The sequence below is a fragment of the Roseovarius sp. W115 genome, from assembly GCF_032842945.2.
Taxonomy (GTDB): domain Bacteria; phylum Pseudomonadota; class Alphaproteobacteria; order Rhodobacterales; family Rhodobacteraceae; genus Roseovarius; species Roseovarius rhodophyticola.
The window spans coordinates 3045786-3102721 of record NZ_CP146606.1; the positions used below are offsets into that span (position 1 = coordinate 3045786).

The 56936-nt window shown below is 57.0% G+C and carries 52 protein-coding genes, 1 tRNA gene and 7 pseudogenes (2 of these 60 cut by a window edge); 28 read left to right on the forward strand and 32 right to left on the reverse strand.

The window, feature by feature from the left end; genetic code table 11:
- On the reverse strand, positions 1–516 hold the 5' portion of the coding sequence (locus tag RZS32_RS15480) for a radical SAM protein (RefSeq protein WP_317054467.1). It extends 438 nt beyond the left edge of the window; only the first 516 of its 954 coding nucleotides appear in the window; the start codon lies at positions 514–516; its stop codon lies off the left edge, out of view.
- A 121-nt stretch (positions 517–637) separates the two neighbouring features.
- On the opposite strand from RZS32_RS15480, the gene zwf reads away from it, so the two are divergent.
- From zwf to pgi, 3 genes and pseudogenes are all read left to right on the forward strand, one after another.
- Complete coding sequence (gene zwf / locus RZS32_RS15485; RefSeq protein ID WP_317054468.1) at positions 638–2092, forward strand: glucose-6-phosphate dehydrogenase; 1455 nt, start codon at positions 638–640, stop codon at positions 2090–2092.
- A pseudogene (gene pgl / locus RZS32_RS15490) lies at positions 2089–2759 on the forward strand (6-phosphogluconolactonase). Before zwf ends, pgl begins: the two are co-directional and overlap by 4 nt.
- Before the next feature lie 44 nt (positions 2760–2803).
- Entirely contained in the window at positions 2804–4399 is a 1596-nt protein-coding gene (gene pgi / locus RZS32_RS15495) for a glucose-6-phosphate isomerase (protein WP_317054470.1), read from the forward strand.
- Here the strand turns inward: pgi and RZS32_RS15500 are convergent.
- The 12 genes and pseudogenes from RZS32_RS15500 to RZS32_RS15555 all read right to left on the reverse strand — a co-directional run bounded on the left by RZS32_RS15500 (position 4396) and on the right by RZS32_RS15555 (position 14479).
- On the reverse strand, positions 4396–4815 hold the full coding sequence (locus tag RZS32_RS15500; RefSeq protein WP_317054471.1) for a cupin domain-containing protein: 420 nt from the start codon (positions 4813–4815) through the stop codon (positions 4396–4398). The two genes, pgi and RZS32_RS15500, sit on opposite strands and share 4 nt — an antisense overlap.
- Complete coding sequence (gene eno / locus RZS32_RS15505; RefSeq protein ID WP_317054472.1) at positions 4816–6093, reverse strand: phosphopyruvate hydratase; 1278 nt, start codon at positions 6091–6093, stop codon at positions 4816–4818.
- A gap of 79 nt (positions 6094–6172) precedes the next feature.
- Positions 6173–7048, reverse strand: coding sequence for a DMT family transporter (locus tag RZS32_RS15510; RefSeq protein WP_317054473.1), 876 nt, complete (start codon positions 7046–7048; stop codon positions 6173–6175).
- Between the two features lie 63 nt (positions 7049–7111).
- Entirely contained in the window at positions 7112–7525 is a 414-nt protein-coding gene (locus tag RZS32_RS15515) for a Fur family transcriptional regulator (RefSeq protein WP_317054474.1), read from the reverse strand.
- Between the two features lie 87 nt (positions 7526–7612).
- On the reverse strand, positions 7613–9031 hold the full coding sequence (locus RZS32_RS15520; RefSeq protein ID WP_317054475.1) for a protein adenylyltransferase SelO: 1419 nt from the start codon (positions 9029–9031) through the stop codon (positions 7613–7615).
- Positions 9032–9063: 32 nt separating this feature from the next.
- Positions 9064–9510, reverse strand: a complete 447-nt coding sequence (locus RZS32_RS15525; protein WP_317054476.1) for a GNAT family N-acetyltransferase — start codon at positions 9508–9510, stop codon at positions 9064–9066.
- On the reverse strand, positions 9507–10448 hold the full coding sequence (locus RZS32_RS15530; RefSeq protein WP_317054477.1) for a nucleoside hydrolase: 942 nt from the start codon (positions 10446–10448) through the stop codon (positions 9507–9509). Before RZS32_RS15530 ends, RZS32_RS15525 begins: the two co-directional genes overlap by 4 nt.
- Before the next feature lie 103 nt (positions 10449–10551).
- Positions 10552–11735: pseudogene (locus RZS32_RS15535) on the reverse strand (vWA domain-containing protein).
- Between the two features lie 6 nt (positions 11736–11741).
- The gene (locus tag RZS32_RS15540) at positions 11742–11909 is read right to left on the reverse strand and encodes a hypothetical protein (protein WP_317054479.1); all 168 of its coding nucleotides are present in this window, start codon (positions 11907–11909) and stop codon (positions 11742–11744) included.
- Positions 11910–11912: 3 nt separating this feature from the next.
- Positions 11913–13282 (reverse strand): annotated as a pseudogene (locus RZS32_RS15545) (DUF2927 domain-containing protein).
- Positions 13283–13289: 7 nt separating this feature from the next.
- Positions 13290–13502: a hypothetical protein gene (locus tag RZS32_RS15550; RefSeq protein WP_317054480.1), complete on the reverse strand. Its 213-nt coding sequence runs from the start codon at positions 13500–13502 to the stop codon at positions 13290–13292.
- Between the two features lie 134 nt (positions 13503–13636).
- Entirely contained in the window at positions 13637–14479 is an 843-nt protein-coding gene (locus RZS32_RS15555; RefSeq protein ID WP_317054481.1) for an AAA family ATPase, read from the reverse strand.
- Between the two features lie 158 nt (positions 14480–14637).
- Here RZS32_RS15555 and dksA point away from each other — a divergent pair, with 158 nt between their 5' ends.
- The 3 genes from dksA (at position 14638) to RZS32_RS15570 (ending at position 16712) form a co-directional block, all read left to right on the forward strand.
- Positions 14638–15093, forward strand: coding sequence for an RNA polymerase-binding protein DksA (dksA, locus tag RZS32_RS15560; RefSeq protein ID WP_317054482.1), 456 nt, complete (start codon positions 14638–14640; stop codon positions 15091–15093).
- 72 nt (positions 15094–15165) lie between these two features.
- Positions 15166–16326: an FAD-dependent monooxygenase gene (locus RZS32_RS15565; RefSeq protein ID WP_317054483.1), complete on the forward strand. Its 1161-nt coding sequence runs from the start codon at positions 15166–15168 to the stop codon at positions 16324–16326.
- A gap of 227 nt (positions 16327–16553) precedes the next feature.
- Positions 16554–16712 carry a hypothetical protein gene (locus RZS32_RS15570; RefSeq protein WP_317054484.1) on the forward strand — a complete coding sequence of 53 codons (159 nt, stop codon included), beginning with the start codon at positions 16554–16556 and terminating at the stop codon, positions 16710–16712.
- Between the two features lie 113 nt (positions 16713–16825).
- On the opposite strand, the gene xth is transcribed toward RZS32_RS15570, so the two are convergent.
- Complete coding sequence (gene xth, locus RZS32_RS15575; RefSeq protein ID WP_317054485.1) at positions 16826–17608, reverse strand: exodeoxyribonuclease III; 783 nt, start codon at positions 17606–17608, stop codon at positions 16826–16828.
- A gap of 336 nt (positions 17609–17944) precedes the next feature.
- On the opposite strand from xth, the gene RZS32_RS15580 reads away from it, so the two are divergent.
- Genes RZS32_RS15580 through RZS32_RS15590 form a run of 3 tightly spaced genes read left to right on the forward strand, consistent with a single transcriptional unit; the run spans position 17945 to position 20319 of the window.
- Positions 17945–18298, forward strand: coding sequence for a DUF6749 domain-containing protein (locus tag RZS32_RS15580; protein ID WP_317054486.1), 354 nt, complete (start codon positions 17945–17947; stop codon positions 18296–18298).
- Positions 18299–18343: 45 nt separating this feature from the next.
- Positions 18344–19417: a DUF6902 family protein gene (locus RZS32_RS15585; protein WP_317054487.1), complete on the forward strand. Its 1074-nt coding sequence runs from the start codon at positions 18344–18346 to the stop codon at positions 19415–19417.
- Positions 19417–20319, forward strand: a complete 903-nt coding sequence (locus tag RZS32_RS15590; RefSeq protein ID WP_317054488.1) for a DMT family transporter — start codon at positions 19417–19419, stop codon at positions 20317–20319. The genes RZS32_RS15585 and RZS32_RS15590 overlap by 1 nt, the downstream gene beginning before the upstream one ends.
- A gap of 20 nt (positions 20320–20339) precedes the next feature.
- Here RZS32_RS15590 and RZS32_RS15595 read toward each other — a convergent pair whose 3' ends face one another.
- Complete coding sequence (locus RZS32_RS15595) at positions 20340–20663, reverse strand: HesB/IscA family protein (RefSeq protein ID WP_317057806.1); 324 nt, start codon at positions 20661–20663, stop codon at positions 20340–20342.
- A gap of 91 nt (positions 20664–20754) precedes the next feature.
- Between RZS32_RS15595 and RZS32_RS15600 the strand changes: the two genes are divergently transcribed.
- From RZS32_RS15600 to RZS32_RS15635, 9 genes and pseudogenes are all read left to right on the forward strand, one after another.
- Entirely contained in the window at positions 20755–21924 is a 1170-nt protein-coding gene (locus RZS32_RS15600; RefSeq protein WP_317054489.1) for a deoxyguanosinetriphosphate triphosphohydrolase, read from the forward strand.
- Positions 21925–21926: 2 nt separating this feature from the next.
- Positions 21927–23561 carry a cation:proton antiporter gene (locus RZS32_RS15605; RefSeq protein ID WP_422395921.1) on the forward strand — a complete coding sequence of 545 codons (1635 nt, stop codon included), beginning with the start codon at positions 21927–21929 and terminating at the stop codon, positions 23559–23561.
- Positions 23558–23746 (forward strand): hypothetical protein, encoded by a 189-nt coding sequence (locus tag RZS32_RS19025; RefSeq protein WP_422395922.1) that lies wholly within the window; start codon positions 23558–23560, stop codon positions 23744–23746. Before RZS32_RS15605 ends, RZS32_RS19025 begins: the two co-directional genes overlap by 4 nt.
- A 75-nt stretch (positions 23747–23821) precedes the next feature.
- Complete coding sequence (gene argS / locus RZS32_RS15610) at positions 23822–25567, forward strand: arginine--tRNA ligase (protein ID WP_317054491.1); 1746 nt, start codon at positions 23822–23824, stop codon at positions 25565–25567.
- A 77-nt stretch (positions 25568–25644) separates the two neighbouring features.
- Positions 25645–26637 (forward strand): SPOR domain-containing protein, encoded by a 993-nt coding sequence (locus RZS32_RS15615; protein WP_317054492.1) that lies wholly within the window; start codon positions 25645–25647, stop codon positions 26635–26637.
- Positions 26634–27628, forward strand: a pseudogene (gene nagZ / locus RZS32_RS15620) (beta-N-acetylhexosaminidase). The gene RZS32_RS15615 and the pseudogene nagZ overlap by 4 nt, the downstream one beginning before the upstream one ends.
- 8 nt (positions 27629–27636) lie before the next feature.
- Entirely contained in the window at positions 27637–28425 is a 789-nt protein-coding gene (locus RZS32_RS15625) for a segregation and condensation protein A (protein ID WP_317054493.1), read from the forward strand.
- 4 nt (positions 28426–28429) lie between these two features.
- Positions 28430–29092, forward strand: coding sequence for an SMC-Scp complex subunit ScpB (gene scpB / locus RZS32_RS15630; protein ID WP_317054494.1), 663 nt, complete (start codon positions 28430–28432; stop codon positions 29090–29092).
- A gap of 97 nt (positions 29093–29189) precedes the next feature.
- Positions 29190–29399 carry a hypothetical protein gene (locus RZS32_RS15635; protein WP_317054495.1) on the forward strand — a complete coding sequence of 70 codons (210 nt, stop codon included), beginning with the start codon at positions 29190–29192 and terminating at the stop codon, positions 29397–29399.
- Here RZS32_RS15635 and RZS32_RS15640 read toward each other — a convergent pair.
- From RZS32_RS15640 to RZS32_RS15675, 8 genes are all read right to left on the reverse strand, one after another.
- The gene (locus RZS32_RS15640; RefSeq protein ID WP_317054496.1) at positions 29396–30472 is read right to left on the reverse strand and encodes a 2'-deoxycytidine 5'-triphosphate deaminase; all 1077 of its coding nucleotides are present in this window, start codon (positions 30470–30472) and stop codon (positions 29396–29398) included. The genes RZS32_RS15635 and RZS32_RS15640 overlap by 4 nt on opposite strands.
- A 57-nt stretch (positions 30473–30529) precedes the next feature.
- Positions 30530–30606, reverse strand: a tRNA-Pro gene (locus RZS32_RS15645).
- Between the two features lie 61 nt (positions 30607–30667).
- Positions 30668–31462, reverse strand: a complete 795-nt coding sequence (locus RZS32_RS15650) for a MerR family transcriptional regulator (RefSeq protein WP_317054497.1) — start codon at positions 31460–31462, stop codon at positions 30668–30670.
- A 12-nt stretch (positions 31463–31474) separates the two neighbouring features.
- Entirely contained in the window at positions 31475–31777 is a 303-nt protein-coding gene (ihfA, locus tag RZS32_RS15655) for an integration host factor subunit alpha (protein ID WP_317054498.1), read from the reverse strand.
- A 110-nt stretch (positions 31778–31887) separates the two neighbouring features.
- The gene (locus tag RZS32_RS15660) at positions 31888–32862 is read right to left on the reverse strand and encodes a beta-ketoacyl-ACP synthase III (RefSeq protein WP_317054499.1); all 975 of its coding nucleotides are present in this window, start codon (positions 32860–32862) and stop codon (positions 31888–31890) included.
- Entirely contained in the window at positions 32859–33965 is a 1107-nt protein-coding gene (gene plsX, locus RZS32_RS15665) for a phosphate acyltransferase PlsX (protein ID WP_317054500.1), read from the reverse strand. Before plsX ends, RZS32_RS15660 begins: the two co-directional genes overlap by 4 nt.
- Positions 33966–33986: 21 nt before the next feature.
- Entirely contained in the window at positions 33987–34193 is a 207-nt protein-coding gene (gene rpmF / locus RZS32_RS15670; protein WP_317054501.1) for a 50S ribosomal protein L32, read from the reverse strand.
- 163 nt (positions 34194–34356) lie between these two features.
- Positions 34357–34911 carry a YceD family protein gene (locus RZS32_RS15675; RefSeq protein ID WP_317054502.1) on the reverse strand — a complete coding sequence of 185 codons (555 nt, stop codon included), beginning with the start codon at positions 34909–34911 and terminating at the stop codon, positions 34357–34359.
- Positions 34912–35028: 117 nt separating this feature from the next.
- Between RZS32_RS15675 and RZS32_RS15680 the strand changes: the two genes are divergently transcribed.
- The 3 genes and pseudogenes from RZS32_RS15680 to RZS32_RS15690 all read left to right on the forward strand — a co-directional run bounded on the left by RZS32_RS15680 (position 35029) and on the right by RZS32_RS15690 (position 38208).
- Positions 35029–35478 carry an outer membrane protein assembly factor BamE gene (locus tag RZS32_RS15680; RefSeq protein WP_317054503.1) on the forward strand — a complete coding sequence of 150 codons (450 nt, stop codon included), beginning with the start codon at positions 35029–35031 and terminating at the stop codon, positions 35476–35478.
- A gap of 130 nt (positions 35479–35608) precedes the next feature.
- Complete coding sequence (locus RZS32_RS15685; protein WP_317054504.1) at positions 35609–36343, forward strand: GNAT family N-acetyltransferase; 735 nt, start codon at positions 35609–35611, stop codon at positions 36341–36343.
- A gap of 48 nt (positions 36344–36391) precedes the next feature.
- Positions 36392–38208: pseudogene (locus RZS32_RS15690) on the forward strand (ABC-F family ATP-binding cassette domain-containing protein).
- Between the two features lie 4 nt (positions 38209–38212).
- Here RZS32_RS15690 and RZS32_RS15695 read toward each other — a convergent pair.
- From RZS32_RS15695 to gyrA, 5 genes are all read right to left on the reverse strand, one after another.
- The gene (locus RZS32_RS15695) at positions 38213–40108 is read right to left on the reverse strand and encodes a polysaccharide biosynthesis protein (RefSeq protein WP_317054506.1); all 1896 of its coding nucleotides are present in this window, start codon (positions 40106–40108) and stop codon (positions 38213–38215) included.
- 150 nt (positions 40109–40258) lie between these two features.
- Positions 40259–40918, reverse strand: a complete 660-nt coding sequence (locus RZS32_RS15700; RefSeq protein WP_317054507.1) for a sugar transferase — start codon at positions 40916–40918, stop codon at positions 40259–40261.
- A complete protein-coding gene (locus RZS32_RS15705) occupies positions 40915–41727 on the reverse strand; it encodes an NAD-dependent epimerase/dehydratase family protein (RefSeq protein ID WP_317054508.1) in 813 nt (270 codons plus the stop codon). Before RZS32_RS15705 ends, RZS32_RS15700 begins: the two co-directional genes overlap by 4 nt.
- Before the next feature lie 102 nt (positions 41728–41829).
- Positions 41830–42552, reverse strand: a complete 723-nt coding sequence (locus RZS32_RS15710; RefSeq protein ID WP_317054509.1) for a hypothetical protein — start codon at positions 42550–42552, stop codon at positions 41830–41832.
- A 123-nt stretch (positions 42553–42675) separates the two neighbouring features.
- Positions 42676–45420 carry a DNA gyrase subunit A gene (gene gyrA / locus RZS32_RS15715; RefSeq protein ID WP_422395923.1) on the reverse strand — a complete coding sequence of 915 codons (2745 nt, stop codon included), beginning with the start codon at positions 45418–45420 and terminating at the stop codon, positions 42676–42678.
- A 203-nt stretch (positions 45421–45623) separates the two neighbouring features.
- On the opposite strand from gyrA, the gene RZS32_RS15720 reads away from it, so the two are divergent.
- Positions 45624–45893 carry an usg protein gene (locus RZS32_RS15720; RefSeq protein WP_317054511.1) on the forward strand — a complete coding sequence of 90 codons (270 nt, stop codon included), beginning with the start codon at positions 45624–45626 and terminating at the stop codon, positions 45891–45893.
- Positions 45894–45952: 59 nt separating this feature from the next.
- Here the strand turns inward: RZS32_RS15720 and RZS32_RS15725 are convergent.
- Positions 45953–46512 (reverse strand): annotated as a pseudogene (locus tag RZS32_RS15725) (YSC84-related protein).
- A 138-nt stretch (positions 46513–46650) separates the two neighbouring features.
- Entirely contained in the window at positions 46651–47649 is a 999-nt protein-coding gene (gene hemB, locus RZS32_RS15730) for a porphobilinogen synthase (protein ID WP_317054512.1), read from the reverse strand.
- A gap of 118 nt (positions 47650–47767) precedes the next feature.
- Between hemB and RZS32_RS15735 the strand changes: the two genes are divergently transcribed.
- From RZS32_RS15735 to RZS32_RS15745, 3 genes are all read left to right on the forward strand, one after another.
- A complete protein-coding gene (locus RZS32_RS15735; protein WP_317054513.1) occupies positions 47768–48295 on the forward strand; it encodes a component of SufBCD complex in 528 nt (175 codons plus the stop codon).
- A gap of 23 nt (positions 48296–48318) precedes the next feature.
- Positions 48319–51765: a transcription-repair coupling factor gene (gene mfd / locus RZS32_RS15740; protein ID WP_317054514.1), complete on the forward strand. Its 3447-nt coding sequence runs from the start codon at positions 48319–48321 to the stop codon at positions 51763–51765.
- A 264-nt stretch (positions 51766–52029) separates the two neighbouring features.
- Positions 52030–52605, forward strand: coding sequence for a hypothetical protein (locus RZS32_RS15745; RefSeq protein ID WP_317054515.1), 576 nt, complete (start codon positions 52030–52032; stop codon positions 52603–52605).
- A 197-nt stretch (positions 52606–52802) separates the two neighbouring features.
- On the opposite strand, the gene RZS32_RS15750 is transcribed toward RZS32_RS15745, so the two are convergent.
- Positions 52803–53081, reverse strand: a complete 279-nt coding sequence (locus RZS32_RS15750) for a hypothetical protein (protein WP_339106706.1) — start codon at positions 53079–53081, stop codon at positions 52803–52805.
- A 3-nt stretch (positions 53082–53084) separates the two neighbouring features.
- Positions 53085–53738 carry an alpha/beta hydrolase gene (locus RZS32_RS15755; protein ID WP_317054517.1) on the reverse strand — a complete coding sequence of 218 codons (654 nt, stop codon included), beginning with the start codon at positions 53736–53738 and terminating at the stop codon, positions 53085–53087.
- 160 nt (positions 53739–53898) lie between these two features.
- Between RZS32_RS15755 and RZS32_RS15760 the strand changes: the two are divergent.
- The 3 genes and pseudogenes from RZS32_RS15760 to sufB all read left to right on the forward strand — a co-directional run.
- Positions 53899–54359 (forward strand): annotated as a pseudogene (locus tag RZS32_RS15760) (Rrf2 family transcriptional regulator).
- Positions 54360–54402: 43 nt separating this feature from the next.
- Entirely contained in the window at positions 54403–55482 is a 1080-nt protein-coding gene (locus tag RZS32_RS15765; RefSeq protein ID WP_317054518.1) for a cysteine desulfurase family protein, read from the forward strand.
- A gap of 34 nt (positions 55483–55516) precedes the next feature.
- Positions 55517–56936 carry the 5' portion of a Fe-S cluster assembly protein SufB gene (gene sufB / locus RZS32_RS15770; RefSeq protein WP_317054519.1) on the forward strand. The gene runs 98 nt beyond the window's last position, so the window shows 1420 of its 1518 coding nt (coding positions 1–1420); its start codon is at positions 55517–55519; the stop codon falls past the right edge of the window.

The window sequence follows — 56936 nt, forward strand, 5'->3', positions numbered from 1 at the left end:
CAGCGTGCGTGCAAAACTGCCCTTGCCGCGTTCAGTGTCATGCAAGTCTTCGGACCAGTGGTCTACCGAAACCCGCAGCGTGAGCTTGTCACCAAAATCCTGTTGCAGCGCTCGCAAACCTGCCTGCATCTTTTTGCGCATCATCGGGCGCATGGCATTGGTCAAGATCAAAACCTCATATCCACGCTCCAGACAGGCCCGTGCCATTTCGATCACCTGAGGATTCATGAAAGGCTCACCACCCGTGAACCCGATCTCGGTCACCGGCCACTGACGATCCTGAAGCTGATCCAGGTAATCCCGCACTTCGTCTGCCGTGATATAGACCAAGCGATCGTTTTCGGGCGAGCTTTCAATATAGCAATTCACACAAGTGATGTTGCACAGCGTTCCGGTGTTGAACCAGAGCGTTTGCGGGTTCGACAAAGCCACCGTGGCGCGCGGCTGACCATCGGCAGTGACCGCGGGATCTTCAAACTTACCGGCATTGGCGGTCAGCTCTGTCACGTCTTTCATAAGATTATCTTCCGAATCTCGTTTACAATTCTTGCCCAACGTGGATGTCTTGCCACAAAAGTCGAGCCTCGGGAGGTGACACCTTCGTGATCGCCGCGTAGGCTTTTGGCAGGAGGACCACATGGTTTCAAGAGTCATTCCGGTTGATCCCTTCGACCTGGTGATTTTTGGCGGCACCGGGGATCTGGCCCGGCGCAAAATATTGCCTGGCCTGTTTCGCCGGTTTTGCGCCGGTCAAATGGGGGCGGAGTCGCGCATCATTGGTGCCGCGCGCACCGATCTGGATACGCAGAGCTACCGCGAGTTCGCGAAGGCTGCCGTTAAGGAATTTGAGCCAAACGCAGCCAAGAATGCCAAACATCTCAAAGGCTTCCTGGAGCTTCTTGACTATGTTGTGGTCGATGCCAAAGGGACCCAAGGTTGGACGGATCTGACCAAAGCTGTGCGGGATGACGTGATCCGGGCCTACTATTTCTCGGTGGGGCCCAGCCTTTTTGACGATCTGGCGGAACGGCTTCATAAACACAAGCTGGACTGCCCCGGATGCCGCATTGTCGTGGAAAAACCCTTTGGTCATGATCTGGCCTCGGCGCGGGATCTGAACCAGATCATTGCGAAATATTTCGACGAACATCAGATTTACCGGATTGACCATTATTTGGGCAAAGAGACGGTGCAGAACCTGATGGCGATCCGGTTTGGCAACATGCTGTTTGAGCCGCTCTGGAACAGCCAGTACATCGATCACATACAGCTTACCGTCGCCGAAGAGGTCGGCGTTGGCGGGCGCGGTGAATATTATGACCGCTCTGGCGCCATGCGCGACATGCTGCAAAACCATCTGATGCAGCTTTTGTGCCTGATTGCTATGGAGCCACCCGCCAAGTTCAACCCGGACGCGGTGCGGGACGAAAAACTGAAGGTCATTCGTGCCCTGGACGATGTGGCCGCTGATGATGTTGTGCGGGGTCAGTATGAGGCAGCGCATGATCAGGCGGGGTATCGTGAGCAGGTCGGTAATCCCGACAGCACCACGGAAAGCTTTGTGGCCATGCGCGTGCATATCAGCAACTGGCGGTGGGCCGGGACGCCGTTTTACCTCCGCACGGGCAAACGCCTGCGGGAGCGGGCCAGTGAAATTGCCGTGGTTTTCAAGGACGCGCCGCATTCGATCTTTGATGTCGAGGCAGGCGTGCATCGCAATATCCTGACGATCAAACTGCAACCCAATGAAGGGATTGAGCTTGGCGTCACGATCAAGGAGCCGGGTCCCGGTGGGATGCGGCTTGTGGACGTGCCGCTTGATATGACGTTCGCCGAGGCTCTGGGACCGGAAGAGGCCGATTTCCCAGATGCTTATGAGCGATTGATCATGGATGTCATACGCGGCAATCAGACCCTTTTCATGCGCGGGGATGAGGTTGAGGCGGCGTGGGCCTGGACCGATCCGATCATTGCGGGATGGCAAGAGCGCGGCGAGGCCCCTTTACCCTATGCCTCAGGTAGTTCAGGGCCGGATGATGCGCTGATGCTGATGCACCGTGATGGACGTCGCTGGCGGGAGATTAAAGCATGAAGCTTTTGGACTATCCTGACTATGAGATGCTCGCCATTGATGTGGCCAACACATTGGCCGGGGAGCTGACCGCCGCGCTTGATCGCGAAGGCCGCGTGCTTTTGACCGTGCCGGGGGTAAAACACCGGCCCCGATGTTCGATGTGCTATGCGGCGTCGATCTTGATTGGTCCCGGGTGGACGTGATGCTCAGTGATGAACGCTGGGTCCCAGAGGCGCATGTGCGGTCCAACACCAAGCTTGTGCGCGAACGCCTGTTGGTCGGACGAGCGGCAAAGGCTCGGTATCTGCCGCTTTATGCGAAAGCCGAAGAGCCGGAAAAGGTGCTGGCTGAACTGGAGGTCCGCATTGCCGAAGCTCTGCCCATCTCGATCCTTGTGCTGGGCATGGGCGCAGATATGCACACTGCGTCGCTTTTCCCTGGCGCAGAGGGGCTGGATGCAGCCTTGGCTGACGATGCGCCTGTGCTGGTGCCGATCCGGTCGTCGCATGTCGAAGATGTCCGCGTCAGCCTCTCGGCGCGGGTGATGAACGGGGCGATTTCCAAGCACCTGATGATCACAGGTGAGGCCAAGCGCGCCGCTCTGGATCGGGCGCGCGGGCAGGGGGCAGAGCAAGCCCCGGTGGCCGCGATCCTGGATGATACGGTGGTGCATTGGGCGCCGTAGGATTTGGGTATTTTTGACAAGAAAGAAGCAAGGCAGAGCGGGTCATGTGGGATGAGGTAAAGCAGCACACTGGTGCGAAGATCGTGGAGCTTCTGGCAGAGCCGGACCGTGCCAACCGTTTTGCCATCGAGGCGGACGGGATGCGGTTTGACTATGCAAAAACCTCCATGACTGATGCTGCGCGTGATGCTCTGTTGGCTCTGGCAGAGACACAGGGTGTGGCGAAGAAACGCGCTGAGATGTTTGGCGGGGCCGCCATCAATGAAACCGAAGGGCGGTCTGTGCTGCATATCGCGTTGCGTGCGCCAGAGGATTTTGTGGTCCATGTTGATGGTGTGGATGTTTTACCCGAACTGCGCGCGGTGCGCGCACGTATGGCCGCTTTTGCGGAAGAAGTGCGATCAGGGCGATTTACGGGAGCGGGCGGGCCGATCACCGATGTAGTCAATATCGGCATTGGGGGCTCGCATCTTGGGCCAGAGATGGGCACTCTGGCTTTGGCGCCGTATCATGACGGACCGCGGTGTCATTTTGTATCAAATGTCGATGGCGCGGACATTCATGACTGCCTGCAAGCGCTTGACCCTAAAACAACATTGGTGATCATCGCATCAAAGACGTTCACCACCATCGAGACCATGACCAATGCCGAAACCGCGCGGGCTTGGATGGCGCAGGCTGTAGAAAATCCAGGCGCGCAGTTTGTTGCCGTCTCCACCGCCGAGGACAAGACTGCGGCATTTGGGATCGACCCATCGCGTGTCTTTGGGTTTGAGGATTGGGTGGGCGGGCGCTATTCGATGTGGGGGCCGATTGGATTGCCGCTTATGCTGGCCATTGGACCGGAGCGGTTTGAGGACTTCCTTGCCGGTGGCGCGGCTATGGATGCGCATTTTTGTCACGCGGATTTGGCTGTGAATATGCCCGTAATGCTAGCCCTTGTCGGGCTTTGGCATCATCAGGTGTGCGGCTATCCTACCAGGGCGGTCTTGCCCTATGATCAACGCCTGTCACGTCTGGCCGCCTATTTCCAGCAATTGGAAATGGAGAGCAACGGCAAGGGCGTGACGATGGAGGGCGCCCCGGTTGAAGGCGGCTCTGGTCCGGTGGTCTGGGGTGAGCCGGGCACCAACGGGCAGCACGCGTTTTATCAGCTGATCCATCAGGGCACGCAGGTTGTGCCGTGTGAGTTGATGGTGGCTGCGCGAGGGCACGAGCCTAATCTGGCGCATCATCACAGGCTCTTGGTGGCCAATTGCCTGGCGCAATCCGAGGCTTTGATGCTCGGGCGTGACATGGACACAGCGCGTGCCCTGATGCGGGGTGCTGGCTTTGAAGGCGCTGAGTTGGAGCGACAGTCCGCGCACCGCGTCTTTCCAGGCAACCGCCCCTCGACGACGCTGGTTTATGATCAGCTCAAGCCTTACCGGCTGGGCCAGATCATCGCGCTTTATGAGCATCGCGTCTTTGTCGAGGGTGTGATTTTGGGCATCAACTCTTATGACCAATGGGGGGTAGAGCTTGGCAAGGTGCTGGCCAAAGAGATGGAGCCGATTTTGACAGGTGAGGCAGCGGTTGACGACAAGGATGGTTCAACGCGGAATCTGGTTGCATTCCTGAAGTCCGCGGGCCTGAATTAACGTGGGATATCAAATTCTTCGGGTGCAAGGGTGAAGTGCTCAAACTCGAACCCGGGTGAGACCGTGCAGCCGACTAATGTGTAGCTGCCTGTAGACCGCGCCATTTGCCAATATCCTGGCGGAACAATCAATTGCGGTTGTTCACCTTTGCTGAAATCAGCACCCAGTACATGATCTCTTGCCGGGCCTGCTTCTGTATCTGACACCGACAACACGAGCGGCGCGCCAGCGTAGAAATGCCAGATCTCAGCCGAATCCACCTTGTGCCAGCGATTGTCATCATGACCGCGCAGCAGAAAGTAGATCGCCGTGCCAGACGCACGTCCGGATCCTTCCGCCCGCCAGGTTTCGCGAAAGAACCCACCCTCGGGATGCGGCGCCAGGTTGAGCGTTGAGATGATCTCGTCGGCAGTCACCTAGACCCGCAGGATCGAGCGTCCAGCATACACCGCAGTGTCGCCCAACGCTTCTTCAATGCGGATCAACTGATTGTACTTCGCCAACCGGTCCGAGCGCGCGAGGCTGCCGGTTTTGATCTGACCGCAATTTGTCGCCACGGCAAGATCGGCGATGGTCGCGTCCTCGGTCTCGCCCGAGCGGTGCGACATTACGTTGGTATACCGTGCACGATGTGCCATATCGACGGCTTTGAGTGTCTCCGTCAGGCTGCCGATTTGGTTAACCTTGACCAGCATTGAGTTGGCCACGCCACGTGAAATCCCATCCGCCAGACGTGCGGGGTTTGTGACAAAAAGATCGTCGCCCACAAGCTGCACCTTGTCGCCGATTTTGTCGGTTAGAGCCTTCCATCCGTCCCAGTCATCTTCGGACATGCCATCCTCAATCGAGATGATGGGGTAATCCGCAACCAGCGCGGCGAGGTAGTCTGCGTTTTCTTCCGAAGATAGGGATTTTCCTTCTCCTTCAAAAACATATTTTCCATCCTTGAAGTATTCTGTCGCGGCGCAATCCAGCGCCAGATAGATGTCCTCACCGGCTTTGTAACCGGCTTTGTCTATGGACTTGAGGATGAAATCGAGCGCATCGCGGGTCGAGGCGATGTTAGGAGCAAAGCCGCCCTCGTCGCCAATGCCGGTGGACAGGCCCGCCGCTGAAAGTTCCTTTTTCAGCGTGTGAAAGACCTCGGCCCCCATCCGTACGGCGTCGCGGATATTGCCGGCGCTGACCGGCATGATCATGAATTCCTGAATATCGATGGGGTTGTCGGCATGTTCGCCGCCATTGATGATGTTCATCATTGGTACCGGCAGGGTGCGCGCGGATGTGCCGCCGACATAACGGAAAAGCGGCTGCATAGTGAAATCAGCGGCTGCCTTGGCCACAGCGAGGCTGACCCCAAGGATCGCATTGGCCCCAAGACGACCCTTGTTAGGGGTGCCATCCAGCTCAATCATGGTCTCGTCAATCGCCACCTGCTCTGTGGCGTCAAACCCGGCCAGCGCCTCGGCAATCTCGCCATTGACTGCTGCGACCGCTTCCAAGACGCCCTTGCCCATATAGCGTGCCTTGTCACCGTCACGTCTTTCCAACGCCTCATGCGCGCCCGTGGAGGCACCAGAGGGCACGGCGGCCCGGCCCATAGTGCCATCTTCGAGGATGACGTCGACTTCCACCGTCGGGTTGCCCCGGCTGTCGAGAATTTCACGGGCGTGGACATCGTAAATCAGGCTCATGGGGCCGCTCCAAATCAATCAAACTTTGGCGCTGAAATACCAAGTCTGCGCTGGAATGCAACCGCGCGTGGGTAGGGTCTTAGGCCAGTTCGGCCTTGGCCAGCTGCCTCTCGCGCAGAAAGGTGAAGAGGCCCGTGGAGATGATCAGCGCCGCTCCGATGAGGGTCAACGCATCTGGTGTTTCCTGAAACACGACGATGCCGACCAAGAGCGAAAAGAGAAGCCGCGTGTACCGGAAGGGCGTGACCACCGCGGCATCGCCAAGTCGCATGCCCTGTACAATGCCGTAATATCCAATGGCGCCAAAGATCACCCCGCCCAAAAGCATCCAAAGCTCTGTGCTCCCTGTGCTTTGCGCGTGTTCACCGGTCATCCAAAGCAGAATGATCCCCGCCGGGATCAGAGCTGCAAACCCCTGAAAAGAAATAACAGTCGACGAAATGTCAGCCGCGATTTTTCGCGTGATCAGGTCGCGCACCGTGACGAACAGAACCGACCCGAGCACCAGCAGAGCATTGGGGTCAAACCCGTCCAGTCCGGGGCGGATAATCATCAACACGCCGATAAACCCGATGAAAATCGCACTCCACCGCCGCCACCCGACCTTTTCGCCCAGGAAAAGCGCGGCCCCCATGGTGATAACCAGAGGTGTGGCCTGAAACACGGAAGCGACGACCGAAATGTCCACCAAAGACAGCGCTGTGGCAAAGCAAATCGCGGCAATCGCCTCGCTCAGGGCGCGCCACAGAAACATCGGCTGCCAGATCTGCCGGCGTGTGAGCGACTGACCTTTAAGCAAAGACAAAGTCGCAAAAATCGCACCGCTGCCGACCCCGAGCACAATCAGAATTTGTCCCACCGGCAATGTCGTGGACAGTTGCTTGATGAACATGTCCTCAATCGTGAAGCCAGCCATGGCCACGATCACGAAAATGATGCCGCGCAGATTGTCCATCGGTGCCTCGGAAAAGCGATTGAGTTCGCCTTATGCGGCCTGCTTGCGGATCACAAGAGCACTTTACCCTTTTGAGATCGGCACACCGTATAGCTCAAGCTTGTGCCCCTTGAGGCGATAGCCCAGCTTCTTGGCGATTTTTTCCTGAAGTTGTTCGATCTCAGGATCGACAAATTCAATGACTTCACCGGAATTCAGGTCAATCAGGTGGTCGTGGTGATCGCGCTCGGCATCCTCATAGCGCGCGCGGCCATCGCCAAATTCCAGCTTGTCGAGAATGCCTGCCTCTTCAAAGAGCTTCACGGTTCGATAGACTGTAGCGATAGAGATGTTGGGGTCCCGTCCGCTCGCCCGGGCGTAAAGCTCTTCCACATCAGGATGATCGTCAGATTCTTCCAAAACGCTGGCAATGGTGCGCCGCTGATCTGTCATACGCAGACCTTTGGTTTCGCAACGGTCGATAATTGTGTCGGTCATATGCTCTGCCACCGCTCTGTCGGGATCGTTGGATATCCGCTATCGCGTCAGGAATCCAGACATTAGGCGGGGGCACATCGCAAATTCTTAGGTCCCGCAGAAAGTTTGCTGCACCACCTCTGACGGTTCGGGCGGATATGTCAGGTCAGCTGCGCCTTCCTGAACTTCAAATGGCGTGGTCAGCACGGTGTTCAATCGCTCAAATGGGGCAAAATCCCCGGCCACTGCGGCCTGAATCATCTGCTCAATACGGTGATTGCGCGGGATGTAAGCCGGGTTGGCAGCGCGCATCACAGAGACGGGGTCTTCTTCTTGTTCAATTCGCGTTCGCCAGCCTGTTTCCCAGGCGTCAAAGATGTTGGGGTCAAGGAACTGGTCCCGAGCCTTGCCATCGCTCAAGGCGCGGAATGTATTGGTAAAATCCGCGCGCCCCTCGGCCATGACCTGCAAAAGCTCTGCGATCATCGGTTCATCTGCATTGGCGGTTTGTGCCAGCCCGATCTTGCGACCAAAGAGCTCAAGCCAAGCGGCCTGGAGCTTCTCTGGCATCGCGTGAACGGATTTAGTAAACACCTCAACGGCTTGATCCTGATCCGGCATCAGCGGCACCAGTGACGTCGCCAGTTGCGCCATGTTCCACACGATCACGTTGGACTGATTGGAATAGGCATAGCGCCCATGGGCATCAATGGAACTGAACACGGTGTCAGGATGATAAACGTCCAGAAAGGCACAAGGCCCGTAGTCGATGGTTTCGCCCGAGAGCGTGGTGTTGTCGGTGTTCATCACCCCATGGATGAACCCCACCGACATCCATTGGGCAATCAGCCTCGCTTGCCGGTCAATGACGGCGTCAAGCAAGGCGTCGGGGCTTTCAATGCCCGGATAGTGCCGCTCAACCACATAGGCAAAAAGCGCTTCTAATGCTGGCAAGTCGCGGCGTGCGGCGAAATATTGAAACGTGCCGACACGAATGTGACTTGCGGCCACACGCGTCAGAATCGCGCCGGGCAGGGCACCTGTTTCGCGATAGACCTGTTCGCCTGTCAAGGTTGCAGCCAAGGCGCGGCTTGTGGGGATGCCCATCGCGTGCATCGCCTCGCTCACCACATATTCCCGCAGCACTGGACCCAGCCAGGCGCGCCCATCTCCCATCCGGGAGTACGGCGTGGGGCCAGAGCCTTTGAGCTGGATGTCGTAGCGTTGCTGGCCAACAACCGCTTCGCCCAAAAGGTTGGCACGCCCATCGCCCAATTGCGGAGAAAACCCGCCAAACTGATGCCCGGCATAGACCTGCGCCAGCGGCTCAGCGCCGTCTGGCACGCGATTGCCCGAAAACACCAGCGCGCGCTCCACTTCGGACCCGGTGCGCATACCAAGCTCTTTGGCCAAGCCGTCGTTGAACGCAACCAATTCCGGTTCGCGCACCGGCACCGGGCTTTGACGCGTGTAAAAGCGCGACGGCAGCCGGGCATAGGAATTGTCGAAAGGTATGTGCAGGCTCATGGCCAGCAATCTAGGGGTTTTTCAAATGAAAGCTAGAGTTTACGCGTCATCAGCATGTACTTCTCTCTAGGCGAGAAATGCATCTTTTCATACACGCTCCGGGCCTGCGCGTTGTCCTTATTCACCTCAAGATGAATGGCTTTCATGCCTGCCGCTGCAAGCGTCTTGGGCAAGGAGATCAGAATTTCAGACCCGATCCCGCGCCCGCGCACGCCGGGGCGGATGTAAATCTCATCGAGAAACCCGTCGAGGCCGCCAAATTCGACGGACCAGCCGAAGGTGACAATCACATAGCCAATCGGCGCACGCGTTGGTCCTGCCAGATAAACGCAGCCATGCGGCGAGCCTTCCAATAGCGGGACAAGGGCCGCGCGGCGCGTGGCCTCATCCTGTTCCACACCTTCTTCTTCATGGAACGCGGCCACGAGGGGCAGAACACGGTCCAGATCTTCCATTTTTGCCAGTGTCAGACGTGTCATAGCCGGGCCAGCCTTTCGGTTAAGAGGGAAAAGAACCCATCTGCATCTACAGACCCCATGAAGTGGGCATTGCGGGCACGATCCGTGACACCCCACCAATCCGCAACAGTCATGCCGAGGGTTAATTCAGACGTGGTTTCAATTTCAACATTCACATGCCGCCCGGCAAAAAGGTCAGGCCGGATAAGATAGGCAATGGTGCAGGGATCGTGCAAAGGCGCACCTTCGGAACCGTATTTCTCTCGATCATAGCGCTCAAAGAACTCAGTCATCTGCGCGACGGCTTCGGCCACAGGAGTACCAAGTGCGCGGATGGCTGCGTTGCGCTCTTGCGTGACAAGCACCTGATGCGTGACATCCAGCGGCATTACGGTCAAAGCAACACCAGAGGTGAACACCACCTCGGCGGCTTGCGGGTCCACGTAGATATTGAACTCTGCGGCGGGTGTGACATTGCCCACGGCAAAATAGGCGCCACCCATAAGGACGATTTCTTGCACCTTTTCAATGACGTCCGGCGCGGTCTTGAATGCCGTCGCAATATTGGTCAGCGGACCGATCGGTACAAGCGTGACCGTACCGGTGGGCTCCGTACGCAAGGTCTCGATCAGGAACTCCACCGCATGTCCATCCTGCAACGTCATCTGCGGCTCTGGCAGGGTCGGGCCGTCCAATCCGGTCTTGCCATGCACATGCTCGGCGGTGACAAGATCCCGGCCCAATGGCCGGTCACAGCCCGCAAACACTTTCACATCGCCCCGGCCCGCCAATTCACAGACCATCCGCGCATTCCGTGTTGTCAGATCGAGTGGAACATTTCCTGCCACGCAGGTGATCCCCAAAAGCTCAATCTCTTCCGGACTGGCCAAAGCCAGAAGGATCGCCACCGCATCGTCCTGGCCTGGATCGGTATCAATGATGATCTTGCGCGTGCTCATGAGGGTGAAGTGTCACGCGGCAATCGCTTTGTCCACCACCTGCTTCTTTCTTGGCGAAAATACCCCAAAACCAAAACCTGCGTGGCGCAGCCACTCAACTGATTTACCGCCCCAGCTCTTTCATGCCACGCTCGATCCCTTGCAATGTCATCGGCACCATCCGGTCTTCGAAAATCTCACGGATCATGCCGATGGAGTGCGTATATCCCCAGTAAGCTTCAGGGACAGGATTGATCCACAGATGATCGGGCCATTGCTGCCGCGCGCGCTCCAGCCAGACCTGTCCGGCTTCGGCATTCCAATGCTCATTGGCGCCGCCCGGATAGGCAATCTCATAAGGGGACATCGAGGCGTCCCCCACAAAGATGCATTTATAGTCAGACCCGTAAGTCCGCAGCACCTCATCGGTCGGTGTCTGCGCGTCCCAGCGACGGCGGTTTTCGCGCCAGACGCCCTCATAGAGGCAGTTGTGGAAATAATAATATTCCAGATGCTTGAATTCGGCGCGCGCGGCGGAAAAAGTTCTTCCACCAGTTTGATATGCGGATCCATCGAGCCGCCCACATCGAGAAACAGGATGACCTTGACGGCGTTGCGCCGCTCGGGTCGGGTCTTGACGTCGAGATACCCATGCTCTGCCGTGGCCCGGATCGTGCCATCAAGGTCTAGCTCATCCTCGGCGCCATCCCGAGCCCAGCGGCGCAGGCGCTTGAGCGCGACCTTTATGTTGCGCGTCCCCAACTCAATCGTGTCATCAAAATTGCGAAACTCGCGCTTGTCCCAGACCTTCACCGCGCGCTGATGGCGGCTTTCTTTCTGGCCGATGCGGATACCTTCGGGGTTGTAACCATAAGCCCCGAAGGGCGAGGTGCCTGCCGTGCCGATCCATTTATTGCCCCCCTGATGGCGGCCTTGCTGTTCCTTCAGCCGCTCCTTGAGCGTCTCCATCAGCTTGTCAAACCCGCCCAGAGCCTCGATTTCGGCCCGCTCTTCGGGCGTGAGGTGCTTTTCGGCAAGCTTTTCCAGCCACTCTGCAGGGATTTCCACGGCATTCATCACATCCGCCGCGCTGATCGCCTCCAGCCCTTCGAAACTGGCGGCAAAGGCGCGGTCAAAGCGATCAATCATTCGCTCGTCTTTGACCATGGCGGTGCGGGCGAGGTAGTAGAACCCTTCGATATCGTAGGTCACAAGCCCTTCGCCCATCGCCTCCAGAAAGGTCAGGTATTCGCGCAATGACACAGGAAGCCCCGCGTTGCGCAGATTATCGAAGAAGGGAAGAAACATGAGCCCTTATACGGACATGCGGTGAATGATCAAAGTCGCAAAAAGGCCCGCAAGCGTGAAGATCAGGCAATAGACAAAGGCATATTGCAGAATATCGGCCATTTTGCCTTTGCGCCGATAGGCCACAAAAGCGCCCAGAGCCGCGCCCAGAATTGCCCCCAGAATGACGATCATGTTTTATCCGCCGCTGCGTCCTCTTGCCGGGCTGAGCGCGGAGATTTCGCGCAGTTTTGCGCGCACCGCCCAATCCGCGCCAAACCCGTAACGCGCCCAGCCGATACTGTCCACCCGGATGCGGTCGGCTTCAGCCTTGCGACCCACCAGATCAAGCGCTTCGCCGCGTAAGAGCATGAGGGTTGAGAGCAGAGCGGCGTTTTCAAACCGCTCGGCAATGCCGAGATTCGGTCCCAGAATGGCAAGCGCCCTTGGCCCATTGCCCTGATTGATCGCATGTGCGGCCAGTTGCGATGCGGTGTAGGCACGGTGCAATTCTGCTCCAGGCGTGCGGCGATAGAATTGATCGGCCAGCCGGAAGTGTTGCAATGCCGTGTCCGGGTCAGTGGTCTGCGTCAGGCGGCCCATGGCGTAGTGCGAAAAGGCACGGCGATGGTCCGTCCAGCCTTCTGATTGGGCGGTCCGCAGGGCCGTGGTGGCAGCCCCAAGGCGTTGCGCATGGCGCGCGCCGGGTCCAAGAGCGGTTTGGATTGCGTTGATCCAAACCCGAGGCGTCGATGGGGCCGGGTTTGACGCAATCCGTTCCCCGCGTGGGTTCAGTCGCGCAAGAATGCCTGGAAGCTTTGCCGCCACCTGAGCGCGAGTCATGCCAGATTGCAGGTCGGCGTCGTAAAACGCGCGCAGGATCAGCATGTCGAACCCGGTCAGAACCGTATGTACATTGTCATCATTAAAGACACTGTCGGGCAGGCGATAAAGATCATTGAGCGGTCCAAGGGCTTGGGCCAGTTCTTCGTGCAGGCAATCGCGCACTTCCTGGGGAGAGGCATCATTGGGCAGGAAAATCGCCAGCTTTTCACGCGTTTGCAGCAAGCTCCAGTTTGTGGCCCGGCTGTTGCGCGCGGCACGGTATTGCGACAGACGGTCGATATTGGGCACCACAAAACAGGCCGCTTTTGGCAGATGCCTCCGAATTTCGGCACGTGAGACGGCCTCAATGGTAATATTTGAACTTTCCGAGCGCACACGGGCAATGTCGATACCAGCCTCATTGCGCAGGCGCTTTACAAGACGATTGAGATCCGGAACCAGTGTGGGGGAGGGTTTCCGGTCACGCGGACCGAGATTGGCCCCTCAAATCGTGACAGCACCTCAAGTTGGCGTCCCGACTCCAACTGAAATGCCAAATCTAGAAAATCGCGGGCGATGTCCCGGTTCGATCTTTGCGGCGCGGTTGGGCGCGCCACGGCAAACGTCTTCATCGCGGGCAGGGACGACGTTTCCGGTGTGGCCGCACGAGAGGCAGTTTCCTGAACAGGTGCACCGGCACAGGCGCCCAAAGCAAAACAAAGTGGCAAAATAAAACGGCGCATCAAACCCTCACTGCTTCTGATCACGAGCGACCCAAGCGCCAAAACGCCCGAATCCCAGAGAATCGGTCAGCACGGTATTAGGCACCGTACCGCCAACAATATCCGACCAGACTGCAGATTGTTTCGGCCCGTTCTTGGGAGCAATGAAGGTATAAATGTGGTTCAGTTCGGACATCACACCGCCAAATGTGGCGCTGGCGCACATCGTCAAACACGTCATATCTTCTCCCGGCTTGGGCCGTCGTCAGGTCTCATATCATGTCCGCAGCCGAGAGCAGCTGTGCCGCAGAACAGGGTTATGTTAGCGACAGGACCGGTTCTGTCTAGACAGTTCCTTATTTTTCAGTCGTTTGCTCAGCGCTGTTGACGCCGCGCCATAAAGGCCAACCGCTCAAACAGATGCACATCCTGCTCATTCTTGAGCAATGCCCCATGCAGTTTCGGCAACGCGTCCGCGCCATCGCGTTTGAGGTCTTCGGCCGTCAGGTCTTCGGCCAGAATTAGCTTTAACCAGTCCAAAACTTCGGATGTGGATGGCTTTTTCTTCAACCCCGATTGTTCGCGAATCTCGTAAAACTGCGTCAGCGCCTCGGTCAGAAGCTTATCCTTGATGCCTGGGTGATGCACCTCGACGATTTGCTTCATCGTTTCAGGGTCAGGAAACCGGATGTAGTGAAAGAAACACCTGCGTAGAAAGGCGTCGGGCAGTTCTTTTTCATTGTTCGAGGTGATGATCACAATCGGACGTTGGCGCGCCTGAATGGTTTCACCGGTCTCATAAACATGAAACTCCATCCGGTCGAGTTCCTGCAAAAGGTCATTGGGAAACTCGATATCGGCCTTGTCGATTTCATCAATCAGCAAAACAATCTTTTCGGCGGCCTCAAAAGCCTGCCAAAGCTTGCCTTTCTTGATGTAGTTTTTCACGTCATGCACGCGCTCTTCCCCAAGCTGGCTGTCGCGCAGGCGGGACACCGCATCGTATTCGTAAAGACCCTGCTGCGCCTTGGTGGTGGATTTGATGTTCCACTCCAACATAGAGAGCCCAAGGGCCTCGGCCACCTGTCGCGCGAGTTCGGTTTTGCCTGTTCCTGGCTCGCCCTTGACAAGCAAAGGGCGTTCAAGCGTCACCGCGGCATTGACCGCCACTGTGAGGTCGTCGGTGGCGATATAGGCATCCGTTCCTGTGAACTTCATGTCGTGTCTTGGCCTTTTTGTGATGACAAACTGCTGTAAATTCGCGCGCACCCTATTATTTCAATGATTGCACATCAATGCAGGTTGATTGTGTAGTGACATTCCCTTGCGGCAGGTATATCCGGTGCGCGTGGGAGCCGCGGTCTCGGGAGACTGAAATGCATGACCTTGGCCTTGATGAGGGAGCTGACATGAAAGCTGAAGTCTTTCTTGCAGAAGACTATACCCCGGCCGAAGACGAACCGTTTATGAACGACCGTCAGCTGGAGTATTTTCGGCGCAAGCTGATTAACTGGAGAAACGAATTGCTGGAAGGCAGTCGCGACACGATCGAGGGGCTGCAAGACGGCACCCGCGCGATCCCTGATGTTGCGGACCGGGCCAGCGAAGAGACAGATCGCGCGCTGGAATTGCGCACGCGGGATCGTCAGCGCAAACTGGTGGCCAAGATCGACGCTGCTCTGCGCCGTATCGACGAGGGCGAATACGGGTATTGCGAAGTGACCGGCGAGCCGATCAGCCTTAAGCGATTGAACGCGCGCCCGATTGCCACCATGAGCCTTGAGGCTCAAGAGCGCCACGAGCGCCGTGAAAAAGTGCATCGCGACGACTGATTTCGTGCTAGGACAAACAGAAATTCAGACGCCGGGGCTTTTGCTCCGGCGTTTTTGCTTTCAAAAGGGCATATGGATTTAACAGGTCTCAACGTTGTCGTGATCGGTGCCGGCATTGGTGGAATGGCTGCGGCCCTGGTGCTGCGCCGGCAGGGGGCCTCTGTGCGTGTATTGGAGCAGGCACCTGAGATCACCGAAGTGGGCGCTGGTATTCAGGTTAGTCCAAACGGGTTTGTCGTTCTCAAGGCGCTAGAGCTTGGGGACCGCCTGCGCGCGACCAGCCCGCAAGGCACCCATATTCGATTGCGAGACTACTCCGGTAAGCTGGTGATGACACTCGACCTCGGACTTTCCGGGCATAGTGACTATTATTTCGTGCATCGCGCGGATCTGCTGAATCTCTTGCTTGGTGCGGCTGTGCAAAGCGGTGTGGAGGTCAGCACTGGAGCTCACGTCACGGATGTTGCACCTGGAACAACGCCAACAGTCACGAACCGCGATGGGCACACCCATAGCGCAGACCTGGTCATTGGCGCGGACGGCTTGCATTCAGTTGCCCGCGCGGCGCTCAATGGCACAGTTGCACCGTTTTTCACGCAGCAAGTGGCCTGGCGTGCGGTCGTCCCGGAAACCGAGGCCGCGCATATGGTTGACCTCTACATGGGGCCGCGCCGCCACATTGTGACCTATCCACTCCGACAGGGCAGGCTGCGCAACATTGTAGCGGTGGAAGAGCGCACGCAATGGGTGGCTGAAAGCTGGAGCCAGCAGGATGATCCCGACGCGATGCGGGCTGTCTTTGCGGATTTTGGGCCGGATGTTCAGGCGCTTTTGAGGCGTGTGGATCAGGTCAATCTTTGGGGGTTGTTCCGGCATCCCGTTGCGCCAAGCTGGCAGGCGGGGAATGTGGCTTTGCTGGGCGACGCGGCTCATCCAACGCTGCCATTTTTAGCGCAAGGGGCGAACATGGCACTGGAGGACGCCTGGACACTTGGTAAATGCCTTAGCAAAGGCTCCGATATCTCGTCAGCACTGGCCCGATATCAGGACCTGCGCAAAGACCGGACCGCTCGCATCGTTTTGGCTGCCAGCAAGAATGCGTGGAAGTATCATTTGTCGTTTCGACCGTTGCGGGGCATGGCGCATGCAGGGCTGAAACTTGGTGGTCTTGTCGCCCCGGGCCGTATGATTGGCCAGTTTGACTGGATCTATGGTCACGATGTGACGCAGTGAGAATTATCTTCGTCGGCAGTAAGCCTGATTTTTATGTGTGAAGGTTGACCTCTGCATTTATTCAAGATTGTAGACAATGTGAGACTCAGGAGGTGATTGATGCCTGAGCGCGCAGAATGCATGTAAATGCTTGGGGCATAGACCTAATTTCTGCCTCACTTGCCTCATTTTTGACATATTTCTGAGGTGTTTGGTGAGCCTTGGTGGGGGCACCGAGAGAGGCTGCTATGAACTACTGGGACACTGTCGACCAAGAAGAAAATCACAACAAATGGTCTGACTGGACCATGACCCCCAAAAAACAACCGCGCAAAATGACAGACTATGTCTCTGGAATTGTTTTTCTGACATCCGGAATTTATGCGTTTGGAATTATTGGAATGTGAAGCTTGCTGGTAGAGCAGCCAGCGGAGGCATTGCACCTCGTCATCTTTCCGTCTTGTACCAAGACATCCGCACATGTGTTTTCAACCAAAGCACCAAAGCAATTGATCGCCATTCAAAGCGCAAACTCTACCCAGATCGGCACGTGATCTGAGGGTTTTTCGCGCCCGCGAACGCCTTTGTCGATGCCGCAATCCTGCATCATGTCGGCGGCTTCAGGGCTGAGCAGAAAGTGGTCAATCCGAATTCCGTCATCACGGTTCCAGGCTCCGGCCTGATAGTCCCAGAAGGTGTAATGCCCCGGCGCGGTGTTACACGCCCGAAACGCTTCGGTGAACCCAAGGTTCACAAGGTCGCGGAAAGCATCCCGGCTTTGGGGCAGGGCAAGCGCATCCGTGGTCCAAGCTTCCGGGCGTTTGGCATCCTCATCCTGCGGGATCACATTGTAGTCGCCTGCCATCAAGAACGGTTCTTCTTGATCCAGTAGTTCTTTGGCGCGGGCCTTCTGGCGCGCCATCCAGGCAAGTTTGTAGTCATATTTCGGCCCCGGTGCCGGATTGCCGTTGGGAAGGTAAAGCCCGCAAATCCGCAGGGCTTTGTTCTCCCCCACAACAGTCGCCTCGATCCAGCGCGCCTGTTCGTCGCCGTCATCGCCGGGCAATCCACGACGTACATCCTCAAGTGGCAGCTTTGACAGAAGCGCGACTCCGTTAAAGCTTTTCTGCCCGTGGGTTTCGACCTGATAGCCAAGCTCTTCAATCGGATCGCGTGGAAATCCTTCGTCAACGGATTTGATTTCTTGCAGAATCGCAACGTCTGGTTCGGCTTCTTTGAGCCAGTCAAGCAGGGCAGGGAGCCGTGCTTTTATGCCGTTGATGTTGAAGCTGGCAACTTTCATGTAGCCTCCCTTTTGACTGCGTCTATCGCTCAGTCAGCGCGCTCTGGCAAGACCAGCGCGCAGAGTGACCTTTATTTATCAATCGCCTTTAGGTTGATTCGCTGCGTCCCGCGGCGTCTAGAGGGCAAAACATGCAAAATTACGCGTGTGGATAAAATTAATTTCTGCCGGAAATTTGGAGCCGCAAGTATCTGACCGCCAATGGTCCGCCCCATTCATCCACAGGGTCGTTGGCTATGTGGATAACAACCTAAAGTTGTTTTTGTGTTGTTGCGACCCGATTGCCGTGCAACGATTTGGGCACTCACCGGCACTGCCGAAAAAAGGAGAAAAATTATGGTAGCACTTCGTAAAGAAAATATTTCGTACAACACCACAGAAGACACAAGCGCCGACATGTTCGACGGGTCCGCAGTTGAGGCGTTCACCTCGTCGCTGGGGCCTGTGACAGCAGCCGACGCACATATGGGGCAGGGCACTGAGGCGTTCACATCGTCGCTCACGCCCGTGACTTCCTCAGATATGGACGGCGATGCGGTGGAACTTTTCACCTCCAGCCTTGGTCCAGTCCGGGCGTCTGAGACAACAGAAGGCGACGCAGTTGAGCTTTTCACGTCAAGCCTCGGCCCTGTCCGCGCCTCCGAGGCGGCTGAGGGCGACGCTGTACACGCCTTCACTTCGAGCCTGTAAATGGCTCAGCGGAACGGAATCTGGTTGTAAAGGAAGGTATCATTCATGGGATCCGTCGTTCACTTCGATTTTCCGTTCCGCCAATCCACAGCTGAGCTGCGTCAGGCGGCTTTGCTGGAGCGGTTCGTGTCTCAACGTCGTCCGGAACAGGATGTGTTCTGGCTCAAGGAAAACGCCGAGCTGCTCAACATCTTCCAAAGCTGCGGATTTGAGTTGCCGCTGGCTTCACTTGCTCCCTTCGACAACTTCTACACCTCCATCGAAAAGCGCCTCAGCTTTTTCCCGCAGTATTACCGTTTTCTGCTGTCGATGTGCCTTGACCTTGAGGATCTTGGCATGTCCGGAAACCGTGCGGAAGCCGCAGTGGAATGGGTTTCTAAACAAGGGTTTGTGGGGGCTGAACTGTCAGACTTGCAGCGTGCTGAAGCTCGGCGTTTGTGCCTGCGCCGCGGGGTGGATCCCGTGTCCCGCGACCCGGGACTGGATGACCGGTTGCGCGATTTCACGACACGGTCGGAAACGTTTGCGATACCCAATAAGAAGGCCGCTTATGAGCTGACGCACATCGTGTTCTACCTGTCCGACTACGGCCTGAAGGATCCCTACCTTGATGAAAAGTCGATCCAAAGTCTGACCTTCGCAGGTACTTTGGCCTATCTTGAGCTGAACATCGATCTGCTGGCAGAGATTTGCATCGCCCTGCGCTTTGCCGGGGTCACGCCGCCGCAAAGCTGGGATGGATGGCTGGCCGAGCAAACCCGCTACTTTGCGATCCGCGAAGACGACATTGGCTGGCGTTCAGACGCCTATCATCCGTATTTCATGCTGAATTGGCACCTTGCCCTGTCCGGGCAAGGCGGATTTGGCGCTCAGATCCCCGACGGTCCAATCAGTTTTACTGCCCCTCGGCATGAGGTTGCACCACTCCGCGAGCTGTCCGAGCAAATGTATACGCTGGACGAGCCACGCCATCCGGACTGGTCGGTCATGCGTCGCTTGCTGGACGGATCGCTTTCGGATATGGCGAGGGAAGTGATCGATACCGCAGAACAAGCCGTGGACTTCCAGTCTTTCTTCCAGGGCTTCGCGAGATCAAGCGCCCCAGGAGCGATGGGATAATGCGCCAACGTGCCTCCGCTCTTGTACTCTCCGGCGTTGCGCTCACCGCGCTCTACACTTTATTGATCACCGGCGCGGACGCGATCACCAAGGGCTTTGCACAGTCTTACTCCGCACCACAGCTTTTTGCCATTTCGGGCGGTCTGGTCGCTCTTTTCAGCCTGTTGGCCAACCGCGACCCAAGCGGGCACAGGCGCCCGATGACAACACTCTGCCCTTGGGCCATGACCATTCGGGTTGTGGCGACAGTACTGGGAACGCTGGCGTTTTTCCACGCCTTCCGCCTGCTGCCCTTTGCAGATGTGTTTCTCTTCATCGCGCTTATCCCACTGATAACCGCTATCCTCTCGGGTCCAGTTTTAGGAGAGCCGGTGCGCGGTCAAACCTGGGTCGCGCTCGGGTTAGGGACTATTGGCGTCGCGTGTCTCTTTCCGGCCGGGTTGCAGGGTATCGGCTTTGGTCATCTTGTGGCCTTTTCCGCAGTGCTGCTGGGCTCTGTCTCGATGGTTGCGTCGCGCTATATCGGACAGCGCGATGGCAACCTGCTTGCCCAGGTCTTTTACCCCAATCTGGCGCTGATGGTGGTGATGGGGCTGGCCTTGCCCTTTGTTTTTGTCCCCATGAGCGGCCTCGATCTTGGCCTTGCTGCGCTTTACGCGGTGCTGCTCTTTGGCGCGCGTTGGGTGCTGGTTGCGGCGTTGCGGATTTTGCCCGCCTTCGTGGTAACACCGCTGATGAATCTGCAGTTCATCTGGATGGTTGTCATCGGCTGGGCAGTCTTTGCCGAAACGCCTTCGACGCATACTTTTCTGGGTGCGTTCATCATTATCCTGGCCGGTGGATGGTTGATTTGGGAACGGATGCGCCCCGTTCACGGCGAAAAGCTGGTTCCGGCGGAATAGCCTTTATCCGCAACGTAACCTCACATAGAAAAGGACGTCCCACAGCCGCAGGCGCTTGTGGCGTTCGGATTGTCAATCGTAAAGCGCGCGCCGATCAGTTCCTCGGTGAAATCAATGGTCGCCCCGGTCAAAAAGGGCAGCGAGACGCTGTCCACAACGACCTTTTCGCCTTTGCCCTCCAGAACAAGATCATCCTCGGCAGGGGCATCAAGCTTGATGTCATACTGAAAGCCCGAGCATCCGCCGCCTTCTACGGCGACCCGAAGGGCCTGTCCCTGATCGCCAGCGCCGATTTCGGCCAGACGTTCAAATGCGCGTTCCGTCACAGTTGGAGGCAGTTGCATCGCAGGTGGTTCCATGTGGTTTCGTTCAGCTTTCCAATGCAATATATGAGGCATGGGACAGTGCCACAAGACAGGGCAGGCGAGTAAAAACATGACAAAGCCCTATGCGTCGGATCCAGACCGCGCGCGGCCCCGGCTTGTGGCCGAGGAGGAAAGCGCGTTTCGCTCGTGTTTTCAGCGGGACCGCGACCGCATCATCCATTCCAGCGCCTTTCGCCGTCTCAAGCACAAGACACAGGTTTTTGTGGAGCATGAAGGCGACTATTTTCGCACGCGTCTGACCCATTCTATTGAGGTTGCGCAGGTGGCGCGGACGATTTCGGGCGCTTTGGGGTTGAATGTGGAACTGACCGAGGCCGTCGCGCTGGCGCATGATCTGGGTCACACGCCATTTGGGCATACCGGAGAAGACGCGCTCAACGCATTGATGGCCCTCTATGGCGGGTTTGATCACAATGCTCAGGCCATTCGCATCGTCACCTCACTGGAGCGGCACTATGCCGAGTTTGATGGGCTGAACCTGACCTGGGACACGCTGGAAGGGATTGCCAAGCACAACGGCCCGGTGACCGGTGAGTTGCCTTATGCGCTGGCCGATTACAACACGCTGCATGATCTTGAGTTGCACAGCTTTGCCAGTGCCGAGGCTCAGGTGGCGGCTTTGGCCGACGATATTGCCTATAACAACCATGATCTGCATGACGGGTTGCGTGCCAGGCTTTTCACCGAGGATGATATCCGCGATTTACCTATGGTTGGTCCGTGCTTTGACACTGTGGATCAGAGGTATCCAGGGCTGGATGCATATCGCCGCCGTCATGAGGCCTTGCGGCGCGTGTTTGGTGAGATGGTTGCCGATGTGATCGAGACGTCTCGATCAAAGCTACAGGAAACCGGTGTAAAGACGACGGACGATATCCGCCATTTGGGTCAACCTGCGATCTTCTTTTCTGATCAGGTGGCGGCGGATATGAAGACAATAAAGTCATTCCTTTTCAAGCATATGTACCGCGCTCCTAAAGTTACCGAGATGCGCCAGCGCGTCACGCGCGTGGTCGAAGAGCTGTTTCCGTTTTACATGTCCAAACCCGAATTTCTGCCCAAGCGCTGGCAAAATGATGTGGCTCAAGCGAAAACTGAAATCGAATTGGCGCGGTTGGTCAGCGACTACATCGCGGGAATGACAGATCGCTATGCGCTAGAAAGCCACAAACGGCTCTTGGGCGGAGACGACAGCGCAGTGGCGCGAGAAGGAGTGTAAGGATGGCAGCAACACCTGCAGATGGCGGTTTGGACCCGGTCATGGCCTTTGCGCTTGTCGGCGCGCTGGGCGTTGGTGCGCAATGGGTGGCCTGGCGGCTCAGGATGCCTGCGATTGTTCTGATGTTGGTTGCTGGCCTGTTGGCTGGACCTGTGTTTGGAATTTTTGATCCCGAAAGGGACATTGGCGTCCTGATGGGGCCGATGATCTCCATTGCGGTGGCCATTATTCTATTTGAAGGCGGGTTAACGCTCGATTTTCATAGCCTGCGAGGGGCAGAGCAGGGGGTAAAACGGCTGGTGGTTGTCGGCGCACCTTTGGGGTGGATCGGCTCGGCTTTGGCCTTGCACTATGTCGGCGGCCTGAGTTGGGAAAGCGCCGCGGTTTTTGGCGGGATCATGATTGTCACCGGGCCAACTGTCATTGCGCCGCTTTTGCGGCAGGCGCGTCTTAATCGCCGTCCTGCACAGCTCATGCAGTGGGAAGCCATCGTCAATGATCCTATTGGCGCATTGGCGGCTGTTCTGGCCTTTGAGGTTGTAGTCGTCACCGCCGCCGCAGGCAGCCTTGGCCACGCAGCCTGGGAAATTATTCGCGGTATTACAATCGCTTGCGCCGTGGGATATGGTGCAGGTTGGGGTCTTTCAGAAGCATTTCGCCGGGCTTACGTTCCGGAATATATGAAAGTCCCGGTGCTCTTTGCCGTCCTGCTCGCCGCTTTCGCGGTCACGGACTACATGCTGCACGAAAGTGGGCTGCTGACCGTCACCGTCATGGGGATTGTCATGGCCAATGCCAACTTGCCGAGCTACACCGAACTGCGTCGGTTCAAGGAACATGCAACCATTCTGTTGGTCTCGGGCGTGTTCATCCTGCTTGCCGCCAATATGGATTTTGAAACCCTTGGACGCCTGAACTGGCAGGCTGCGGTCCTGGTGGCTGTGGTTGTCCTGCTGGTGCGCCCGGCCACTGTTCTTCTGTCGCTTTTAGGAACCAATATTCCCTTCAAGGAACGCCTGCTTGTCGGCCTTGCAGGGCCAAGAGGCGTGGTGCTTGTCGCTGTTGCGGGGCTTTTTGGGGAAAGGCTGGTAGCCAATGGAGTTGAAGACGCGGCTTTTCTCACGCCCTTTGCCTTCGCCCTTGTGGCAGTGACCGTGGTGCTGAATGGCTTTTTCCTGGCTCCTTTGGCGAGGGCCATGGGGCTAGCTGGCAAAGGCACGCCAGGTGTGATTATCGCGGGCGGCTCGCAATTCGCGACATCCTTCGCACAGGCTTTGCTGAGTGTGAATGTCCCAGTTCTGATCACCGACACCAACCGCGCGCGCCTGCGCAGCGCACGCGATGCGGGTCTGCATGTGTTTTATGGTGATGTGCTCTCGGAAGCGGCGGAACATAGCGTTGAGATCATGTCTTATGGCCGTGTCGTCGCGGTGAGTGACAATGACGCGTACAACACTTTGGTTGCGACGGATCTTGCGCCGGAATTCGGGCGCGAAAACGTGTTTCAGCTCGGACGGTTGAAATCAGATAGCAAACGTCTGGTGCTGCCCCCGGATTGGGAGGTCAGAGTTTTGTTGGCAAACTCACCTATCTGGAAATCGCCAGCAAAATGGCGAAAGGCTGGGAGGTGCGTGTGACGCGGCTTACGGATGAATTCACCAAATCAGATTGGGCAGAGCAAAATCCCGAAGGTATTGCCTTGGCGCACTACAAAGAGGACGGCGCCTTTGCTCTGCTCTCTGCTGATGCGGAATGGGAGCCAGACCCGGACACGGAACTGATCTGGTTTGGACCCGGTCGTGAGGACGTGGCGGCAAAGTAAACCACGCCGCGTATCGCGATTGACGCGCGCCACGGGGGTGCTAAACCGACGCCCGACAAAGGAAGGATCGCCCGGATGAATGTGTTCACCGAAATCAGGCAGGCCGTGCTGGCAGCCCTTGAGGCTATGCAAGAGGCGGGGGAGCTGCCCGTTGGTCTTGATCTGTCGAATGTGACGGTTGAGCCGCCGCGCGATGCCGCTCATGGTGATATGGCGACCAATGCGGCCATGGTTCTGGCGAAACCGGCTGGTCTGAAACCACGCGACATTGCTGAGAAGTTGGCGGGGCATCTGAGTGCCTATGGGACTATTCTAAGTGCCGAGGTGGCCGGACCGGGGTTCTTGAACCTGTGCCTTGCGCCGTCGCTTTGGCATTCTGTGGTTCAGGCGGCTTTGGCGGCGGGTGCTGACTTTGGCCGCTCTGACACCGGCGCCGGGAAAAAGGTGAATGTCGAATATGTCTCGGCCAACCCAACCGGGCCTTTGCATGTGGGTCACACGCGCGGCGCTGTTTTTGGTGATGCATTGGCCAGTCTCTTGGATTTCGTGGGCTACGACGTCACGCGCGAATACTACATCAACGATGGCGGCGCGCAGGTCGATGTATTGGCGCGCTCTGTTTACCTGCGTTACCTAGAGGCACATGGTCAGGAGGTGGCGTTTGAAGACGGCACCTATCCCGGTGATTACCTGATCCCGGTCGGGGCTGCTCTGAAAGACAAGGTTGGCGATGCGTATGTCGATCAGCCCGAAGAGATCTGGCTGGTTGAGGTGCGCGACTATGCCACTGAGGCGATGATGGATCTCATTCGTGCCGACCTGAAGGCGCTTGGGGTTCAGATGGATGTGTTTTTCAGTGAGAAATCCCTCTATGGCACGGGCCGGATCGAACAGGCACTGGAGGCGCTGCAATCCAAGGGCCTGATCTACGAGGGCGTGCTGGAACCGCCCAAGGGCAAAAAGCCCGAGGATTGGGAGCCGCGTGAGCAAACCCTGTTCAAATCGACGGAACATGGCGACGATGTGGACCGTCCGGTGAAGAAATCGGACGGCAGCTGGACCTATTTTGCGCCGGATATTGCCTATCACTATGACAAGGTCACGCGCGGTTTTGATGCGCTGATTGATGTCTTTGGCGCGGATCACGGCGGCTATGTCAAACGGATGAAGGCGGCGGTGTCTGCGCTCAGTGATGGCAAGGTGCCGCTCGATATCAAGCTGACGCAATTGGTGAAGCTTTATAAAGACGGTGAGCCATTCAAGATGTCCAAACGGGCAGGGACCTTTGTCACCCTGCGCGATGTGGTCGATCAGGTGGGCTCGGACGTGACACGCTTTGTCATGCTGACCCGCAAGAACGATGCGCCTTTGGATTTTGACTTTGACAAAGTGCTGGAGCAATCCAAGGAAAACCCTGTTTTTTATGTGCAATATGCCCATGCGCGGGTGAAATCGGTTCTGCGCAAGGCGGTTGAGGCTGGCATGGCCGTTGACGATGCTGATCTTGGTGCGGCGGATCTCTCACAGTTGACGGATGAGGCGCAGCTCTCAGTCGCCAAGAAGATCGCGGAATGGCCACGTCTGGTCGAAATCGCCGGGCGCACGAACGAGCCGCACCGGGTGGCGTTTTACCTCTATGATCTGGCCAGTGAATTGCACGCGCTGTGGAACCGGGGCAACGACAAACCTGAATTGCGGTTCCTGGACGCGGATGATCCCGCTGCATCGCAGGCAAAAATTGCCCTCGCACGGGCCGTAGCCGTTGTTATTTCTGCTGGTCTTGGTATTCTAGGGGTAACTCCGGCAGACGAGATGCGCTGACATCATCAAAAATATCGCCGGGGAGAGCAGTGAACAACCGGCGGCCAAGTATCGCCGGAGAGACAAAGAGGCGAAACATGGCACAGATGACAGTGCAGCCGGGGGCTGTGTCTGAGCGGCAATTCAACTTACAAACGATTGCTAATTTTGCCGGGGCCGCGATATCGCTGGCGCTGGTGGTGGGCATTGGTGTTTGGGGCTACAAGCTTTTGGTCCGCGACGTCAGTGGCGTTCCGGTAATCAAAGCCGCCGAAGGGCCGTTGCGGGTACAACCGCAAGATCCCGGTGGCACAGAATTCCAGCATCAGGGTCTGGCCGTCAATGATGTTGCCGCCGTTGGAACAGCGGCGGATCCGGCAGACCGGCTTGTGTTGGCGCCCGAACCATTGGAACTCAGTCTTGAGGACACACCGCAGGTTGCGACGGTTGCCAACGAAGTCGCCGAGCAAGCCGCAGCCGCGCAGGAAGAAACAACAATCTCAGAGCCTGTGGCGCAAAATGAAGCGGACACCGAGGTCGCAGCATTGGAGTTGGTTGACCGTTTGGCGCAAGGTGTTGAACCCTTGGGTGAATTGCAACCAGCCCCCGAAGTTGAAGCGTTACCGCAGACCGAAACAGTGACCGCCACAGAAGAGACGGCAGAAGAGACGGCAGAAGAAACGCCTGTTACCGGAGGGTTGGGCCGTTCCTTGCGTCCGCAACTGCGCCCGACACGCGTTGCCGCGTCGACCGACTCGGTTGCCGAAGCCGTTGCGGCGAGCGTTGCGACGGCCTCAGCAAATTCGACATCGGCTTTGGTGGAGGCCTCTGCCATTCCAGCGGGCACGCGTTTGGCACAGTTGGGCGCTTATGAAAGCGCTGAGGTGGCGGCACAGGAATGGACGCGGCTCTCGGGTCAGTTCTCAGAATATCTTGGCGACAAACAACAGGTTATCCAGCGCGCCCAAAGTGGCGGCCGCACCTTTTACCGCCTGCGCGCCATGGGATTTGCAGACTTGAATGATGCGCGCCGCTTCTGTTCGGCTTTGGTCGCGGAAAACGCCGAGTGTATCCCCGTGGTGACGCGTTGAGCGCATTTGGCGCGTGCATCCTAGGGGTCGGCGCAACTGAACTCACTGAGGAAGAACGCGCGTTCTTTCGCAAGACGCGTCCTTTTGGATACATCCTATTTGCGCGAAATGTCGAAACGCCCGATCAATTGCGCGCGCTGTGTTCGGACCTCAGAGAGGCGGCGGGTCACAACGCCCCGATCCTGATTGATCAGGAAGGTGGGCGGGTACAGCGCCTGACCGGTCCCATCTGGCGTGACTGGCTCCCTCCGCTGGAGCAGGTGCAGCTGGCAGGGGAAAGGGCCGAAGAGGCGATGTATGCCCGCTATCGCATCATCGCGCATGAGCTTTATGATCTCGGTATTGATGCCAATTGCGCGCCGCTTGTGGATGTTGCAGGGCCTGACACGCATCCCTTTCTAAGGAACAGATGTTACGGGAAAATCCCCATTCGGTTGCGGCTGTTGGCCATGCGGTGGCGCAGGGTTTGCTGGACGGTGGCGTATTGCCAGTGGTCAAACACATGCCAGGCCATGGTCGCGCGACGGTCGATAGCCATTTCGATCTGCCGCAAGTCGATGCGGCTTTGGACGACTTGGACGAGACTGATTTCGCCCCGTTTCGCGCGTTGAATACGTTGCCCATGGGCATGACGGCGCATCTGGTCTATTCGGCATGTGACGCGGCGGCCGCGACACTTTCACCGCCGGTTATGCGCATGATCCGAGAGCGTATCGGCTTTGACGGATTGATCATGACCGATGACATCTCCATGAAGGCGCTGAGCGGAAACATCCACGACCTCAGTGCGCAGGCCATTGCGGCAGGGTGTGACGTGGTATTGCATTGCAACGGCGACCTTGAGGAGGCACGGGAGGTGGCGGATGCGTCCGGCACGTTAAGTGGCACGGCGCTCACCCGCGCAGAACGTGCACTTGCGGCACGTCAGACCCCTAATGAGGTTGACATTCCCGCGCTGGAGGCAAAGCTGGCCCAACTGCTGAAAGGCTAAAGGCACGGATGTCAGACGACGATTTTGACGATTTTGGAAGACCGGAGAGTGTCGCCGACCGTATGGTCGCCGAGGCGCTGATTGTCGATGTGGACGGGTTTGAAGGCCCGCTTGATTTGTTGCTGACGCTGGGGCGCACACAGAAGGTGGATCTGCGCAAAATCTCGATCCTGGAACTGGCACAACAATACCTGGCCTTTGTCGAGCGCGCCAAGGCGCTTCGGCTTGAATTGGCGGCGGACTATCTTGTGATGGCGGCCTGGCTGGCGTTTCTGAAGTCCCGCCTTCTGCTCCCGCCTGACCCGACCGAAGAGGGGCCTTCGGGCGAGGAGCTTGCCGCGCATCTGGCCTTTCAACTGGAACGTCTGCAAGCGATGCGCGACGCCGCCGCCAAGCTGATGGCGCGCGATCGGTTGGGGCGGGAATTCTTTGCCCGCGGCATCCCCGAAACCGTCACGCGGGTGCGCAAGGTGCAATACACCGCGACGCTTCTGGATTTGATGCAAGGTTACGCCCGCATCCGCACCAAGGATGAATTTCGCCCCTATGCCTTTGACAGGGAAGCGGTTTTCACGCTGGAACAGGCGCTTGACCGGATGCGCGGTTTGATCGGCTTTGCCGGGACCTGGACCGATATTGCCAGCTATCTGCCCGACGGGTTTGTCACCGACCCGACACGCCGTCGCTCTGCCACCGCGTCGACCTTTGCGGCGGCGCTTGAGCTTGCTAAAGAGGGCAAGGTCGAGTTGCGGCAAGCCGAAGTGTACGCGCCGCTCGAGCTGCGGCGAAGGGATTAAGGGCATGGCAGAAGAGATTGAAGATCAAGAAGAAAGCCTGTTCGAAGCCCCGCCAATGGCCGAGCAGGAGCGCATGTGCGAAGCTATTTTGTTTGCCTCCGCCGAGCCTGTGACTGTGCGGGAGCTTGAATCGCGCATGCCGCATGGCTGTGACGCGGCCGAGGCGCTGGTGCATCTTCGTAAACGGTATGAAGGACGTGGCGTGCATTTGGTGAAAGTCGGGGATGCCTGGGCCTTGCGCACCGCGTCGGACCTGGCTTTTCTGATGCAAAAGGAAACCACAGAAACCCGTAAGCTCAGCCGCGCGGCGATCGAAACTTTGGCCATTATTGCCTATCATCAACCCGTGACGCGCGCTGAGATTGAGGAAATCAGAGGTGTTAGCATCAGCCGTGGTACGGTCGACCAGTTGCTTGAGATGGAATGGATCCGCTTTGGCCGTCGCAAGATGACCCCGGGCCGCCCGGTGACGTTTGTAGTTACGCCGACATTTCTTGATCATTTCGGATTGGAAAGTGCCCGTGACCTGCCAGGTCTGAAAGAGCTGCGCGCCGCGGGTCTTTTGGAGAATCGTTTGCCGCCGGAACACATGCCGCAGGTGGGTGAGGGCGATGTGGATATCGAAGAAGCGGTTGAAGAAGGCCAAAGCGAGCTTTTCGAGGACTGACGCAGACGCGCCGCAAGTGTGAATTTCTTGTCTTCGCCCTGAAAATTGCATGATTTCATGTTATATGTAGACCCATGAGGCAGATGAGGAGGGCGCAATGAACGCCAATCAGATCATCAATATGGTTGTTCGCATGGTCATGCGCCGGGTGCTTCGCTCTGGCATGAACGCAGGTATGGATGCGGTTGGAAAGCGTATGAACAAGGGCAAGGCACCTGCTGAGACAGGGCAGCCTTTGGACACCGCTGAGACCACGAAACGCACCAAACAGGCGATGCGTGTGACGCGCCGCATGGGGCGTTTCTAGGACTTGAAATGTTTTGACAGTTTAAGACCCTGACCTTGGTAATTCGATGAAATACCAGCGCCATAAAGCTGTTCCGGGGTTTCAGACATACGTTCATAAACCAGCCGGCCAACGACCTGACCATGTTCCAAAACAAACGGCGCTTCGTGACAGCGCACTTCAAGCACGCCGCGCGAGCCTGCTCCACCTGCTGCGTCATAACCGAAACCGGGGTCAAAGAACCCTGCATAATGTACTCGAAACTCACCGACCATAGCTAGGTAGGGCGCCATTTCGGCGGCATAGTTTGGCGGGATGGCAATCGCCTCTCGGCTGACAAGAATGTAGAATGCGCCGGGGTCGAGAATGATATGTCCATCCTCCGTGCGCACCTCTTCCCAATACTCAGCAGGGTTATAATGACCCAATTTTGCAAGATCGAGCACGCCAGTGTGCCGCTTGGCGCGATAGCCAACAAGATTGCCTTCGCTGGGCTGCAGATCGACAGAAAAGCCCAGACCGTCTGAAATAACCGGATCGCCTGAAACAATCGGGGTTTCCAGATGCACGGCCCGCAATTCATCATCGCTCAGCATGGTTTTGCCCTGGCGGAAAATGACCTGCGTGAGCAATTGTCCGGGTTGAACGACAACTGAAAAGCTCTGTGGGCAAAGCTCAGCAAAGAGCGGGCCGTCATAGCCGTCCTGCACGCGATCAAACTCTATCCCTTGATCGGTGATGATGCGTGTCATCAGGTCAATGCGACCAATCGAGCTTTTGGCGCTTGCGGCGGCCGTCATGCCTTGGGGCAGTGTCAGCTGCTCCATCAGTGGCACGACATAAACGCAGCCCTTTTCCAGAACGGCACCACCGGTCAGCGGAATTTTATGCATTGTCAGACTGTTAAGTCTTTCTTGCACCGATGACTCCTTGCCGGGAAGGAAGGAAGCTCTAACGCGAAATGCGGTGTCCCCCAATCTCAGATCAAGCGAGGCAGGCTGAATTTGGTCGTTCAAAATGGGGGCGGCGGCAGAGATCGCACCGGACGTGATCATCTCTTTGATCTGACGGTCTGACAAAACCCCGGTTTTCATCGCCGCTTGCCTCTCATGAAAAAACCCGCCCCGTGGCTTGGGCGGGCGATTTGAGAATGGTCGGGCTAGCAGGACTCGAACCTGCGACCTTCCGTCCCCCAGACGGACGCGCTACCAGGCTGCGCCATAGCCCGACGATTGGGGTTACATACCCGTTTTGACGCCGATCACAAGAGGGAATTCCCAATTTTGCACCTAGCTCGATGCGCGATCCCGCAGCTTGGCCAAGAGCGGTTTGAGCTGCTCTGCGGTCTTGCTGGAAATGGGTCGGGGCAGGGTGGAGAGACGTGTCAGAAGGCCGGGGTCCGCCTCGACCGTGTCCTCGAAATCATCTGGCACATCCACCGCGGCAGGGCGCGGTTTCGCGGGTTCCGGCTCTGGTTCAGGGGGCGCAGGGTCTGCGCTTGGTGCCGGATCGGGTATTAAAGCTGGATCACCTGTCGTTTTCGGGGGCGTGTCCTTGCTGCGAAGATGCGTAAAGCTTGGAAGCTCCGGAACGGTCTCGGACTTGTCCTCGGAAACCGGATCTTCCTTTACTTTTTCAACCTCTGGTTCAGGCGCGGCATGACGCGTAAAGGTCAATGGCGTTTCCGGCTCAGGCGCTGTTTCTATGGGCGCCTCGTCGGTTTTCGCGGGTTCTGCTGCTTTCGCAGGTTCATCGATGGGCTTGTCCGCGACTATTGATGCTTCCACTACGACATCATCTGCCGCATCCCCCAACGGCATCGAAAGAGCTGACACATGTGCAACCCCTTGTTCGCGAAGGAGTTTCTGAACGCCTTTGATGGTCATGCCATCATCGTGCAACAGCTTCTTGATGCCGCCCAAAAGCTTCATATCCGCCGGTCTGTAATACCGACGGCCTCCCGCACGTTTGACGGGTTTTACCTGGCTGAACTTGCTTTCCCAAAACCGCAGCACGTGGGCCGGGGTTTCCAACCACTCAGCCACCTCGCTGATGGTTCGGAACGCATCGGCGGATTTTGCCATAAGCGTTTTGCCCTAGCTTTTGTTGCCTGCCGCGACCCGGTCTTTCATCAGATGCGACGGCCGGAACGTCAGCACGCGCCGCGGGTTGATTGGAACTTCCTCGCCGGTTTTCGGGTTGCGCCCGATCCGTGCGGTTTTATCACGCACCGAAAATGTACCAAATGACGAGATTTTAACCTGTTCTCCGCGCACCAATGCGTCGGACATATGGTTCAGTACGCTTTCCACGAGATCCGCAGATTCGTTGCGGGACAAGCCCACCTCACGAAATACAGCTTCACTCAGATCCATGCGTGTCAAAGTTTTATCGCCCATCACATCCCCTCTGTTTTATCCCGCGACTTTAGGGGGAAGGGATTTTCCGAGTCAATGTCAATGACTTGGCAGATTGAGTTTAAGCGGGTTTTGCGCCCAGATTTCGCGAATTACCAGCGCAGGACCACCGAACCCCACGCCAATCCACCGCCGATTGCCTCGGAAACCAGAAGGTCACCCTGCTTGATCTTGCCTTCGGCCACGCCCACGGCCATGGCCAGGGGAATCGATGCCGCCGAAGTGTTGCCGTGATCCTGGACCGTGACGATCACGCGTTCCATTGGAATACCCATCTTCTTGGCCGTGCCTGAGATAATGCGGATATTGGCCTGATGGGGCACGATCCAGTCCAGATCATCGTCCTTTAGTCCGGCCTTGGCCAGTGCCGTTTCTGCCGTCCATGTGAGTTTCTCTACAGCTTGACGGAACAGAGGATTGCCCTGCATTCGCAATTTACCGGAGGTCCCCGTCGACGACACGCCGCCATCCACATATAGCATGTCTCGATAGCGTCCATCAGAGTTAAGATCGCACGCCAGAATACCGCGGTCGTCGGATGTCCCTTGACCGTCTTCTGCCGACAAAACCAGAGCACCAGCCCCGTCGCCAAAGAGCACACAGGTCGATCGGTCCGTCCAATCCATAATCCGGCTGAAGGTTTCAGCACCGATAACCAGGAGCGTTTTTGCCTGTCCCGAGACGATGAGGGCATTCGCGTTGGCAAGGGCATAGATGAACCCGGCGCACACGGCCTGAACGTCAAATCCAAAGCCACGGGTCATCCCGAGTTCTTTTTGCACCATTGTCGCAACGGACGGAAAGGTCAGGTCGGGTGTTGACGTGGCAACCAAAAGCCCGTCGATGTCGTTGGCTGTTAAACCGGCATCCTCAAGCGCCTTTTGCGCCGCACGCACGGCGAGGTCAGAGGTGGTTTGGCCTTCGGCGGCGATATGACGCCGCTCTATGCCTGAGCGCGTGCGAATCCACTCATCGCTTGTGTCCAGGGTCTTTTCAAATTCGGAATTTTCAACAATTCGTTCGGGCAGGTAGTGCCCAACACCTTTTACAACGGCGCGCAATGTCATTCAGGGTCACCGTTGTCTGAGTCGTCGGTTGCGCCATCCTGTTCAGTCAGAGAGGCGGATGCAACCCGTGCGGCCAGTTTTTCGCTGAAACCTTTTTGAGCAAGGTCAAAGGCCAGCTTGACCGCGGCGGACACTCCCGTGGCATCAGCCGCGCCGTGGGATTTTACGACGGTGCCATTCAAACCAAGAAAAACACCACCATTTGATCTTCGCGGGTCAATGCGCTTGCGCAGGCGCCGCAGCGACGTCAGCGCCAGAAGAGACGCCAGGCGCGACAAAGGCGTGTAGGCAAACGCATCGCGCAACAGATCACTGATCATCTTTGCCGTGCCTTCGCCGGTCTTGAGTGCGACATTGCCTGTAAAGCCATCCGTGACAATGACGTCACACACGGTCCCCGGTAAATCGCGTCCTTCGACAAAACCGATAAATTCAAAATCACCAATTTTTGAGTTGCTGGCGATCAAATCATACGCTTCTTTCAATTCGGCGCGGCCTTTATGTTCTTCAGTTCCGACGTTCAGAAGACCAACGCGTGGTTTGTCCAATCCAAAGCCATTGCGGGCATAAGACGTGCCCATCAGCGCGTATTGCATCAAGTCCTTGGCGTCGGCACGAATATCCGCGCCGCCATCGAGCATGATGTTGAACCCTTGTGGATTAGCAGAGGGCCAGAGCACTGCGATGGCCGGACGGTAAATCCCCGGGAGTTTGCGCAAGCGCACAACAGACATCAAAAGCAGTGCGCCCGTATTGCCGCAAGAGACACAGACAGAGGCCTCACCATTGCGAACACACTCAATCGCTGACCACATCGAGCTGTTCTTGCCATTTCGAATGGCTTGGCTGGGTTTGTCCTCCATTTCGATGACATCTTTGGCATCGCGGATCTCACAGCGGCCGGTCAGTGTCTTGCGCCGAGCCACCAGAGGTTTGAGTTCGTCCTCATCCCCATGCAGGATAAACCCGATTTCAGGATTGATTTTCGCAGAATAAGAAATACCGGCGACTACCGCCGCCGGTCCAAGATCTCCGCCCATAGCGTCAATCGAGATGAGAACGCGGGCGTTTTGCGCTTTGGAAGTGTCCGTGGTTGACCTCATCGGACGCGCCCCTCAGCTGCGTTAGGCTGCGTCCTCTTCCAGATCGACCTCGTCAATCATTGAGACAATTTCACGATCGGCGTAGTGGCCGCATGCCGCGCAGACGTGGTGTGGGCGCTTCAGTTCACCGCAGTTTGGGCATTCGTTTGGATTGGCCGCGACCAGAGCGTCATGCGCCCGGCGATTGTTGCGACGCGATTTCGATACTTTGTTCTGTTGGACAGCCATGTCACAACCTCAAATCTGATGGGTCTCGCTGACCCGGTTTCCATAGGGTTGAGGCGGCTGATAATCCGTGTGGTGCCGCAGGTTCAAGCCCTAATCCGGTGAAGGCGCGAAAATACAGTGAAATGTGACCGTGGCAAGACCTTTTTTGCCACTTGTTTCTCGCTCAGCCGTCACCTTCCATACGCTTTTTCAACTCTGACAGGCCCGCAAAGGGTTTGATCTCTTCATCTGTTAGCGGAGCGACACCTGGTGGGGCAACGCGCGTGTCTTCTGCCTGGGCATTTGTGCTGCGGGGATAGGGCGGCAGGGCAAGCGCCAACACCTCTTGCATCAATGCCATGAGGTCAATCTCGTCAGAGAGTGGCGCGCGCGTGTCATCCTGGGGCATTTCTATCTCTTCTCCCTCAGTTTCCTGCGCTTGCCAGTTTTTCATCAGATGCCAACTTGCATCTTCTTCGATCCGGGTTGTTACGGGATCAAGTGTCACGATGCAGGGTTGTGTCACGGTGGCACCTAAATGTGCGTCAACTTTCCAATCGGTTTTGCCCTCCGGGCGCACGACGCCTTCGAACCGCAGCTTTCGCAAGGAAATAAGGCCAAGTTCAGTCGCCAACCGCGCCAACACATCCGGTTCGGGCACGCCAACAAAGGGTATATCACGATTGGGCTTAAGGTCGGCCACGCGCAACGGGGCTGAAAGATCTGTCTGTTCTGTCATGCTCTGTGATTTATCCTTCCTTGAACAAAGGCGCCACCTTGTTGTAAGCGGGTTGGAGGAATGCCGCCAGCATGCGGCAACCGCATTTAGTTGGGTGGCAGAACGGATTTGGGTGGCATGACTTCGCGATTTGGCAAATGGGCCCTAAGCCTTGTCTTGGTGGCGGCGCTTGGTGCGTGTTCCCCGACGTTTCGCAGTCATGGTTACGTGCCTCCGGAAGATGAGCTGCAAACCCTGTCGGTCGGCGTTGACAGCCGCGCCACCGTGGATGATGTGGTTGGCGCTCCGTCCGCGTCGGGTTTGCTGAGTGGGGGCGACTATTACTACGTCCGTACGCGGATCAAGGAAGTTGGCTTTCGGCGCCCAGAGGTGATCGAACGTCAGGTTCTGGCCATTAGTTTCGATCAGTCCGACACAATCGCCAATATCGAACGCTTTAGCCTGGCGGATGGGAACATTGTTCCTCTGACCCGCCGCGTTACTGATTCCACGGTTGTCGGCAGAGGGTTCCTGCGCCAGCTTCTTGGCAACTTTGGCAATATCGACCCAAGCCAGCTCTTCAACTAAAGCGTTTGGCTGTTGACCCGGGCCATCAGGTAAGGGCCCGGCGCTTCAAATACGCCACATCGATGTCTTGGCTTGTATGCGATCCTCTGCGTAGCTACGTGTAGATCAGACAGTACAAGGTGGGCATCTTATGCTCAGAAAAGGACATTACCGGGTTCGCACGGCTGAGACGCAAGATGATCTGACCGCGGCTCAGCGATTGCGCCACCTTGCCTTTCTTGGCGGGCAGGGTGACGGGCTTGATCGGGACGAATTTGACCCCGTTTGCACACATTTTCTTGTTGAAGACGAAGCAACAGAAACCCTTGTGTGCTGCTTCCGGCTGTTGCCTCTGGATGGTGGCGATGAAATCGACCGTAGCTACTCCGCCCAGTTTTATGAATTGTCCGCCTTGGCGGAGTTCGATGGTCCTATCGTTGAAATGGGCCGGTTTTGCATTCAGCCGGATGCGCGCGACCCTGATATTCTGCGCGCAGCCTGGGCGGCGATGACGCGGTATGTCGACGAAAATGGGGTTGAGCTTCTCTTTGGGTGTTCCTCCTTCAAGGGCACTGATTCTGACGCCTATCTCGACGCCTTTGCGATGTTGAAGGAAAAACACCTTGCGCCACGGCGGTGGTTGCCGCGGGTCAAGGCCCCATCGGTGTTCAATTTTGCCCAAAAGCTGCGGTGGTTCAAACCCGATGCAAAGCAGGCGATGATGGCGATGCCTCCATTGTTGCGCACCTATCTCGTCATGGGCGGTTGGGTCAGCGATCATGCGGTGGTCGACCGCCAGATGAACACATTGCATGTTTTCACCGGGTTAGAAATCAACGCCATTCCGCCTGCGCGTAAGCGTTTGCTTCGCGCTGTGGCGGGTTAGGGCAAAGGCTTGCTTGACGCCCTTTCGCTCTCGGGCTAGCCCGCACAGATGGCACGTGCTCCTCTTTTACAACTGACCGACATTTCGCTTGGCTTCGGCGGCGAGCCTGTCTTTGCGGATCTGTCGCTGGTGATTCAGCCTGGTGACCGTCTGGCCCTGGTCGGGCGCAACGGCTCGGGCAAATCCACACTCATGAAGGTCATGGCGGGGCTTGTGGAGCCGGATCAGGGGAACCGCGTGGTCAAACCCGGTGCGCAAGTGGGCTATATGGAGCAAGACCCCGATATGTCGGGCTTTACCACGTTGGAAGAGTTCGCCGCGGAAGGTTTAGAGCCGTCTGAGCATTACCGCGTTGAAATGGCGTCGGAAGGGCTGCAATTTGATCCCGAACGCCCGGTTGAAACGGCCTCCGGTGGTGAACGCCGCCGTGCTGCTTTGGCGCGGTTGATGGCGCAGGCCCCGGACCTGATGCTGCTTGATGAGCCGACCAACCATCTGGATATTCACGCAATTGCCTGGCTTGAGGCCGAGTTGAAGGCCACGCGCAGCAGCTACATCCTGATCAGCCATGACCGCATGTTCCTGCGAACGCTGACCCAGGCTACACTATGGGTTGATCGCGGGGCCACGCGGCGTTCTGACAAGGGGTTTGAGCATTTTGAGGCCTGGCGAGACAAGGTCTGGGCCGAAGAGGATCTTGCGCGGCACAAGCTCAACCGCAAGATCGCCGAAGAGGCGCGTTGGGCCGTGGAAGGCATCAGTGCCCGGCGCAAGCGCAATCAGGGTCGTGTGCGCGCCCTTCAGGATCTGCGCGCCGAGCGTGCGGCTCAGATCAAGCGTCAGGGCACGGCGGCGCTCGCACTTGATGCCGGCCCGCAATCCGGGCGCAAGGTGATCGAGGCGCGGGGGTTGGAGAAGACCTTTGGCGCGACACCCATTATCCGCAACTTCGACCTGACCATTCAGCGCAAGGATCGCGTGGCCTTTGTCGGCCCCAACGGGGTGGGCAAGACGACGCTGCTGAACCTTTTGATGAAAGCTGAGGAGCCGGATGCTGGCACGGTCAAACACGGCACCAACCTCGTGCCGGTGGTTTTTGATCAGTCCCGTGCGCAGCTCGATCCCAACATGACGCTTTGGGATAGCCTGACAGGTGATCCTGACATGCGCGTCTCGGGGCAGGCTGATCAGGTCATGGTGCGCGGCACGCCGCGTCATGTGGTTGGGTATCTAAAAGATTTTCTCTTTGACGAGCGGCAGGCGCGCGCGCCTGTGCGGTCCCTTTCGGGCGGCGAAAAGGCGCGTTTATTGCTGGCCAAGCTGATGGCGCGGGACAGTAACCTTCTGGTGCTGGACGAGCCGACCAATGATCTCGACATCGAAACCCTCGATCTTTTGCAGGAGGTTTTGGATGGCTACGACGGCACGGTCTTGCTCGTCAGCCACGATCGGGACTTTCTGGACCGCGTGGCGACAACGACTGTCGTCATGGAAGGCAGGGGCGTGCCACTGTTTACGCTGGTGGGTGGAGCGACTATCAGGCGCAAAAGCCGCAAGACGCCGCTGTCGCACCAAAACCCGCAAAGGCCAAGCCAGATGTACCGAAACCTCAACGTCCGGTTAAACCAGCCACCAAACTGACGTTCAAGGATCAGCATCGGCTCGACACGCTGCCCGATGAAATTGCCCGGCTGGAGGCCGAGATAGCCAAGCTGGAAGGAGTGTTGGCGGACCCGGAACTCTACACCAAGGAGCCAGCGAAATTTGCCAAGGCAAGTGATGCGTTGGCAACGCGTCATGAGGCACTGGGCAAGGCTGAGGAAGAATGGCTGGAGCTGGCCGAACGGCAGGAGAGTGCGGGTTAGCCGCTTATTCGTTGACCGTCTGCCAGGCCTCGCCAATCAAACCGTTCTGCTTTTCGATCCACATGCGCAGGGTTTTCTGAAGCAAATCAGGGCTGCGCGTATCAATCGCTTGCCACAAGGCCTGTAACGCATTGGCCATTTCGATCTCAGAAAGATGCGCCTCTTGAGCGCGCAGGATTTTGGCATGCGGCGTGGTGAGCATATCTGAGCCAATCAGCAGTTCCTCGTGCAACTTTTCGCCCGGGCGCAGGCCGGTCACCTGAATGGCGATATCGCCATTGGGATTGGTGTCATTGCGCACGGAATACCCGGCGTTCTCGATCATTTTCTCAGCCAGGTCGCGGATCAGAACCGGTTCGCCCATATCCAGCACAAAGACGTCACCACCACGGGCAAAGGAGCCGGCCAAAAGAACAAGGCTGACCGCCTCGGGGATGGTCATGAAAAAGCGAGTGACATCCATATCCGTCAACGTCACCGGTCCGCCACGTGCAATTTGTTCCTGGAAAAGCGGAATGACCGATCCGGAGGACCCCATCACGTTGCCAAAACGTACCATAGAAAATCGCGTGGTTGTGGACCGGGTCGCCAGATCCTGCACAACCATTTCGGCAAAGCGCTTGGATGCACCCATGATTGACGACGGCCGCACGGCCTTGTCGGTCGAGACCAGAATAAAACGCTCAACCCCTTCTGCGCGCGAGGCTTCGGCGACAGCCTTGGTGCCAAAGACGTTGTTGCGAATACCTTCTAGCGCGTTTTCCTCAACCAGCGGGACGTGTTTATAGGCCGCAGCATGCAACACGATGTTCACCTGATATTTGCGCAGGGCAATACGAACCAGCTCGCTTTCCACCACACTGCCCAGTACCGGGACAATCTGTGTGTCGGTATCAAGTTTTTGCAGTTCGCGATGAATGTCAAACAGCGCCAACTCACTGTGATCAAACAGGATCAGTGACTTGGGCTTCCATTTGATCAACTGGCGGCAAAGCTCCGAGCCGATTGACCCGCCGGCCCCGGTCACAAGAATATTGCGGCCCTGATAGGTCTCACTCACGCCCGGCAGATCGTCTTCCAGGCGCGCGCGCCCCAACAATTCGTTGATGTCCACTGGTTTGACATCCGATGGCGCCACGCTTGACTTGGTGATCAGGTCTGCAAAGGAGGGCAGGGCGTGTACTTCGCATCCGGTCTCGGCAATGCGCATGGTGATGGCCGACTGATCTGCAGGCTTGAGCTGTGGCATTGCGAGCACGACACGCTTGATCTCAAATCGGTTGACCAGACTTTGCAGCGCGCTTGCCGGATAGACCCGAAGCCCGGCAACAGTCAGGCCCTGTATGCGACGATCCTCATCAATAAAGGCGACGGGCTCTACCGTGTCGTCGACGCTGAGAGCCGCTGCAAGCTGTTGGCCGGTTTGACCTGCCCCGTAAATGAGAATCGGAAGTCGCGATGTGCCTTGACGAGAGAGTGCAAGAAGAACGCGGCGCAGAGCCAGCCGCGCACTGACCGCGAGGATCAAAAAAACCATGCCTGTCATCACATAGGCGGCCATCGGCAGGGCGAGATGCGGATTGACAAGGCTGAGTGCAACGCCGGCACCGGTCAGAGACGTTGCCACAAGCGCAGTCTCAACCACACCTTGTACGTGATAGGCATTGAGTTTGGTCTTGTGCAGACCGAGGACAAAGATAAGCAAAGCCCCTACCGGCACGAGAACGGCCAATGTCGCCAGAAGATTGTCTTGCGGCATGCTCAGGGCGGCCGCGCCCCAAAGGATCCAGGCAGCAAAGAAGAGCGCGACAGGGATCAGGCTGAGATCAAGGGCAAAGGTGATAAGCCGCTTTTGCGCCTGCGTTAAAGAGTTCGCGAAATCAAAAAGTGTCTTCGACATACCTTTACCCAAATATACACCGCCCGGGATTGGCCAAAGCAATGTCGTTCCAGCAAAGCCAATTGGCGACTTTCGTGTCGCTCGGCTGGTCGAAACATAGGTTCGCCTTTCCATGCTTCGCAAGGTGTTAACCTCACTCGGGCCACGAATTCACCAGGTTCTGATCGCGCGCGTTGATTTTGTGAGCATTTGCTTGCCCGGTCCGAGACCGCCCACATGTGCAAACGTCATCCAAAGCAAAACCATGTCGCGCCAAATCGAACCGTTTTCAGCCCAAAAAAGATCAAGCCGCGCTTTGGCCGGGATGCATTGATGAATGTAAACTGCATCTGCCTGCCGAGACGTGCGGCATTGTCTTAGCAAGCGCTCCTCCGTTTCGTGAAAGAACAGCGTGGCAAAGCCTGTGACACCGGGGCGCGCGCGCAGCACGTCCTTGTAAAGCTCAGGGCGCATATTTACGAAACGCCTGAGCGGTGGGCGCGGGCCAACAAAACTCATGTCGCCGCGCAAGATATTGAAAATCTGAGGAATTTCGTCCAGACGCGTCCGCCGCAGCACGCTGCCGAGCCTTGTGACGCGGTTGGATTTGTAGCCAGCCGTTACTGAGTTGTCTGCCGTGCCTTCGCGCATTGTCCGAAACTTCCACAGGGTGAAGCCTTGATCATGCGTCTTCATGCGTTCTGAGTGAAAGAACACAGGTCGTCCATCCAGTAGAAGTATAGCAAACGCAATCAGAATGCCTGGCAGGACAAGGATCGCCCCCAGCACGAGCGACAAACATACATCTACGCAGCGTTTTGAAAAACTCATAAGGCGGCCTCTAAGGCACGCCAGTCCGCAATGAGTGCATCAGCCGTTTCCTGCCTTGGAAGGTCCGGAAATGATCCAATCAACTTCGAGATATCAAGTGTAACATTTTGGACTGCGGTCTCCGGGGCAGGGCGCCAGACAATGTCTTTCCCTGCGGCTCTGGACACGTCTTCCATGCTGACTGAGCCAGCCGAGGCCACGTTCAGAATTTTTGGAACGCTTTCAGCCTTTGCCAACCGCAAGACAAGTTGCAACAAATCCCCCGCCGTCAGATAACTGCGTTGCGGGCCCAAGCCGTCGTCAAACCGGTCTAAGTAAACCGGTGCGTCGCCCATTAATGCCGGGGCAAGACTATCGGCTCCCACGACATTCGCCAGACGCAGGATAATGTCCTGAGGATCATCTTCCTTTGCCGTTTCTGAAACCCGCGTCTCCATCGCGCATTTCGCAGCACCGTAGGCGTTTGCAGGTGTCATAGGGGCCTCTTCCGTCAGGTTCTGACCTGGGCCGTAGACGGCGGCTGATGACATGTGCACCACGCGATGCGCGCCGCAGTGACGCGCCACTTCGCGACTTAAGCCAGCCAGTTCGGAATTCTGTGCCAAGGTGCGCTCATCTCCATCTGTGCGCCCCCAAAGCGCGACGACCATGTCGCATTTTGGGAGCAGGTCAAATGGATCACCGGGCGACCAGCGAATGTCACCGTCATGCCCGCGGGATTGAAACAGGATTTCAAACCCGGCACATTCCGATATCCTTACCGCGGCGCGAAGAAGCCGCCCCAAACGTCCACTGGATCCGGTGATCAATATGCGATTTATTTGATCCAAATTGGTTTCAATCTCGTTACGCCGAAAGGGTTTCACTTACCTCACGTCTATACAGGCCCGGCTTTTTTTGAATTCACACCTTTAGAGAACGGTAAAAATGTTCTCTTGCTCTTTGCTCTTTTCTGGATCGTCATCTGACAAGAGATCCAGTTTTCCTGGTGCGTTGGTCAGATCGTCTTCCGAGTCCGGCTTCCGAGTTGTTTCGAACTGCACGGCCTTAAGATCAAAGGCTTCCGGCACGGCTGCCCTGGCATCTTCCACTTCGGGGCGCGGCATATCAGAGGGGGCGGCCATCAGCATGGGGATGTCCTGCATCGGGCGTGATGTTGCGCGTGCAGTCTCGTCAAGCGTCACTCTGCGTGGCACGATTTTGTGCCCAAGGCGCCGCGGCCCCGCAATTCGGTGCCTTCCAATGAGCGCCGCTTTGCGAATCTCTGACCGACGCAAACTGGAATAGGACAGAAGCACAGCGCACACCATGGTCAGATCCCGCCAGAAATCACTGATCGTGCCAGCTTGGGGCAAAAGGAAATTCTGCACCAAACTCGACGATAAAACGAAAAGCGCCAGAGCCAGGCAGCTCAGCCTGAGTTGCCAACCCGTCATGTAGATCACGGTGAGCGAAAAGAGCACCATTGTGCCCAGAAGATCGGCCAACACCGGATTGGAATAGACGATGAACAACGCCGTGGGTTCAAACCCGGTAATCAATCCCATAGAGATCGCAACAAAGTAGGACCCGACAACAATGCGGATCAGGTTCAGACCAGTATGGTCCAGCCATGTTTGCGTTCGTGGTGTCACGCGATCTGGTTTCCGTTCGTAGCAACGCCCAAAGACGCCACATCCCCTACAGGGAAGCAGAATGATTAACCATTGCGGCACAAATGGACCCAAACCTTGGCAAATCCTGTGAATTTGCAGAGGTTATTCGACCGGCTGTTCCTCGGTTTCGTCCTCATCTCCGGTCTCGGCAATCCAGGCGACACTGACCACCTGTTCACCCTTGCCGGTGTCAAACACCTTCACCCCTCCGGCACTTCTCGAGCGGAAGGAAATGCCATCAACCGGCACGCGGATCGACTGTCCGCGCGACGTGGCCAGCATGATCTGGTCCTCCATTTCGACGGGGAACGACGCCACAAGTGCGCCAGCGCGCATGGCCTTGTCCATCGCCTGAACGCCCATACCTCCGCGTCCGCGCACCGGGTAGTCATGGCTGGAACTCAGCTTACCCGCGCCTTGCTCGGTGATCGTCAGGATCAGGTTCTCGGCGGCTTGCATCTCTTCAAAACGTTCCTGACTGATTGAGGCATTTTCATTGCCTTCTTCGTCGCTTACAGCCTCTTCTTCAGACGTTCCAGCCAACGCGCGGCGCATCTTGAGGTAGGCGGCGCGTTCATCGGTATCGGCCTTGAAATGGCGGATGACCGACATCGAGACAACCTCGTCATCGCCTTGAAGCCTGATACCCCGAACGCCAGTGGAGTCGCGTCCTTTGAACACGCGCACCTCGGTTGTCGGGAAGCGAATGGCACGGCCCGAATTGGTCACCAGCATCACGTCATCGTCTTGGGAACAAATGCGTGCATTCACCAGACGCGTGGCCTCATCCGGCAGCTTCATGGCAATCTTGCCATTTGACTTCACGTTGGTGAAATCCGACAGCGCATTGCGCCGCACATCGCCTGCGGAGGTGGCAAAGAAGATCTGAAGGTCGTTCCATTCCTCTTCGGGCACATCGACGGGCATGATGGCTGCAATACTCACGCCTGGCGGGATCGGCAGAATATTCACAATCGCCTTGCCCTTTGCCGTCCGTCCGCCCAAAGGCAGCCGCCAGGTCTTGAGCTTGTAGACCATGCCATCGGTGGTGAAGAACAAAAGCTGCGTATGGGTGTTGGCCACAAAGAGGGTGGTGATCACATCCTCTTCCTTGGTCTGCATGCCCGACACACCCTTGCCACCCCGCTTCTGTGCACGGAAATCGGCGAGCGCGGTACGCTTGATGTAGCCGCCGGACGTCACCGTCACGACCATGTCTTCGCGCTCAATGAGGTCCTCGTCCTCCATATCGCCAGACCAGTCGACAATCTCAGTGCGGCGTGGGACGGCGAATTGCTCTTTCACCTCTTTGAGCTCGTCCGAGATGATCTCCATGATCCGCTCTCGGCTGGCCAAAATAGCTAGGTATTCCTTGATCTTACCTGCCAACTCCTGCAGCTCATCGGTGACTTCTTTCACGCCAATCTGCGTCAGACGCTGCAGTCGCAGATCCAGGATGGCACGGGCCTGTGTTTCGCTGAGATTATACGTCCCGTCGTCGTTTGCCGTATGAGTTGGATCATCAATCAGTGCGATGTATTCCAGAATGTCTTGCGCCGGCCAACGGCGTTCCATCAGCTTTTGCCGCGCCTCAGCGGCATCAGCAGAACTGCGGATCGTGGCCACGACCTCATCCACGTTGCTGACGGCGACAGCCAGACCGCAAAGGATGTGGCTGCGTTCACGTGCTTTTCGCAGGTCAAATGCGGTGCGGCGGGCCACAACCTCTTCACGGAAGCTGATGAAGGCAGAGAGAAAGCCGTACAGTGTCAGCTGCTCTGGCCGACCACCATTCAAGGCCAACATGTTGCAGCCGAAATGCGTCTGCATCGGCGTGAACCGGAAGAGTTGGTTGAGAACCACTTCGGCCGTCGCGTCGCGTTTCAGTTCCACCACGACTCGCACGCCATTGCGGTCGGATTCGTCTTGCACATGGCTGATGCCATCAATCTTCTTGTCACGCACGGTTTCGGCGATTTTTTCAATCATCGCCGCCTTGTTCACTTGATACGGAATCTCATCAATAACAATGGCGTAGCGATCTTTTCTAATTTCCTCGACGCGTGTTTTAGAACGAATGATTACGCTTCCACGCCCTTCGATATAGGCTTTGCGTGCGCCGGACCGGCCCAGCATGATGCCGCCGGTTGGAAAATCCGGGCCGGGAACATATTCGATGAGCTGTTCAGAGCTTAGATCCGGATTTTCAATCAATGCCAGAGTGGCATCCACCACTTCACCAAGGTTATGTGGCGGGATGTTGGTGGCCATACCAACAGCAATACCGCCTGCGCCGTTAACCAGCATGTTAGGGAAGCGTGCAGGCAGGACAGAAGGCTCCTGATCCTTGCCGTCGTAGTTGTCCTGAAAGTTAACCGTGTCCTTTTCAATATCCGCCAAAAGCGACGCAGCGGGCTTGTCCATGCGCACTTCGGTGTAGCGCATCGCCGCCGGATTATCGCCATCCATTGAGCCAAAGTTGCCTTGCCCATCAAGCAAAGGCAGGGACATCGAGAAATCCTGCGCCATCCGCACCAGGGCGTCATAGATCGCGCTATCGCCGTGGGGGTGGTATTTACCCATGACGTCACCCACCGGGCGGGCGGACTTACGATACGCTTTGTCATGCGTATTTCCGGTCTCGTGCATGGCGTAAAGAATGCGCCGATGCACCGGTTTCAGGCCATCACGAAGGTCAGGAATGGCGCGGCTGACAATCACCGACATCGCATAGTCGAGATAGGATGTTTTCATCTCGTCGATGATTGACACCGATGGCCCATCATATGGCGGGCGCTCCGGCGGTATTTCATCTTCATTTTTAGGGGTTTCTGGCGTGTCGTTCACGTGGTGTCTCGCCTTGTCGCGCTGCATCTATATATAGTTACCAAAACTATATCAGAGGCAGGATATAGGGTGCAATCCCTGTGAGTCCCCTTGTTTGGCAGCCAGCTCGATGAGGTGATAACACGTTGTTTTTGTTGAAAAGTAATTTTTTCATGGCAACATATTGAGGCGGGGTGCAACGAAAACAAGTAATGAGGTGAGCCATGACCATGTCTGAAACCGAAATGATGCTCAAAGGCTATGGGCTGACCACGGCCGAAATGTTCTATCACATGCCAGATTACGCACATGTGCTGAATACATTTATCTGGCAGGACTACGATACTGCGCCAGACCACCCAAACCTGTTCAAGTTTATAGAATTTTGGCAGGACGAAATTGAAGGTCCGCTGCATTCGGTGAAATTCACCCACCGTAAGCTTATTAGTCCAGGCGAATGGCGGCATGTGACGGGTGAGTTTCAGGTGCACTGACGTGCAAAATAAAAAAAGGCGAGCGCCAAGACTCGCCTCTTTCATTATGAAACAATATCTTACGGAATGATGCGCGTATATTTCGTGCCTTCAAGAGACACACCCACAAGCGCCCCGGCTTGACCAAAGATCACTGCCACAACCGGGCTTGTAATCGTTGTGGTGTCCGTGCGCAGGTTCTCGCCTTTGTCGGAGAACACATATTCGATATCCGCACCGGCCACCCAGCCTGACGCCGCCCGGAAATCGGTCAATGCATCTTCGGTCATGAAGAAAAGCACATGCGCAAACTGCTGCGCTCCGATTTGAAGGCCGACGCTTCCTTTGGCAGCCGAATAATAATCCACGGTTGCACCGCCAACGCGCAGGGCACCTCGGCCAAAGCCGCCGCCAAAAATAAAGCCGCCTTCGGTGATGAGTGGCATCACCAGTTGGCCCACGGACTTATTCGCCAGGTCCTGCGTATTCGGGTAAGTCGAGTAGAGAAAGTTAAGGGTGGAATCGACGCGCGCGTCGATCTTTTGTCCGCCTGTGCTCCCAACGCCGTTGCCACAAGCGGCGAGAAGGGGGATGCGGCCAGTGCGCCCAGCGTAAAGCTGCGCCGTGAAAGTTTGCTCATAGGACTGCCTGTTCGTTGCCTGAGTATGTCATTGTCGAATCCGGCCTTTTGCATGCCGTCACACATACTATAGAGGTGTCAGGCCAGCCTGTCACCACAGATTGTGGTTCAAAGCAACATATTGCTTGTAAGTTTTGATCAGCCAGCCAGCGCTCGAGCCACCCGTGGGGCAAAGTAACTCAGAACCCCATCACAGCCAGCCCGTTTGAATGCCGTCAGGCTTTCCATCATCGCGCGATCTTCGTCGATCCAACCATTTTGGGCGGCGGCCATGATCATCGCGTATTCGCCTGACACCTGATAGGCATAGGTGGGCGCGCCAAACGCGTCTTTCACGCGTCTGCACATATCCAGATAGGGCATACCGGGTTTCACCATCACCATATCCGCGCCTTCCGCCAGATCGCGGGCCACGCATCTGATGGCTTCGTCCGAATTGGCCGGGTTGATCTGATAGGTGTTCTTGTCACCCGTCAGAGCCGCAGACGCCCCCACGGCATCCCGAAACGGACCGTAGAACGCTGACGCATATTTCGCAGCATAGCTGAGGATCATGGTCTTCTGGTGACCTGCGGCTTCTAGCGCCTGCCGGATGGCCCCGATACGGCCATCCATCATGTCCGAAGGCCCGATGATGTCGGCGCCTGCCTCGGCTTGCGATAATCCCATTTTGACCAATGCTTCATTGGTTTCGTCATTCACAATCTCGCCGTTCACGACAAACCCGTCATGGCCATTGATGTTATACGTATCCAGCGCCACGTCCGTCATGATCAAAAGCTCAGGCACTGTCGCCTTGATCGCACGAATAGCACGGTTTGCATGGTTTTCAGGATCCCAGGCCCCGGCGCAATCTTCGGTGCGTTCTTCCAGTGCGGTGTAGGGGAAGATGCAGATCGCAGGGATACCCAGATCGGCGGCTTCTTTTGCCACCTCAACGAGTCTGTCTACGCTGCGGCGCATCACGCCTGGCATGGATGGCACCGGCTCTTCGATATTTTCACCTGCGCGGACAAACAAAGGCCAGATGAGGTCATTCACGCTCAGGGTCGTTTCAGCCACCAACGCACGAATGGCTGCATTCTGACGCGTGCGGCGTAGTCTTGTGACGGGAAATGGAGCTTGAACAGGGCGCATAAGCTGTCCTTTTTTCAGATCACAATCTCACTGGCATGGAATTTAACGCATCTCAAGGGTAGGAATTGCCGAAAACCGGCGCTATGACGTGGCGCGGTAAGGATAAAAGGTCTCGACAGTGGACTGGTACGAGCACGTTTTCGAACTGATTGACATGCGCAGTTTCAGCAACCTTTGGTTCTGGATCATGCTGGCTGTGTTATGGTCTTCTACGAGCCATTGGGTATTGGGTGTCCCATGGGACCTGGCGCAACGCGCGCGACGTTCAGGCGACAACGCGGGGGCGCAGGATTTTCATGATCTGGTGCGCATTAATACAAATCGCATCTTGTTTATCATGGAGGAAACAGGACTTTTGTTGTCAGGTTTCCTGTGTTTTGTTTTGACAGTTCTCGGCGCGCTTGGTTTCTTTTATGGCAACGAGTTTTCCCAAGCTGTGTTTCTTCTGCTTTTTCCTATGAGCTTGGTCGGGCTTTTATCGGTACGCACATCACATAAGATTCAAGTGAACGAGCTTCAGGGCGAGGCGCTCTACAAGATACTCATGCGGCACCGATTGGCAACGCAAGTGATTGGTATGATATCAATTTTCGTGACTGCTGTCTGGGGCATGTACCAAAATATGACAACGGGCGCGCTTGGTTAAGAAACCGGGCAGGGGCAACACGCATGAGCACATCTGAGCGCATTGGCGTTGGTGGCGCCCCCGAAGGCTTTGACGCCCGGCTTGTGGCCGAGGAAGTGGCACGCGCGCATCGCCCTGCCATCCATATTGCCCGTGACGACAAACGCATGGCCGCGATGGAAGCTGCGTTGCGGTTCTTTGCGCCGGATCTGCCTGTGCTGCGGTTTCCCGGCTGGGATTGCCTGCCTTATGACCGTGTGTCGCCCAATGCCGATATTTCTGCGGCACGAATGGCGACGCTCGCCGGTCTCGTGCATGGCGCGCCTAGGGAATTTGTGCTTTTGACTACGCTTAATGCCGCGACCCAACGTGTGCCGGCGCGGGATATTCTCAAAGAAGCCGCGTTTTCCGCGACAGTGGGTTACCAGATCGACGAAGACGCACTAAAAGCTTTTCTGGTGCGTATGGGCTTTTCCCAATCGCCCACGGTCATGGAACCAGGCGATTATGCCATTCGCGGCGGGATCATCGACATCTTTGCGCCAGGAGAGGCCGGGCCGGTGCGGCTTGATCTTTTTGGCGATGTGCTGGACGGTTTGCGCCGGTTTGATCCGGTGACACAACGCACGACTGAAAAGCTCACGCAGATTGACCTGGCGCCGGTGAGCGAGGTTATCCTTGATGAGCCCGCCATCACAAGGTTTCGGCAAAACTACCGCATTGCCTTTGGCGCGGCGGGCAGCGACGATCCGCTCTATGAGGCGGTCAGTGCCGGGCGCAAGCAGGCCGGGATGGAGCACTGGTTGCCGCTGTTTCATGAAAAGCTCGAGACGCTGTTTGACTATTTACCCAAAGTGTCTGTGACGCTGGACGAGCAATTCGACCCTGCGCGCACGGCCCGATGGGATTCTATCGCGGATCAGTTCGAAGCGCGCGAACATGCCATGTCGCAAAAGGGACGCGATGACACGGTGTATAAGCCCATCGCACCGGACCTTCTCTACCTGGACGATGACGCCTGGGGTGAGGCTATCGCCGGTCGACGTGTCTTGAGCTTTCAGGCGTTGCCGCATGCGCCGGGTCCGGGCATGATTGATGCGGGCGGGCGCATTGGGCGAAACTTTGCCCCCGAACGACAGCAGGAAAAGGTCAACCTTTTCAGCGCGCTCAAAACACATGTAGAGGAAAAGCTCACCCAAGGACCCGTTGTTCTGGCGGCTTACTCTGAGGGCGCGCGCGAGCGGCTTGAAGGGTTGGTAGAGGATGAAGGGCTGCTGGGTGCTGTCACCGTGCGCAATGCTTCTGGCCTTGGCAAACACGGCCTGCACCTGACCGTATGGGAGCTGGAACATGGATTTGAAGCGCCCGGTCTGACGGTCATAGCCGAGCAGGATATCCTCGGAGACCGGCTGATCCGCGCGCCCAAGAAACGCCGCCGTGCCGAGAATTTCCTGACCGAGGCCCAAAGCCTGAGCGCGGGTGATCTCGTGGTGCATGTGGATCACGGCATTGGTCGTTATCTGGGCTTGGAAGTCGTCACGGCGGCGGGGGCCGCGCATGAATGTCTGCTCTTGGAGTATGCGGAAAACGCCAAGCTTTACCTGCCCGTGGAGAATATCGAACTCCTCAGCCGCTATGGCCATGAGGAGGGCCTGCTCGACCGGTTGGGTGGCGGCGCGTGGCAATCGAAGAAAGCCAAGCTGAAAGAGCGCATCCGCGAAATGGCCGACCGGCTTATTCGCATCGCCGCCGAGCGTGCCTTGCGCAAGGCGCCCGTGCTGGAGCCCGAACATCACGCATGGGAGGCGTTTTCAGCGCGCTTTCCCTATCAGGAAACCGATGATCAGTTGCGCGCCATTGAGGATGTGTTGGCCGATCTGGAAAGCGGCACGCCGATGGATCGGCTGATCTGTGGCGATGTGGGCTTCGGCAAAACCGAGGTGGCCATGCGCGCGGCCTTTATCGCCGCCATGTCGGGCCTTCAGGTCGCGGTCATTGCGCCGACCACATTGCTCGCGCGTCAGCACTATCAAAGCTTCGCCGAACGCTTTCGCGGCTTTCCCATTACTGTGCGGCCCTTATCGCGCTTTGTCAGTGCGGGCGACGCCAACAAAACCCGCGCGGGGCTCTCCGATGGCACGGTGGATATCGTTGTCGGCACCCATGCGCTGTTGGCCAAGAATATCCGGTTCAAAAACCTTGGCCTTCTGGTCATCGACGAAGAGCAACGCTTTGGCGTGGGGCATAAAGAGCGGCTGAAATCTCTGCGCTCCGAGGTGCATGTTCTGACGCTAACGGCCACGCCTATTCCGCGAACGCTGCAGCTTAGTCTGTCCGGGGTGCGGGATTTGAGCATCATTGGCACGCCGCCCGTCGACCGGCTGTCGATCCGCACATATGTGAGCGAGTTTGATGGGATCACGATCCGCGAAGCGCTCTTGCGAGAGCATTACCGTGGCGGGCAGAGCTTTTATGTTGTCCCGCGCATTTCGGACATTCCCGAGATCGAGGCTTTCCTGCGTGAACAGGTTCCCGAGGTCAGTGTTGTCGTGGCCCATGGCCAGATGGCCGCCGGGCAGCTCGATGAGCGCATGAACGCGTTCTATGATGGCAAGTTTGACGTGCTGCTGGCCACGACAATTGTCGAAAGCGGTCTCGACATTCCCACCGCCAACACAATGGTCATACACCGCGCCGATATGTTTGGTCTGGCGCAGCTTTACCAGATCAGAGGCCGCGTCGGCCGCTCCAAGACGCGTGCTTATGCGTATCTGACCACCAAGCCGCGCTTGCGCCTTACACCTACGGCCGAAAAACGTCTGCGCGTGCTGGGTAGTCTGGATCAACTGGGGGCCGGGTTCACACTGGCCAGTCAGGATCTCGACATTCGCGGCGCAGGCAACCTTCTGGGCGAAGAGCAATCCGGCCAGATGCGCGATGTGGGCTATGAGCTTTATCAATCCATGCTCGAAGAAGCGATTGCAAAGATCAAGGCCGGTGAGCTTGAGGGGCTGAGTGACGCCGATGATCAATGGGCGCCGACCATCAATCTCGGCGTTCCGGTGTTGATCCCTGAAGACTATGTGCCCGATCTGGACGTGCGGCTTGGGCTCTACCGCCGGCTCAGCGGGCTCAGCACCAAGGTTGAGCTTGAGGGCTTTGCCGCCGAGCTGATTGACCGTTTCGGCAAGCTGCCGCGCGAGGTCAACACGCTTCTGCTTGTGGTGCGCATCAAGGCCATGTGCAAACGGGCGGGCATCGCCAAGCTCGACGGTGGTCCCAAAGGGGCCACGATCCAGTTCCACAACGACAAATTCGCCAACCCGGCAGGGCTTGTGGAGTTCATCAAGGATCAACGCGGGTTGGCCAAGGTCCGCGACAACAAGATCGTGGTGCGTCGGGACTGGAAGAAGGCCAAGGACAAGATACAAGGGGCCTTTGCAATTGCGAAGGACTTGGCAGTTAAGGTTAAGGCGGTGGAGAAGGAATGACTGGTGTGAGCCCAGTGTTGTCGATGCTGTGCTGTGCGCCGGCGGCAGCTTTGCGTTGCTGGCCGATATTGTAAATTGAGAAACATGCACTCGTTTCAAATCGGCACGATCAGAAAGTTGCGCCATCGTGCCCTGCCGCCCTTCGGTTTCCTCACGCCACAAGTGATCCGTTGAACGAAAATCGACATGATCAAAGCAGAGCGATGGTAAGAGATATTGCATGAAATTGGCTGAGTTTTTGATGCCTCGTGAAAGTGAATTGACATGAAGGACATCGAACCCGATCCGAAATTGAACAAGATCGTCGCAGGTTTGATCGGGATTGTAGCGCTGTACTTTCTATATCTGGCCTATGACACACACACTCTCGTTGAGAGCAGTCTTGACCCGGACCCTCGCTTTGAACGCATGGGCTGGATTTTCACATGGTCTATCGTTGGGGGTCTCGCCGGTATCGGCGGCCTTTTGATCTTGTTTGCCCTCCTGCTTTGGCGAAGCCCACCGATAAACAGCGCGCGCTTGCGTTTCCGGTCAGGTGGTTTCCGGTTGGAGACGAAGCAGCTGTTCAGGGGCCGTAGGGCTTTCGATCTGGATTGGGCAGATATCAAAACGGTGGTTTTGCACAATGGCGGCCTTTACGGTGGTCGTCATATCAAGGTGACGCATGGGTCTTCAGAAAAGATTGCCAGGTTCGCGCCCGCATGGACCGACTGTTCTTCACAAGAAGTTATTGAGCGCCTTCAAGCTTCGGCAGAGGCCTCGGGCCATACATTCGAGAAGGTAGCTGGTGGATGGTTCTCCCTTGGTCAAGACCACTGGAGGGTGACCCAAAAAATATAGGATTGGTTCCCATTACGTGCAGAAACGACGCCCCGCTTTCCGCCTGAATTGCAGGCGCGGCATCGGAGACATATTCATTGCGTCCGAGATCAGCTTTGGACAGAAAGCCGCCACCCAAAAACCCACGGCCAAAGTCGCCTTCGTCCGCATACTGGACACCCATTGCCGAACAGACGCGGTTATGTGCCGAGGTCGGCTTAGCTTGCGTCTTTTTTGTCTTCCGCCGACTCGGTCTTTGCAGGAGCGTTTGCGGCTTGTTTGGCCTGATACTTCTTTACCCGCTGTACCAATAGCTCGCGCGCTTTCTGGTTCGCGCGGCGGACACGCAGAGCGGTGAGGAAGGCCTCTTCAGCCGATTGTGACGTGGCCCCCAGAACATTTACAATGTCGGTGATCACGCCATCATCGCCTGAGGTGTCGACATATTTGATGACCTTAAGCGCCAGATCATCCGCCAGATCTTCGGTCATGCCCATGGCTTACCTCGTGGTCTCGGTCAGGCGGCGTTTGACATAGGTCGTCACCGTGTCGAGCATCGTGTCCATATGCGGCTCTTCAAAGAAGTGGCCCGAACCCTCGATTTCGGTATGAGTGATGGTGATGCCCTGCTGTTCATGCAGTTTGTTCACCAGAGCATGGGTGTCCGCAGGCGGGGCCACGCGGTCATTGGTGCCGTTCAGGATCAGACCCGAGGACGGGCAGGGGGCTAGAAAGGAAAAGTCATACATATTGGCCGGTGGGGACACCGAGACAAATCCGGTGATCTCGGGCCTGCGCATCAAAAGCTGCATGCCGATCCACGCGCCAAAGCTGAAACCTGCGACCCAGCAATGCTTGGAATTGTTGTTCATCGATTGCAGGTAGTCGAGCGCTGAGGCGGCATCGGAAAGCTCGCCCACGCCCTGATCATATTCACCCTGGCTGCGCCCTACGCCACGGAAATTGAACCGCAGCACGGTGAAGCCCATGTTGTGAAAGGCGTAATGCAGGTTGTAGACCACCTTGTTGTTCATCGTCCCGCCAAACTGCGGATGCGGGTGCAGAATGATGGCAATTGGCGCGTCGCGCACTTTTTGCGGGTGGTAGCGGCCTTCCAGTCGACCTTCGGGGCCAGGAAAAATGACCTCGGGCATTCATGTCCCCTTTATACACGTTGGCACCGGGCAATTTCTTGACGTTGACGGCCCGGCACTTTAGATTCGTTCTAAACTATGGCCGCAAGCTTTGATTGCAGCAAAAAGGCAGATAAGGCCTCTCACAGTTAAGGTCAATCAATTCGCCGGGGGAAGAGACATGAAACTCAGCACGAAGGGCCGTTATGCCATGGTTGCGTTGACCGATATTGCCCTTCAGGGGCCCGAGACGCTGGTCACGCTGGGGGATATCTCCAAACGTCAGGATATTTCACTGCCCTATCTTGAGCAGTTGTTCGTGAAACTCCGCCGCGCCAAATTGGTGACATCTGTCCGGGGTCCGGGGGCGGCTATCAGCTGGCCCAACCCACCTCGCAAATTCGCGTGGTGGATATTCTGGGTGCGGTGGATGAAACCATTGATGCGCTGCACAAAGGGGCAGGGGCCACAGGGGCGGCCAGCGGATCGCGTGCGCAATCCATGACCAACCGGCTTTGGGAAGGGTTGAGCGCGCATGTCTATGTCTTCCTGCACCAGACCCGGTTGAGCGATGTGGTCGAAAACACGCTTGCGCCCTGTCCGGCGGTGCCGTCGCTCTTTTCGGTGGTGGATGAGGAATGACACCGACGTGCTGGGGTATTTTTGACAAGAAAGAAGCCGGGCGGTGAGCCGGGTTTATCTGGATTACAATGCCACGGCTCCGTTGCGGCCCGAGGCGCGCGACGCGATGCTGTCGGCGATGGATGTGGTGGGTAATCCGTCGAGCGTGCATGCGGAAGGGCGTGCGGCCAAAGGATTGGTGGAAAAGGCAAGAGGGCAGGTGGCGGCGGCCGTGGGGTGTAAGCCGCAAGAGGTTGTTTTTACTTCCGGCGCAACTGAGGCGGCGCGTGTTCTAGCCAATCCCACGGACGGCTATGACGTATTTGTCGAAGAAACCGCGCATGACGCCCTTTGGGCACAGGCCAGTATGTCGAGCTGGCCCAAAAGTCCGAACGGGCCTGGGCACACGCTTGCACTTGGCGTGGCAAATTCAGAAACTGGCGTTCTGTTAGACATTCCCGAAAAAGTGGAGGGACAATACCCTTTCGGACATGCGCGAGCGGATTGGCTTATGCTGGATGTCACTCAGATGATCGGACGTGTAGCTTTTGCCTTTGGATGGTCTGGAGCAGATTTTGCCATCCTGTCTGCACACAAGCTTGGCGGTCCCAAAGGGGTTGGTGCGCTGATTGTACGCGAAGGGTTGGACATATTCTCTCTCGCCGAAGGCGGTGGCCAGGAAATGGGGCGCCGTTCCGGGACGGAAAATGTCATTGGCATCGCCGGATTTGGGGCTGCCGCAGAGGCTGCGCAGCGGGATCTGGAGGCGGGTGTTTGGGGCGAGGTGAAAAAACTTAGAAAGATTCTAGAAAAGGCTATTGAGGAATCTTCATCACAGACTATTTTTGTCGGGAAAGATGCGCCGCGATTGCCCAACACGTCTTGTTTCATCACGCCCGGATGGAAGGGTGAGACGCAAGTGATGGCGATGGATCTGGCGGGGTTTGCCATATCGGCGGGCTCAGCCTGTTCGTCGGGCAAGGTCAAGGCAAGCCGTGTTTTGGCGGCGATGGGGTTTGACGAGGTCGAGGCGGCAAGTGCGATCCGGGTCTCTTTGGGGCCCCAGACGACAGAAGACGAGGTCCGCGCCTTTGCAGCGGCTTGGACCAGCGCATATGAGAAATTCCGCGCCCGCTCAGCCTGAGCCGGAGTGGCGGAGATGACAAAGGAGAGGCCCAATGGCGGCACTGGATGATGTGGTCAAGGACGGCGTAGACCAGGAAACGGTCGATGCGGTGAAAGACATCAGCACGTATAAATACGGCTGGAACACCGATATCGAGATGGAATATGCGCCAAAGGGCCTGACCCCGGATATCGTCAAGCTGATCTCTGAAAAGAACGGCGAGCCGGAGTGGATGACCGAATGGCGCATGGCGGCCTATGAGCGCTGGCTGAAGCTGGAAGAGCCGGATTGGGCCATGGTCGACTATCCTGAGATCGACTTTCAGGACCAGTATTACTATGCCCGCCCCAAGAGCATGGAGGAAAAGCCAAAGTCGCTGGATGAGGTGGATCCCAAGCTCCTGGAGACGTATGAGAAATTGGGTATTCCGCTCAAGGAACAGATGATCCTTGCGGGTGTGGAAGGTGCAGAGGATGCGCCCGCAGAGGGCCGCAAAGTCGCCGTCGATGCGGTGTTTGACTCCGTTTCTGTGGGCACGACATTTCAGGCAGAGCTCAAGAAGGCGGGCGTGATCTTTTGCTCGATTTCCGAGGCGATCAAAGAGCATCCTGAGCTGGTGAAGAAATATCTCGGCTCGGTCGTGCCAGTGTCGGACAACTTCTATGCCACACTCAATTCGGCGGTTTTCTCGGACGGCTCATTTGTCTACGTGCCGCCCGGCGTGCGCTGCCCGATGGAGTTGAGCACTTATTTCCGGATCAATGCCGAGAATACGGGTCAGTTCGAGCGCACGCTCATCATCGCCGACAAAGGCTCTTACGTGAGCTATCTCGAAGGGTGCACCGCGCCGCAGCGCGATACGTCACAGCTGCACGCCGCGGTTGTCGAGATCGTCATCGAAGAAGATGCGGAAGTGAAATATTCCACCGTGCAGAACTGGTTCCCAGGCGATGAGAACGGCAAAGGTGGTATCTACAACTTTGTCACCAAGCGCGCCGATTGCCGGGGCGACCGGGCCAAGGTGATGTGGACGCAGGTGGAAACCGGCTCTGCTGTGACGTGGAAGTACCCAAGTTGCATCCTGCGCGGCGAAGACAGCCAGGGTGAGTTCTATTCGATTGCGATCACCAACAACTACCAGCAGGCCGATACCGGCACGAAGATGATCCATCTGGGTAAGAACACCAAAAGCCGAATTGTCTCGAAGGGGATCAGCGCGGGCAAAGCGCAGAACACCTATCGCGGGTTGGTGAGCATGCATCCCAAGGCGAAGGACAGCCGCAACTATACGCAATGCGACAGCCTGCTCATTGGCGACAAATGCGGCGCGCATACGGTGCCTTACATTGAAGTGAAGAACAATTCCTCGCGGGTTGAGCACGAGGCCACGACATCCAAGGTCGATGATGATCAGCTCTTCTATTGTCGCCAGCGTGGCATGGATGAGGAAGAAGCTGTGGCCCTGGTGGTGA

Excerpts from the sequence above, each read along its gene's own strand:
- zwf (WP_317054468.1), top strand. The coding sequence starts at position 638 with ATGGTTTCAAGAGTCATTCCGGTTGATCCCTTCGACCTGGTGATTTTT.
- pgi (WP_317054470.1), top strand. The coding sequence starts at position 2,804 with ATGTGGGATGAGGTAAAGCAGCACACTGGTGCGAAGATCGTGGAGCTT.
- eno (WP_317054472.1), bottom strand. The coding sequence starts at position 6,093 with ATGAGCCTGATTTACGATGTCCACGCCCGTGAAATTCTCGACAGCCGG.
- RZS32_RS15510 (WP_317054473.1), bottom strand. The coding sequence starts at position 7,048 with ATGGACAATCTGCGCGGCATCATTTTCGTGATCGTGGCCATGGCTGGC.
- RZS32_RS15515 (WP_317054474.1), bottom strand. The coding sequence starts at position 7,525 with ATGACCGACACAATTATCGACCGTTGCGAAACCAAAGGTCTGCGTATG.
- RZS32_RS15520 (WP_317054475.1), bottom strand. The coding sequence starts at position 9,031 with ATGAGCCTGCACATACCTTTCGACAATTCCTATGCCCGGCTGCCGTCG.
- RZS32_RS15525 (WP_317054476.1), bottom strand. The coding sequence starts at position 9,510 with ATGACACGTCTGACACTGGCAAAAATGGAAGATCTGGACCGTGTTCTG.
- RZS32_RS15530 (WP_317054477.1), bottom strand. The coding sequence starts at position 10,448 with ATGAGCACGCGCAAGATCATCATTGATACCGATCCAGGCCAGGACGAT.
- RZS32_RS15540 (WP_317054479.1), bottom strand. The coding sequence starts at position 11,909 with ATGATCGTCATTCTGGGGGCAATTCTGGGCGCGGCTCTGGGCGCTTTT.
- RZS32_RS15550 (WP_317054480.1), bottom strand. The coding sequence starts at position 13,502 with ATGACGTGTTTGACGATGTGCGCCAGCGCCACATTTGGCGGTGTGATG.
- RZS32_RS15555 (WP_317054481.1), bottom strand. The coding sequence starts at position 14,479 with ATGAAGTTCACAGGAACGGATGCCTATATCGCCACCGACGACCTCACA.
- dksA (WP_317054482.1), top strand. The coding sequence starts at position 14,638 with ATGCATGACCTTGGCCTTGATGAGGGAGCTGACATGAAAGCTGAAGTC.
- RZS32_RS15565 (WP_317054483.1), top strand. The coding sequence starts at position 15,166 with ATGGATTTAACAGGTCTCAACGTTGTCGTGATCGGTGCCGGCATTGGT.
- RZS32_RS15570 (WP_317054484.1), top strand. The coding sequence starts at position 16,554 with ATGAACTACTGGGACACTGTCGACCAAGAAGAAAATCACAACAAATGG.
- xth (WP_317054485.1), bottom strand. The coding sequence starts at position 17,608 with ATGAAAGTTGCCAGCTTCAACATCAACGGCATAAAAGCACGGCTCCCT.
- RZS32_RS15580 (WP_317054486.1), top strand. The coding sequence starts at position 17,945 with ATGGTAGCACTTCGTAAAGAAAATATTTCGTACAACACCACAGAAGAC.
- RZS32_RS15585 (WP_317054487.1), top strand. The coding sequence starts at position 18,344 with ATGGGATCCGTCGTTCACTTCGATTTTCCGTTCCGCCAATCCACAGCT.
- RZS32_RS15590 (WP_317054488.1), top strand. The coding sequence starts at position 19,417 with ATGCGCCAACGTGCCTCCGCTCTTGTACTCTCCGGCGTTGCGCTCACC.
- RZS32_RS15595 (WP_317057806.1), bottom strand. The coding sequence starts at position 20,663 with ATGCAACTGCCTCCAACTGTGACGGAACGCGCATTTGAACGTCTGGCC.
- RZS32_RS15600 (WP_317054489.1), top strand. The coding sequence starts at position 20,755 with ATGACAAAGCCCTATGCGTCGGATCCAGACCGCGCGCGGCCCCGGCTT.
- RZS32_RS15605 (WP_422395921.1), top strand. The coding sequence starts at position 21,927 with ATGGCAGCAACACCTGCAGATGGCGGTTTGGACCCGGTCATGGCCTTT.
- argS (WP_317054491.1), top strand. The coding sequence starts at position 23,822 with ATGAATGTGTTCACCGAAATCAGGCAGGCCGTGCTGGCAGCCCTTGAG.
- RZS32_RS15615 (WP_317054492.1), top strand. The coding sequence starts at position 25,645 with ATGGCACAGATGACAGTGCAGCCGGGGGCTGTGTCTGAGCGGCAATTC.
- RZS32_RS15625 (WP_317054493.1), top strand. The coding sequence starts at position 27,637 with ATGTCAGACGACGATTTTGACGATTTTGGAAGACCGGAGAGTGTCGCC.
- scpB (WP_317054494.1), top strand. The coding sequence starts at position 28,430 with ATGGCAGAAGAGATTGAAGATCAAGAAGAAAGCCTGTTCGAAGCCCCG.
- RZS32_RS15635 (WP_317054495.1), top strand. The coding sequence starts at position 29,190 with ATGAACGCCAATCAGATCATCAATATGGTTGTTCGCATGGTCATGCGC.
- RZS32_RS15640 (WP_317054496.1), bottom strand. The coding sequence starts at position 30,472 with ATGAAAACCGGGGTTTTGTCAGACCGTCAGATCAAAGAGATGATCACG.
- RZS32_RS15650 (WP_317054497.1), bottom strand. The coding sequence starts at position 31,462 with ATGGCAAAATCCGCCGATGCGTTCCGAACCATCAGCGAGGTGGCTGAG.
- ihfA (WP_317054498.1), bottom strand. The coding sequence starts at position 31,777 with ATGGGCGATAAAACTTTGACACGCATGGATCTGAGTGAAGCTGTATTT.
- RZS32_RS15660 (WP_317054499.1), bottom strand. The coding sequence starts at position 32,862 with ATGACATTGCGCGCCGTTGTAAAAGGTGTTGGGCACTACCTGCCCGAA.
- plsX (WP_317054500.1), bottom strand. The coding sequence starts at position 33,965 with ATGAGGTCAACCACGGACACTTCCAAAGCGCAAAACGCCCGCGTTCTC.
- rpmF (WP_317054501.1), bottom strand. The coding sequence starts at position 34,193 with ATGGCTGTCCAACAGAACAAAGTATCGAAATCGCGTCGCAACAATCGC.
- RZS32_RS15675 (WP_317054502.1), bottom strand. The coding sequence starts at position 34,911 with ATGACAGAACAGACAGATCTTTCAGCCCCGTTGCGCGTGGCCGACCTT.
- RZS32_RS15680 (WP_317054503.1), top strand. The coding sequence starts at position 35,029 with ATGACTTCGCGATTTGGCAAATGGGCCCTAAGCCTTGTCTTGGTGGCG.
- RZS32_RS15685 (WP_317054504.1), top strand. The coding sequence starts at position 35,609 with ATGCTCAGAAAAGGACATTACCGGGTTCGCACGGCTGAGACGCAAGAT.
- RZS32_RS15695 (WP_317054506.1), bottom strand. The coding sequence starts at position 40,108 with ATGTCGAAGACACTTTTTGATTTCGCGAACTCTTTAACGCAGGCGCAA.
- RZS32_RS15700 (WP_317054507.1), bottom strand. The coding sequence starts at position 40,918 with ATGAGTTTTTCAAAACGCTGCGTAGATGTATGTTTGTCGCTCGTGCTG.
- RZS32_RS15720 (WP_317054511.1), top strand. The coding sequence starts at position 45,624 with ATGACCATGTCTGAAACCGAAATGATGCTCAAAGGCTATGGGCTGACC.
- hemB (WP_317054512.1), bottom strand. The coding sequence starts at position 47,649 with ATGCGCCCTGTTCAAGCTCCATTTCCCGTCACAAGACTACGCCGCACG.
- mfd (WP_317054514.1), top strand. The coding sequence starts at position 48,319 with ATGAGCACATCTGAGCGCATTGGCGTTGGTGGCGCCCCCGAAGGCTTT.
- RZS32_RS15745 (WP_317054515.1), top strand. The coding sequence starts at position 52,030 with ATGAAGGACATCGAACCCGATCCGAAATTGAACAAGATCGTCGCAGGT.
- RZS32_RS15750 (WP_339106706.1), bottom strand. The coding sequence starts at position 53,081 with ATGGGCATGACCGAAGATCTGGCGGATGATCTGGCGCTTAAGGTCATC.
- RZS32_RS15755 (WP_317054517.1), bottom strand. The coding sequence starts at position 53,738 with ATGCCCGAGGTCATTTTTCCTGGCCCCGAAGGTCGACTGGAAGGCCGC.